This window comes from Pseudomonas syringae, from assembly GCF_001698815.1.
GTDB lineage: Bacteria > Pseudomonadota > Gammaproteobacteria > Pseudomonadales > Pseudomonadaceae > Aquipseudomonas > Aquipseudomonas syringae_A.
This window is the reverse complement of record NZ_LGSI01000040.1, coordinates 173,015-230,685: the sequence shown is the minus strand read 5'-3', so window position 1 is coordinate 230,685 and position 57,671 is coordinate 173,015. Positions and strand designations below refer to the sequence as shown.

The 57,671-nt window shown below is 59.2% G+C and carries 42 protein-coding genes (2 of these 42 running past the window's edge); 26 read left to right on the top strand and 16 right to left on the bottom strand.

The features are described 5' to 3' along the window. From AFK24_RS12365 to AFK24_RS12355, 3 genes are all read right to left on the bottom strand, one after another. A protein-coding gene (locus tag AFK24_RS12365) for a molybdopterin-dependent oxidoreductase (RefSeq protein WP_065833502.1) crosses the window boundary here: on the bottom strand, positions 1 to 494 show its 5' portion. It extends 277 nt beyond the left edge of the window; only the first 494 of its 771 coding nucleotides appear in the window; the start codon lies at positions 492 to 494; its stop codon lies beyond the left edge, outside the window. Then, on the bottom strand, positions 487 to 1,110 hold the full coding sequence (locus tag AFK24_RS12360) for a cytochrome b/b6 domain-containing protein (protein ID WP_065833501.1): 624 nt from the start codon (positions 1,108 to 1,110) through the stop codon (positions 487 to 489). Before AFK24_RS12360 ends, AFK24_RS12365 begins: the two co-directional genes overlap by 8 nt. Positions 1,111 to 1,243: 133 nt before the next feature. After that, entirely contained in the window at positions 1,244 to 1,849 is a 606-nt protein-coding gene (locus AFK24_RS12355; protein WP_065833500.1) for a hypothetical protein, read from the bottom strand. A gap of 207 nt (positions 1,850 to 2,056) precedes the next feature. Here AFK24_RS12355 and AFK24_RS12345 point away from each other — a divergent pair, with 207 nt between their 5' ends. Then, positions 2,057 to 2,752, top strand: coding sequence for a heavy metal response regulator transcription factor (locus AFK24_RS12345; protein WP_065833498.1), 696 nt, complete (start codon positions 2,057 to 2,059; stop codon positions 2,750 to 2,752). Positions 2,753 to 2,787: 35 nt separating this feature from the next. Continuing rightward, positions 2,788 to 4,116 carry a heavy metal sensor histidine kinase gene (locus AFK24_RS12340; RefSeq protein WP_065833534.1) on the top strand — a complete coding sequence of 443 codons (1,329 nt, stop codon included), beginning with the start codon at positions 2,788 to 2,790 and terminating at the stop codon, positions 4,114 to 4,116. A gap of 127 nt (positions 4,117 to 4,243) precedes the next feature. Here AFK24_RS12340 and AFK24_RS12335 read toward each other — a convergent pair whose 3' ends face one another. Both AFK24_RS12335 and AFK24_RS12330 read right to left on the bottom strand, forming a co-directional pair. Continuing rightward, positions 4,244 to 4,912: a polysaccharide lyase family 7 protein gene (locus tag AFK24_RS12335; RefSeq protein ID WP_065833497.1), complete on the bottom strand. Its 669-nt coding sequence runs from the start codon at positions 4,910 to 4,912 to the stop codon at positions 4,244 to 4,246. A gap of 421 nt (positions 4,913 to 5,333) precedes the next feature. Continuing rightward, positions 5,334 to 6,677: an HD domain-containing phosphohydrolase gene (locus AFK24_RS12330; RefSeq protein WP_065833496.1), complete on the bottom strand. Its 1,344-nt coding sequence runs from the start codon at positions 6,675 to 6,677 to the stop codon at positions 5,334 to 5,336. A 212-nt stretch (positions 6,678 to 6,889) separates the two neighbouring features. On the opposite strand from AFK24_RS12330, the gene AFK24_RS12325 reads away from it, so the two are divergent. From AFK24_RS12325 to AFK24_RS12275, 11 genes are all read left to right on the top strand, one after another. Further along, positions 6,890 to 7,849: a cytochrome-c peroxidase gene (locus AFK24_RS12325; RefSeq protein WP_065833495.1), complete on the top strand. Its 960-nt coding sequence runs from the start codon at positions 6,890 to 6,892 to the stop codon at positions 7,847 to 7,849. Beyond that, positions 7,846 to 9,651 (top strand): DAHL domain-containing protein, encoded by a 1,806-nt coding sequence (locus tag AFK24_RS12320; RefSeq protein ID WP_065833494.1) that lies wholly within the window; start codon positions 7,846 to 7,848, stop codon positions 9,649 to 9,651. Before AFK24_RS12325 ends, AFK24_RS12320 begins: the two co-directional genes overlap by 4 nt. Further along, positions 9,648 to 11,051, top strand: coding sequence for an ATP-binding protein (locus tag AFK24_RS12315; RefSeq protein ID WP_065833493.1), 1,404 nt, complete (start codon positions 9,648 to 9,650; stop codon positions 11,049 to 11,051). Before AFK24_RS12320 ends, AFK24_RS12315 begins: the two co-directional genes overlap by 4 nt. Before the next feature lie 454 nt (positions 11,052 to 11,505). Then, a complete protein-coding gene (locus tag AFK24_RS12310; protein WP_065833492.1) occupies positions 11,506 to 11,958 on the top strand; it encodes a MarR family winged helix-turn-helix transcriptional regulator in 453 nt (150 codons plus the stop codon). Beyond that, positions 11,955 to 14,042 carry an FUSC family protein gene (locus tag AFK24_RS12305; protein ID WP_065833491.1) on the top strand — a complete coding sequence of 696 codons (2,088 nt, stop codon included), beginning with the start codon at positions 11,955 to 11,957 and terminating at the stop codon, positions 14,040 to 14,042. The genes AFK24_RS12310 and AFK24_RS12305 overlap by 4 nt, the downstream gene beginning before the upstream one ends. After that, the gene (locus AFK24_RS12300) at positions 14,039 to 14,248 is read left to right on the top strand and encodes a DUF1656 domain-containing protein (protein WP_020288749.1); all 210 of its coding nucleotides are present in this window, start codon (positions 14,039 to 14,041) and stop codon (positions 14,246 to 14,248) included. The genes AFK24_RS12305 and AFK24_RS12300 overlap by 4 nt, the downstream gene beginning before the upstream one ends. Further along, positions 14,245 to 15,144 carry an efflux RND transporter periplasmic adaptor subunit gene (locus AFK24_RS12295; RefSeq protein WP_065833490.1) on the top strand — a complete coding sequence of 300 codons (900 nt, stop codon included), beginning with the start codon at positions 14,245 to 14,247 and terminating at the stop codon, positions 15,142 to 15,144. Before AFK24_RS12300 ends, AFK24_RS12295 begins: the two co-directional genes overlap by 4 nt. Next, the gene (locus AFK24_RS12290) at positions 15,141 to 16,577 is read left to right on the top strand and encodes an efflux transporter outer membrane subunit (protein ID WP_065833489.1); all 1,437 of its coding nucleotides are present in this window, start codon (positions 15,141 to 15,143) and stop codon (positions 16,575 to 16,577) included. The genes AFK24_RS12295 and AFK24_RS12290 overlap by 4 nt, the downstream gene beginning before the upstream one ends. A 72-nt stretch (positions 16,578 to 16,649) precedes the next feature. After that, complete coding sequence (locus tag AFK24_RS12285) at positions 16,650 to 17,471, top strand: aldo/keto reductase (RefSeq protein ID WP_065833488.1); 822 nt, start codon at positions 16,650 to 16,652, stop codon at positions 17,469 to 17,471. 108 nt (positions 17,472 to 17,579) lie between these two features. After that, the gene (locus AFK24_RS12280; RefSeq protein ID WP_065833487.1) at positions 17,580 to 18,602 is read left to right on the top strand and encodes a transporter; all 1,023 of its coding nucleotides are present in this window, start codon (positions 17,580 to 17,582) and stop codon (positions 18,600 to 18,602) included. 644 nt (positions 18,603 to 19,246) lie between these two features. Further along, positions 19,247 to 20,776: an inorganic phosphate transporter gene (locus AFK24_RS12275; RefSeq protein ID WP_430962159.1), complete on the top strand. Its 1,530-nt coding sequence runs from the start codon at positions 19,247 to 19,249 to the stop codon at positions 20,774 to 20,776. Positions 20,777 to 21,121: 345 nt separating this feature from the next. Here the strand turns inward: AFK24_RS12275 and egtB are convergent, their stop codons facing one another. Beyond that, positions 21,122 to 23,272, bottom strand: coding sequence for an ergothioneine biosynthesis protein EgtB (egtB, locus tag AFK24_RS12270; protein ID WP_065833485.1), 2,151 nt, complete (start codon positions 23,270 to 23,272; stop codon positions 21,122 to 21,124). A gap of 302 nt (positions 23,273 to 23,574) precedes the next feature. Here egtB and AFK24_RS12265 point away from each other — a divergent pair, with 302 nt between their 5' ends. The 4 genes from AFK24_RS12265 to AFK24_RS12250 all read left to right on the top strand — a co-directional run bounded on the left by AFK24_RS12265 (position 23,575) and on the right by AFK24_RS12250 (position 28,822). Next, positions 23,575 to 25,254 carry an MFS transporter gene (locus AFK24_RS12265; protein ID WP_065833484.1) on the top strand — a complete coding sequence of 560 codons (1,680 nt, stop codon included), beginning with the start codon at positions 23,575 to 23,577 and terminating at the stop codon, positions 25,252 to 25,254. Next, positions 25,251 to 26,417 (top strand): HlyD family secretion protein, encoded by a 1,167-nt coding sequence (locus AFK24_RS12260; protein WP_065833483.1) that lies wholly within the window; start codon positions 25,251 to 25,253, stop codon positions 26,415 to 26,417. Before AFK24_RS12265 ends, AFK24_RS12260 begins: the two co-directional genes overlap by 4 nt. A 152-nt stretch (positions 26,418 to 26,569) precedes the next feature. Continuing rightward, positions 26,570 to 27,667, top strand: a complete 1,098-nt coding sequence (locus AFK24_RS12255; protein ID WP_065833482.1) for an enoyl-CoA hydratase/isomerase family protein — start codon at positions 26,570 to 26,572, stop codon at positions 27,665 to 27,667. A 3-nt stretch (positions 27,668 to 27,670) separates the two neighbouring features. Continuing rightward, positions 27,671 to 28,822 (top strand): acyl-CoA dehydrogenase family protein, encoded by a 1,152-nt coding sequence (locus AFK24_RS12250; RefSeq protein ID WP_065833481.1) that lies wholly within the window; start codon positions 27,671 to 27,673, stop codon positions 28,820 to 28,822. Positions 28,823 to 29,158: 336 nt separating this feature from the next. On the opposite strand, the gene AFK24_RS12245 is transcribed toward AFK24_RS12250, so the two are convergent. The 3 genes from AFK24_RS12245 to AFK24_RS12235 all read right to left on the bottom strand — a co-directional run bounded on the left by AFK24_RS12245 (position 29,159) and on the right by AFK24_RS12235 (position 40,495). Next, on the bottom strand, positions 29,159 to 34,357 hold the full coding sequence (locus AFK24_RS12245) for a dermonecrotic toxin domain-containing protein (protein WP_065833480.1): 5,199 nt from the start codon (positions 34,355 to 34,357) through the stop codon (positions 29,159 to 29,161). 145 nt (positions 34,358 to 34,502) lie between these two features. Continuing rightward, on the bottom strand, positions 34,503 to 39,794 hold the full coding sequence (locus tag AFK24_RS12240) for a dermonecrotic toxin domain-containing protein (protein ID WP_065833479.1): 5,292 nt from the start codon (positions 39,792 to 39,794) through the stop codon (positions 34,503 to 34,505). Between the two features lie 137 nt (positions 39,795 to 39,931). Continuing rightward, positions 39,932 to 40,495 (bottom strand): NADPH-dependent FMN reductase, encoded by a 564-nt coding sequence (locus AFK24_RS12235; RefSeq protein ID WP_065833478.1) that lies wholly within the window; start codon positions 40,493 to 40,495, stop codon positions 39,932 to 39,934. 305 nt (positions 40,496 to 40,800) lie between these two features. Here AFK24_RS12235 and AFK24_RS12230 point away from each other — a divergent pair, with 305 nt between their 5' ends. Further along, complete coding sequence (locus AFK24_RS12230; RefSeq protein ID WP_065833477.1) at positions 40,801 to 41,013, top strand: hypothetical protein; 213 nt, start codon at positions 40,801 to 40,803, stop codon at positions 41,011 to 41,013. A gap of 55 nt (positions 41,014 to 41,068) precedes the next feature. On the opposite strand, the gene AFK24_RS12225 is transcribed toward AFK24_RS12230, so the two are convergent. From AFK24_RS12225 to AFK24_RS12210, 4 genes are read right to left on the bottom strand one after another with little or no spacing between them, the layout of a single operon-like run. Beyond that, complete coding sequence (locus tag AFK24_RS12225) at positions 41,069 to 41,653, bottom strand: GNAT family N-acetyltransferase (protein WP_065833476.1); 585 nt, start codon at positions 41,651 to 41,653, stop codon at positions 41,069 to 41,071. 25 nt (positions 41,654 to 41,678) lie between these two features. Then, positions 41,679 to 42,437: a DNA polymerase III subunit epsilon gene (dnaQ, locus tag AFK24_RS12220; protein ID WP_065833475.1), complete on the bottom strand. Its 759-nt coding sequence runs from the start codon at positions 42,435 to 42,437 to the stop codon at positions 41,679 to 41,681. Beyond that, positions 42,430 to 42,882, bottom strand: coding sequence for a ribonuclease HI (gene rnhA / locus AFK24_RS12215; protein ID WP_020288766.1), 453 nt, complete (start codon positions 42,880 to 42,882; stop codon positions 42,430 to 42,432). Before rnhA ends, dnaQ begins: the two co-directional genes overlap by 8 nt. A gap of 38 nt (positions 42,883 to 42,920) precedes the next feature. Then, positions 42,921 to 43,679, bottom strand: a complete 759-nt coding sequence (locus AFK24_RS12210; protein WP_065833474.1) for a methyltransferase domain-containing protein — start codon at positions 43,677 to 43,679, stop codon at positions 42,921 to 42,923. Positions 43,680 to 43,762: 83 nt separating this feature from the next. On the opposite strand from AFK24_RS12210, the gene gloB reads away from it, so the two are divergent. The 8 genes from gloB to fabI all read left to right on the top strand — a co-directional run bounded on the left by gloB (position 43,763) and on the right by fabI (position 54,691). Then, entirely contained in the window at positions 43,763 to 44,542 is a 780-nt protein-coding gene (gene gloB, locus AFK24_RS12205; protein ID WP_065833473.1) for a hydroxyacylglutathione hydrolase, read from the top strand. 99 nt (positions 44,543 to 44,641) lie between these two features. Beyond that, complete coding sequence (locus AFK24_RS12200) at positions 44,642 to 46,249, top strand: lytic transglycosylase domain-containing protein (protein WP_065833472.1); 1,608 nt, start codon at positions 44,642 to 44,644, stop codon at positions 46,247 to 46,249. 247 nt (positions 46,250 to 46,496) lie between these two features. Further along, positions 46,497 to 48,326 (top strand): extracellular solute-binding protein, encoded by a 1,830-nt coding sequence (locus tag AFK24_RS12195; protein WP_065833471.1) that lies wholly within the window; start codon positions 46,497 to 46,499, stop codon positions 48,324 to 48,326. After that, positions 48,323 to 50,170 carry an extracellular solute-binding protein gene (locus tag AFK24_RS12190; RefSeq protein WP_065833470.1) on the top strand — a complete coding sequence of 616 codons (1,848 nt, stop codon included), beginning with the start codon at positions 48,323 to 48,325 and terminating at the stop codon, positions 50,168 to 50,170. Before AFK24_RS12195 ends, AFK24_RS12190 begins: the two co-directional genes overlap by 4 nt. A 1-nt stretch (position 50,171) precedes the next feature. After that, positions 50,172 to 51,245: a microcin C ABC transporter permease YejB gene (locus tag AFK24_RS12185; RefSeq protein ID WP_065833469.1), complete on the top strand. Its 1,074-nt coding sequence runs from the start codon at positions 50,172 to 50,174 to the stop codon at positions 51,243 to 51,245. 1 nt (position 51,246) lies between these two features. Continuing rightward, the gene (locus tag AFK24_RS12180; RefSeq protein WP_020288773.1) at positions 51,247 to 52,266 is read left to right on the top strand and encodes an ABC transporter permease; all 1,020 of its coding nucleotides are present in this window, start codon (positions 51,247 to 51,249) and stop codon (positions 52,264 to 52,266) included. Between the two features lies 1 nt (position 52,267). After that, positions 52,268 to 53,878, top strand: coding sequence for an ABC transporter ATP-binding protein (locus AFK24_RS12175; protein WP_065833468.1), 1,611 nt, complete (start codon positions 52,268 to 52,270; stop codon positions 53,876 to 53,878). Between the two features lie 18 nt (positions 53,879 to 53,896). Next, positions 53,897 to 54,691 (top strand): enoyl-ACP reductase FabI, encoded by a 795-nt coding sequence (fabI, locus tag AFK24_RS12170; protein ID WP_065833467.1) that lies wholly within the window; start codon positions 53,897 to 53,899, stop codon positions 54,689 to 54,691. Positions 54,692 to 54,877: 186 nt separating this feature from the next. Here fabI and AFK24_RS12165 read toward each other — a convergent pair whose 3' ends face one another. The 3 genes from AFK24_RS12165 to lon form a co-directional block, all read right to left on the bottom strand. After that, entirely contained in the window at positions 54,878 to 56,749 is a 1,872-nt protein-coding gene (locus AFK24_RS12165) for a SurA N-terminal domain-containing protein (RefSeq protein ID WP_065833466.1), read from the bottom strand. A gap of 222 nt (positions 56,750 to 56,971) precedes the next feature. Further along, positions 56,972 to 57,244, bottom strand: a complete 273-nt coding sequence (locus tag AFK24_RS12160; protein ID WP_002552737.1) for an HU family DNA-binding protein — start codon at positions 57,242 to 57,244, stop codon at positions 56,972 to 56,974. Between the two features lie 140 nt (positions 57,245 to 57,384). After that, on the bottom strand, positions 57,385 to 57,671 hold the 3' portion of the coding sequence (gene lon, locus AFK24_RS12155; protein WP_065833465.1) for an endopeptidase La. 2,110 nt of this gene lie beyond the right edge of the window; only the last 287 of its 2,397 coding nucleotides appear in the window; its start codon lies off the right edge, out of view; the stop codon is at positions 57,385 to 57,387.

Below are 57,671 nucleotides of genomic sequence, written 5' to 3'. Positions count from 1 at the left end.
ATATGCTCAAGGAAGGTGCGCAATGGCACGCCACCCCATTGGCCGATGGCGCTCCAGCCTTCGATGCAGATCAAGCGGGTGATGTCGGTGCGCTGGGGTAGTTTGCGCAGGCTGTCCAGATTCCACGACTGCTTGTCGCGCACCAGCCCGGACACCGCCAGCTTGTAGTCGGAGATATCCAGATCCGGCACGTTGTACTCAGGATAAAACGCGTTGAACGGGAACGGATTAGTCAGCTGCGCCTTGCTGTAGGTCGGCGCGAGTTTCTGGCCGCTGAACAGCCAGGCCTGCACCCGGTCATTCCAGCGCGACATGGCCCACAGCACTTTGTCGACCTGATCGCCGTCTTGCAGATTGCAGCCGGTGAGCATCGACATGGCGCCGACGGTCAGCCCGGCGCGCAGGAACGAGCGGCGCTGGATGTTGATCAACTGCGTCTGCTGCGCAGGTTCCAGACGGATGCGTTGGCTCGGGCGTGGCTTGGGGTCATTCATGACCAGTCTCCCCGTCTTCAATGGATCGCTTACCGCCGGTAATCATCGGCAGCAAGGTGCGCGGCACAATCAGCACCAGCGCCAGATGAACGATGACAAACGCGCCAATGGCCGCCATCGCGCCAAAATGCACATACCGCGCGAAATCAAAGCCGCCAAACAGGCTGGCCAGTTCCTGAAACTGCACGGGCTTCCAGATCGCCAGCCCGGTCAGTACGACCAGCACGCCCATCAGCAGCACCAACCAATACATCAGACGCTGCACCGAGTTGTAGCGGCCGTGCTCATGAGCCAGACGCAGACGCAGGGCGTCAACCACGTCGCGCTTCACCGCGCTGGCATGCACCGGCAGCAGGTCGCGCTTGAAGTGGCGGCTGAACACGCCGTACAGCACATACGCCAGGCCGTTGATGACCAGCAACCACATCACCGCAAAATGCCAGGCAATGGAACCGCCGAGCCAACCGCCCAGGGTGAGTTGTTTGGGGAAGGTGAAACCGAACAGCGGCGACGCGTTGTAGATCGCCCAGCCGCTCATGAACATGCCGACCATGCCAAAGGCATTGATCCAGTGGGTCAGGCGCACCGGCCAGGGATGGATGCTGCGGGTTTTCATTTTTTATCTCCCGGGCGTATTGGCACTGAACCCGTAGGACCGGCTTTAGCCGGGAGGACGCCGGTACATACGCTGCATCTGCTGCCCTCCCGGCTGAAGCCGGTCCTACGGGATTTGACAAGTGAGAACAGGCCTACATCGGCGGAGTGAAACCATCCTTGCCGACCGCTACGCCACGGGCGGATTTGCCGTCATCGGCCGGGAACAGGACGATCTTCGCGCCGGCTTTCAATTCGCTGCGCTGACCCGGTTCAACATAGGCGATTGGCACGTCCTCGGGAACGACCAATTGCTTCTCTCCGCCTTTGTACAACACGGTCAGGGTGCGGCCATTGGCTTTGGACAACTTGCCAACGGTGCCATTGGTCATGGTGCCGGTGCTGCCGTCGGCGTTTTCCCAGCCGTAATGACCTTCGCCGCTGCCTTTGAGACTGGCTTCGAATACCGTGACTTCCAGCGCCTTCAACGAACCGTCGGCCTGGGGAATCGCGGCGGAACCAACGAAGCTGTCGGCCTTGATCGAATCCAGATCGGCTTTGGAGACCAGACGGATGCCGGTTTTGTCAGTGAGCGTGATGGTCTGGTGCTGACCGGCGCGAGTGGTATAGCTCAGAGTATCGGCCTGGACGCTGTCGACGGTACCGCGCATGGGTTTGACCACCGGCATGTCGGCGGCCTGGGTCATGACAGCGGCGCTGAGCAACAGCAGGCCGAACGTAGTGGACAGTGCAGTCTTCATGAGTGATTCCTTGGCAGGGTTTGAATGTGCAGATTTGAGACCGCAATCATCACCCCGCAACCGGCACTGAACCATGACCGGCGAATGACGTTTTTGTCATTCGCCACGGCAGCCGGATCAATGACAAAAATGTAACCGACAGCCCGCCAGCACTTGGTTAGACTTGCTTTCCACCCGGCGTGCTGCGCCTGAACAGGCGGAACCACCATGCACATCCTGCTCATCGAAGACGACACCAAGACCGGCGAGTACCTGAAAAAGGGCCTTGGCGAATCCGGTTATAAAGTCGACTGGACCCAGCACGGCACTGACGGCCTGCACATGGCCCTGGAAAACCCCTACGACCTGATCGTGCTGGACGTGATGCTGCCGGGCATCAATGGCTGGCAGATTATCGAAGTGTTGCGCGCGAAACAGGATGTGCCGGTGTTGTTCCTCACCGCCCGCGACCAGTTGCAGGACCGGATTCGCGGCCTGGAGCTGGGTGCCGACGACTATCTGGTCAAGCCGTTTTCCTTCACTGAATTGCTGCTGCGCATCCGCACCATCCTGCGCCGGGGCGTGGTGCGCGAGGCCGATCATTTTCATCTGGCGGATCTGGAACTGGACCTGCTGCGTCGCCGCGTCACCCGCCAGCAACAGGTGATTGTCCTGACCAACAAAGAGTTCGCCTTGCTGCACCTGCTGCTGCGCCGCGAAGGCGATGTACTGTCCAGGGCGCAAATTGCCTCGGAAGTCTGGGACATGAATTTCGACAGTGACACCAACGTCGTCGACGTGGCGATCAAACGCCTGCGCAGCAAAGTCGACCTGCCCTTCCCGGTCAAACTCATCCACACGGTGCGCGGCATCGGTTATGTCTGCGAGGTGCGGCCGTGCGGTCCCGACGCCAACCATCCCTGATCCTGCGCTCAAGCCTGGCCTTCGCGCTGGTGGCGATGTTTACCGTGAGCAGCGCGGGCTGGTATTTGTACGCCTCGATGAAACAGTCGGTGATGCAGCGCACCGACCACGCGGTACTGGCGCGCCTCGATCACTTTCGCAAACTGCTGCATTACGATCTGACCCTGGACAATCTCAAGGGTAGCCCGCAGTTGTTCGAGAACATGCTCGACAGCGAGGAAGATATTTTTGTCATTGGCGAACCGGGTAAGGCGCCGGTCATTTCCGTGAACCCGCAGCGCGCACCCTTGCCGGACCTTTCCGTGGTGCCGCAGGACATGCCGTTGCGCGACACCGATTTGCGCAGCGGCGTGAGCCAGCAAGGTGTGCCGTTGCGTGCGGCATCGGTCGCGGCGGTGTCCGGCGGGGTTGAGGTGCGCCTGACTGCCGCGCATTTGATGGTCAAAGAGATGGCCATGCTGGAAAGCTTCCGTCAGCGTATTTATGCCGCTACGACCCTGGCGTTCCTGATCACTGCCCTGCTCGGCTATGTCCTGTTGCGTCGCGGCCTGCGCCCGCTGCGGCGGATGACAGCGCACGCTTCGGACATCACCCCCGCGCGCCTGCATACGCGCCTCGACAATCAGGACACCCCGGTGGAATTGCAGCCGCTGGTGGATGCATTCAACGCCATGCTGGAACGGCTGGATGATGGCTATCAACGCCTGACGCAGTTTTCCGCCGACCTGGCCCATGAAATCCGCACGCCGGTGGGTTCCTTGATGGGCCATTGCCAGGTTGCGCTGCGCCAGTCGCGCAGCGTCGATGAATACCAGGCGCTGCTGGCGTCGAACCTTGAAGAACTGGAACGCATTTCGCGCCTGGTCGAGAGCATTCTGTTTCTCGCTCGCGCCGATGAAGCCCAGTCGGTACTTGAACGTCAGCCGCTGAGCCTGCAAGACGAATTGCAGCGGATTGCCGGATATTTCGAAGGCCTTGCCGAAGAGCGGCAGTTGAATATCCAGACGTCAGGCGATGGCAGCTTGCAGGCCGACCCGATCCTGCTGCGCCGGGCATTGAGCAATCTGGTGGCCAATGCGATTCGTTATGCCGACCCAGGCAGCGACATTCTGGTACGGGTCAAACAGCACGCTGGGCATTGGTTGATCGAAGTCGACAATCAGGGGCCACCCCTGGCCGAAGCGGCTTTGGGCAAACTGTTCGACCGTTTCTACCGGGGCGACGCCTCCCGCCATCAAAGCTCGGACTCCAACGGGCTGGGCCTGGCGATTGTCGCGGCGATCATGCATCTGCATGGCGGCCGGGTTGCAGTGGCGCAGCCGGTGGCGGGGAGGATTTGTTTTACGCTGGTTTTTCCCGGCTGAGCCTGCGATTCGTTGGAGCGAGGCTCGCCCGCGAATCAGGCGCCTCGGTGGATCAGATTCACCGCGTTATCGTTCTTCGCGGGCAAGCCTCGCTCCAACGGTGCCGGTGTTTTTCGCACCGGACCAATCACGCCTTCTTGTCGTGATTGATCGTCAGCTTGTAGAACGTCGCCGCGCCGCCTTCGGTGGCGTAGCCGGTGTTGTCCTGGGTATAAACCCCTGCCTTGAAATACAGCAGCTTGGTGCTCCAGGTCGCGTCGAGTTTGGCGTTCCAGACAAATTCCGAGGCATTGACCGTCAGATTGCCGGCCGGAGTCAGGTGGATGCTGTAGCTGAAGCGCTGATTCAAGGGGATGCCTTCGGCGATGATGACCACCTCGATTTCCGCCTCCGGGCTGCGGCGGAATTTAGCGACGATGTTGCCGGTCTGCAGTTTTTCCTTGAACTGATATTCCACCTTGAGCAGCGGCTCGGTGCTCTGGTAGCAGTGGATCTGACCGATCACGATCTTGCCCGTGGAAGGCACCTGATTGACCGTCAGCGCGGCCCTGAGGAAGTTGTCCGCCTGCGAGTACGTCCAGTTGTTGACGCTGCCGTCGGCCTTGGTTTCGCGCAACTCGGTCCTGGGATAGACCGCGTTTTCAGTGCGTGAGCCGGTGACTGGCGCCCAGAAAAACAGGGTGTTGCCCGAACGGAAATAGCCATCCTCATAACCGCCCAGCAGTTTCGGCGTATCAATCGTGGTGGCAGGTGTGCCGACCGGTACAGACAGGTTCCACATGGCGAGATCAATCATTGCGTACTCACGAGGTGCGCTGGCGCACCGACAAAGTGTCTATATCGGGCTGTTGCTGCCCATTGGCTTCGTCTCGGAGTATCGGCTGGATCTTCGGTTTAAATAGCGCCAACGACAGAGCTTTGGCGTCAATAAAACCACACACAAACTCAATGGCTATTATTTAGCCAGTATTTGAGTCGGAACTTGTACAGCTTCATTTGAATGGCAGTTGTTAGCCCACGAGGCCTCTAGGCCGGGGTCGCGCGTCAGTTTTTTGCTGTGGTAGCGTCGCTGATACATTTTCTGAGGGGTATTTTTCGCGGGAATTAAGACGAACGGTCGTATTTTTTTGCTTAAGAAAGGCACTTTTTTAACTTGTTACGGTCAGCCTGCGCACCGATGAGGCACAGGCTGACGGTTCAAGCGCTGTTCGCAGCGCTCAGTCAGCGAGGACGGGCGCTTCCAGACGCACGAAAACCGTGTACTTGCTGGCTTCCATGGCTTCAAAAGCGATCAGCTTCTGGATGAGCTGCTCGCTGAGCACTTTGCCGGCATTGAGCAACAGCATGCCGTTGTCGGCACTCAGGTTGCGTGCCAGCGCCATCCCCGCCTCCAGCTCGCGCGTGGTGAAGCCCTTGACCAACGGATCGCCCAGGGTCACGTCGCTCTGGTAGATGGCGCACACCTTGACGAAGTCCTCCAGCAAGCCTGGATCGTACAGACGCCCGCTGTATTTGCGGATGAAGGTCAGGGCTTCGTCGCTGTTCATCTGCCGTTCAAGAATCAAGCCATGCTGCAGTTCAATGAAATCCACGGCGAGCTTGAGCAGGCGCGAACCGAATGGAATGGCCTCGCCCTTGAGGTGGTCGGGGAAACCCGTCCCGTCCCAGCGCTCCTGGTGGTGAAGAATCAGCCGCGCCGCATCCTGCATCGGCTCCAGCGTCATCAGCACCGATTCGCTTTTCTTTGGATAGCTGCGATAGCGGTCGCGCTCGGTGTGATTGAGCAAGTCCGCCGGCGCACTCATCATGCTGTCAGTCCAGCTCAGCTTGCCGATATTGTGCAACGCCGCCGCCATGCTCAGGTCGCGCTGGCTGGCTTCATCCATGGGGTGGACCTGAGCGTAAGTGCGGACCAGATCGATAATCTGCCGATTGGTCTGTTTATCGTGCGGCAGGCGCTGGTTGAGCAGCACCGAGAAAACCTCAGTGCTGGTCGCGTAGCTGCGCTTGAGCTCGTCGTAAGCCAGATCGAGCATGTCGGCAGTCTGTTGCAGCTCGGAAGTACGCGCCGCAACGCGGTTTTCCAGGGTGATATTCATCGACTGCAAGGCTTCGTTCTGCACCTTGGTGAGCTTCTCAAGCCGTACCCGCTCCCGTTCCGAATGCTGATGCGCAAACAACTGGCGCAGGGTCAGCAGCATCTCTTCATCGTTCCAGGGTTTGCTGATGTAGCTGTGAATACGGCCTTCGTTGATGGCCTTGGCAATCATGTCCACGTCGGCGAAGCCGGTGAGCAGGATGCGCATGGTCGAGGGATAACGTTTGTTGATCTCGGCCAGCAACGTCGCGCCGTCCATGTTCGGCATGCGCGCATCGCTCATTACCAGATCAATACGCTGCTGCGCCATGATCTCCAGCGCCTTGGCCCCGCTATCGGCAAGGAAAAGGTTGTAGCCGTGAGAGCGAAGTAAGCGACGCAGGCTGCTGAGGATGAGTTCCTCGTCGTCTACCAGCAACACATTGGGCTTGAATTCAACCTCGGAACCAGATTGTTCGTCCATGTCGACACCTTGATTAGCATTTATTTGTGCGCGTTAAGTTCCATCGCTACTGGAGATAATGCGTTAGTCCATGAGCTTGGGGAAGGGCATTTATATTCGCCTGGCCGGCTCACTAAAATCCTGCGGCAGCCGACATACAGTTATCGGTCCGGCGCCCGGCCCGTCTGCGCCGCTTCCCGGAAGCTCTATTCCATTGGCACAGGACGCTATAGATGTCTTCATATGGATTGATTGTTGTCCTCGCCCTGAGTCTGGGCGTATCGACCGCCAGTGTCGCACTGCCCTTGAATGAGCCGCTCCAGCCGCTGCCTGATGTCGTGGTACAAGACCCGCAGCAGGTCGAACTGGGCCGCCAGTTGTTCAATGAAGTACGCCTTTCAGCCAATGGCACGCTTTCCTGCGCCAGTTGCCATCGCCTGGACCACGGCGGCGCCGACGACAAGTCGCTGTCGATTGGTTTTCAAGGCAATACGTTGTCGATCAATACGCCGACGGTGTTCAATGCGGCGCTGAATTTCAAGCAGTTCTGGAACGGTCGCGCCGATTCCCTGACGGCGCAGATCCATGAAGTGGTGCAAAGCCCGCAGGAAATGGGCAGTTCCTGGGAACACGTCAGCGCCCAGCTGTCCAGCGACACTCATTACCGGACAGCCTTTGCCGCCGCCTACACCGACGGCGTCACCATCGCCAACATCCAGCAAGCGCTGCAAAGCTATGAGCGCACCCTGATTACCCCCAACTCGCGCTTCGATCGCTACCTCAAAGGTGACACGGACATCCTCACCGTGGACGAAAAGTACGGCTATCAGCGCTTCAAGCAATACGGCTGCATTGCCTGCCATCAGGGGGTCAACATCGGTGGCAACATGTTTCAGAAGTTCGGGGTCATGGGTGATTACTTCAAAGCCAGGGGTAACGTCACGGACGCTGACCAGGGACGCTTTCTCGTGACCGGCAACGAGAGCGACCGCAACGTATTCAAGGTGCCGAGCCTGCGTAACATCGCGATCACTGCGCCTTATTTTCACGACGGATCAGCCGCTACCCTGGAACAGGCCGTCGACGTGATGTTCACCTATCAATTGGGCCGTGTCCCGACCGAGCAGGATAAATCGCTGATTGTGCAGTTTCTGAAAACCCTGACCGGTGAACTGGCAGGTAAACCCCTATGAAAATGTCCCGCCGCTCGAACGCCTCGCTGTTGGGTGCCGCAACCCTGAGCATCGCCGCGGTTCTGGTGTTTTTGTATTTCAATTCCATCTCCCATGAGACTTCCACCTACTTCGAGTCCCGGGACGTAATACGCCAGCTCAAACAGCTGGATGCCCACTGGGAAACGGAAATCCTCAAGTCGCGGATGGGCGTAACCCAGGATTACGACCTGCTGGTCGCCCCCCTTACGGAAATGAAGCGCCTGGGGGCCAGTTTCGAAACGATGCTGCACCTTGACCCCGGCCAACAAACCGACGAATGGAAAGCCCATCGCGATGTCTACCTGGCGGCTCTGGAACTCAAGACGGAGCTGGTGGAACAGTTCAAGTCCCACGATGCAGTGCTGCGCAACTCCCTGGCATTTTTGCCCTCGGCAGCGGATGACATTCAGTTTCAGCTGGCACGGGTTGAAGATCCCGTCTTGCTGCAGAACACCGCGACCAATATTTATGACCTGCTGTTGACCGGTCTGGAGTTCGCCCAGTCGGCAACGTCTGACAAGTCTGCCGAGATCGAAGTGGGGATCAATCGGGTGCGTGCGGCCAGTGATCTGCTGCCGGCGCCGCTCAGCGCCTCGATCAGCATCCTGCTCAATCACATCAACCTGATCCAGCGGGAACAGCCGTTCGTCAATGAGCTTCTGGGCCGCATCGCTGCAGTGCCCGTGGCGGAACGCCTGGATGCCATTAACCAGATGCTCAACGCTCATCAACAACAAGCCGTGGAAAAAGAGCAGCAGTACCACCTGTACTTGATCATCCTTTCGGCGGTGATGGCGCTGCTGCTGTTGTATCTGGTGCATCGTCTGGTGCGCAGCTACAAAGTGATCAACGACGTCAATAAAGCCTTGCAGGAAGCCAATGCGAGCCTGGAGCGACGGGTCGAGGAGCGCACGTGCGAACTCAGGAATGCGCAGACCGAACTGATGGACACTGCGCGTCAGGCCGGGATGGCGGAGATCGCCACCAACGTTTTGCATAACGTTGGCAACGTGCTCAACAGCGTGAACATTTCCGCAGAACTGGTGACACGCCGGGTTCGCGACAGCAAGTCTCGCGGCCTGGCCAAGGCCGTGGCGATGATGAACGAGCATGCGGCAGACCTTGGCAATTTCATGGCCCTGGACGAGAAAGGCAGGCTGCTGCCCGGTTACCTGAACCAGTTGGTGATCACCCTGGACATGGAACAACAGAGCATCGCCGAGGAGCTGGAACGTCTGACCAAAAGCGTGGACCACATCAAGGAAATCGTGGCGACACAGCAGTCCTATGCGGGCGCCGCCGACCTCGTCGAAACGCTGAGCATCACCTCCTTGCTGGAGGACGCCCTGCACATGAACTCCGGCGCCTTGACCCGTCACAGTGTCGCCGTGGTACGCGAGTACGGCAGCGTGCCGGAAATAATGGGCGACAAACACCGAATCCTGCTGATCATGATCAACCTGATCAGCAACGCCAAATACGCCATGACCCAGACCGACAATGCGGCACGCAAGATAACCCTGGCGGTGAACATTGTCGGGGGTACAACGCTGCGCATCTGCGTCAAGGACGAAGGCGAAGGTATCTCGCCGGAAAACCTGCCGCGTCTGTTTGTTCACGGATTCACCACCCGCAAGGAGGGCCATGGTTTCGGACTGCATAGCTGTGCGCTGGCTGCAGTTGAGATGAACGGGCAGTTGACGGCCCATAGCGACGGCCCCGGCAAAGGTGCCTCGTTCACCCTGGATCTCCCATTCAAGCCTGCCGCAGGTGCGCAATGAAAAGTCTCACTAACCGACGCATCCTTCTGATCGACGACACACCGTCCATCCATGAAGATTTCCGCAAGATCCTCACGCCCTCTGACGTATCCAATGAGGAACTGGACCTGATGGAGGCGGCCCTGTTCGGCAACGAAATTCCGGTGGTCGGCAAGCCGTTCTCGCTGGACTCCGCTTACGGCGGCGAGGAAGGATTGGCCAAGGTCAACGAGGCGCTGGCGCAGAATCTTCCCTACGCCCTGGCTTTCGTCGACATGCGCATGCCCCAAGGCTGGGACGGCGCCAAGACCATCGAACATTTGTGGGTGGCGGACCCGCGCCTGCAAATCGTGGTGTGCACCGCTTATACCGATTATTCCTGGGACGAACTGCTGGACCGGTTGCAAGGCCATGACCGCCTGCTGATTCTGAAAAAGCCTTTCGACAACATCGAAGTCCAGCAACTGGCCAACACCCTGACCAACAAATGGGAAATGGCCGAGCGCGCTTCGGTACAGATGGACTTGCTGGAAAACCTGGTCGAACGACGCACCGTTGAACTGACCCAGACCAGCGAAGCACTGCGGCGGGAAATCGACGAGCGAAAACTGCTGGAAAGCCAACTGGTGCAATCGGAAAAACTCGCCTCACTGGGCCAGCTGGCGGCAGGTGTTGCCCATGAAATCAACAATCCCATCGGCTTTATTTCCTCCAATCTGGGCACCCTGGAAGGCTACTTCAGCAAACTCCAGGAAATGCTCGATGCCTATCGCCTGGCGGAAAAAGCGATGCCGCCGGGACCGACTGAACAACAGTTGGCAGCCCTTCGTGAACAGGTGGAACTGGATTACCTGCTGGAAGACATCCCCGTGTTGATCGCGGAGTCCAAGGAAGGCATCAGCCGCGCCGGAAAAATCGTCAAGGATCTGAAGGCGTTCTCACGGGTGGATTCCAGTGAACAATGGCAATGGGCGAACGTGCATGACGGCGTCGATTCGACCTTGAACATCGCCGCCAATGAATTGAAATACAAGGCTGACGTGATCAAGGAATACGGCGACCTTCCGGAAATCGAATGCCTGCCCTCGCAAATCAATCAGGTGGTCATGAACCTGGTGGTCAACGCCGCACAGGCGATGGGTACGCAACGCGGCAAGATCACGATCCGCAGTGGCGTGGAGGACGATCAAGTGTGGCTGGAAGTGGCTGACAACGGTTCGGGCATTGCCCCGGAATCGCTGCAACGCATTTTCGACCCGTTCTACACGACCAAACCCGTCGGCCAGGGCACCGGCCTTGGCCTGTCGCTGTCGTACGGCATCGTGAACAAACACGGCGGGCATATCACCGTGCGCAGCGAAGTGGGCGTGGGTACCGCGTTCAAGGTCATGTTGCCGATTCATCAGACCGCAACAGCCTGATAACTTATTGGCGAATCAGGCACCGCGGTGGGCCAGACCTACCGCGTCATCGTTCTTCCCGGACAGGTCCGGTCCTACCGGGCCGATGCAAAACCGGTAGGAGGGGACTTGTCCCCGAGAAGCCAGCCCCGCCATCCTCAATCCACCTGACCCGCCTTCATTACCTGCGCCGACGCGGTTGTTGTTGAAGGCTTGCCCGCGAATCGGATTTTCAGGTGGCACGGTTATCGACTGAGATAAAGCCCTGGCGGACGCCCTCAATCGAGTAGCCAAACTATAGCCTCGCGAATGAATTCGCTCCTACAGATCAACCTGCGCGATCCTCATAAAAAAATCTCCCACCCGGCACTTCGGGGTTGACTGTAACCCTTTGTTACAGGATATTAATAGTTAGCAAGCTAATAATGTCTCTACGAACAATATCAACCCCAACTATTTCAACCCGGTCCATCTCATGTCCCTTGACTCACTGCAGATGAATATCAGCAGCGGCATGGTGGCTGCGTCGCGCCAATGGCGACGGATCTGCCAGAACACGCTGGTCACCTATGGCGTGTCCGAAGCCTGCGCTGGCCCTTTGCTGATGATCCTGCGCCTGGGCGATGGCGTGAATCAGGTCACTGTGGCCCATGCTGCCGGCATGGAAAGCCCGACGCTGGTGCGCCTGCTTGACCAACTGTGCAACGCGGGCATCGTCTGTCGCACCGAAGATCCGAATGATCGCCGGGCCAAAGCCTTGAGCCTGACCGAAAGCGGCAGAACCTTATCGCTGGCCATCGAAGAAGAATTGATTCGCCTGCGCCGGGAGGTCCTGAAAAACGTCGCTCGTGAGGATCTCGACGCGACATTGCGCGTCTTCAAAGCCTTTGCCGACGCGGCGCATCCGGACACAGCGGGGCCAGTTTGAAAGATTTCTTTGCGGGCGTTCCCCCGGCACGCGACTGGTTTTACGGCGTGCGCACTTTCGGCGCTTCGATGCTGGCGTTGTACATCGCCCTGCTGATGGAGATGCCTCGACCGTATTGGGCGATGGCTACGGTGTATATCGTCTCCAGCCCGTTTGTCGGCCCGACCAGTTCCAAGGCGTTGTACCGCGCCCTGGGTACGATGGCTGGCGCCGCTGCGGCAGTGTTTCTGGTGCCGATGTTTGTGCAGACGCCGTTTCTGCTGGCCGCAGTGATTGCGCTGTGGACCGGCACTTTATTGTTCCTGTCCCTGCACCTGCGCACCGCCAACAGCTACGCCTTGATGCTGGCCGGCTACACGCTGCCGCTGATCTCCTTTCCGGTGGTGGATAACCCGCAAGCGGTGTTCGAAATCGCCGTGGCGCGCACCGAAGAAATTTTCCTCGGCATCGTTTGCGCGGCGGTAGTGGGCAGCATGTTCTGGCCACGTCGCCTGGCGCCGGTCATGCAGGGCGCGACGGACAAATGGTTCAGCGATGCTTCGGCCTACAGCGATCGCTTCCTGGCCCGCACGGTCAGCGCGGAAGAAGTCGGCGCCTTGCGCGGTTCCATGGTCGCCACCTTCAACAGCCTGGAGCTGATGATCGGTCAATTGCCCCATGAAGGCGCGCGCAGCCAGACCGTGCGCAACGCCAAGGAACTGCGCGGCCGGATGATCCACTTACTGCCGGTGATCGACGCTCTGGACGATGCCTTGTGGGCACTGGACCGTCGCACCCCGGAACTGGTCGCCAATCTTGCACCGCTGCTGATCGACACCCGCGCCTGGCTGGATAACACGGCCAGCGGTTTGCAGTTTGAGCAGTGGCAACGCTTGCACCAGGAGCTTGAGCGCCTGCAACCCACGGCCGCGCAACTGGACGACCGGCGTCAATTACTGCTGTCCAACGCGCTGTTCCGTCTGGGCGAATGGATCGATCTGTGGCAGGACTGCCGCACGCTGCAACACGCGATCAAGACCGACGACCAGACGCCATGGCGCGCGGTCTATCGCCATTGGCGGCTGGGGCGAATCACGCCGTTCCTGGATCGCGGGCTGATGTTGTATTCGGTGACGTCGACTGTGCTGGCGATCATCGTCGCCTCGGTGCTGTGGATTCTGCTGGGATGGCCCGACGGCGCAGCGGCGGTCGCACTGGCAGCGGTGTCGTGCAGTTTCTTCGCGGCCATGGACGACCCGGCGCCGCAGATCTACCGGTTCTTTTTCTGGACCATGCTCTCGGTGGTCTTCGCCAGCCTGTATCTGTTCGTGGTCCTGCCCAATCTGCATGATTTCCCGATGCTGGTGCTGGCGTTTGCGGTGCCGTTCATTTGCGTCGGCACGCTTACCGTACAGCCGCGCTTCTACCTCGGGACGCTGCTGACCATCGTCAACACCTCGTCATTCATCAGCATTCAAAGCGCCTACGACGCGGACTTCCTGAACTTCGTCAATTCCAACCTGGCCGGTCCCGTCGGGCTGTTGTTTGCTTTTGTCTGGACCCTGGTGGTGCGGCCGTTCGGCGTCGAACTGGCGGCCAAGCGTCTGACCCGTTTCAGCTGGCGCGACATCGTGGCGCTGACCGAACCGGCAACGTTGGCCGAGCACCGCGCCATGGGCGCGCAGATGCTCGACCGCCTGATGCAGCATTTGCCGCGCCTGACGATTACCGCGCAGGACACCGGCATTGCCCTGCGCGAGCTGCGTGTGGCGTTGAACCTGCTGGATCTGCTGGCCTGGTTACCGCGGGTTCATGCCGCCCAGCAAGTGCTGGTACGGCAGGTGGTGGATGAAGTGGGCGGTTATTTTCAGGCCTGCCTGGATGCCGGCGAACGACTGCCGGCTCCCAAAGGTCTGCTGATGACCATGGACCGCGCCCGTCGCGCCTTGAGCGCTGAAGACCTCGGCGACGAACCGGCTCGCCCGCACCTGCTGCACGCCTTGAGCGGCTTGCGCCTGGCATTGTTGCCCGGTGTCGAGATCGTCCACCCGGCGGCGGAAACCGAAGAACAACCTCCCTATGGCATTGACGGAGCACCTCTATGATCGGTGATCTGGACATCAGCGGGGTGTTCGTCCCCACCTTCCTGGCGCTGATGGGCATCACGTATTTGCTGTTTCTGGTGGTCCACGCTGGGTTGTCGCGTGTCCACTTTTACCGCCTGGTCTGGCACCGGGCATTGTTCAACGTAGGTCTATACGCTTTGCTCCTCGGCGCCGTGGATACTCTCAGTCGATACCTGATGAAATGAAAAAACCTCTGCTGACACTGGGCCGTGTGGTCCTGACTTTGCTCGTTGTGGTCTTCGCCGCCATCGTGGTCTGGCGCATGGTCATGTATTACATGTACGCCCCGTGGACCCGCGATGGGCATATCCGCGCCGACATCATCCAGATCGCCCCGGACGTTTCCGGGTTGATCCAGAAAGTCGATGTGAGCGATAACCAGTCGGTAACCAAGGGCCAGGTGCTGTTCACCATTGATCAGGACCGCTTCCGCCTGGCCCTGCGCCAGGCGCAGGCAACGGTCGCCGAACGCCAGGAAACCTACGAGCAGGCCCGTCGCGAAAACAAACGTAACCGTGGCCTGGGCAATCTGGTGGCCCGCGAGCAACTGGAAGAAAGCCAGTCCCGTGAAGCCCGCGCCTTGTCCGCGCTCAATGAGTCGCAAGTGGCCGTGGACGCTGCACAGCTGAACCTGGATCGCTCGGTGATCCGCAGCCCGGTTGACGGTTACCTCAACGACCGCGCACCCCGCGCCCATGAATTCGTCACCGCAGGCCGCGCCGTGCTGTCGGTGGTGGACGGCACGTCCTTTCACATCGATGGCTATTTCGAAGAAACCAAACTCGACGGCATTCATATCGGCCAAGGCGTGGATATCCGCGTGATCGGCGACAACGCCCGGCTGCGCGGCCATGTGGTGAGCATCGTCGCCGGTATCGAAGACCGCGACCGCAGCAGCGGCTCGAACCTGCTGCCTAACGTCAACCCGGCGTTCAGCTGGGTGCGGCTCGCGCAGCGGATTCCGGTGCGTATCGCCTTTGATGAAGTGCCAGCCGACTTCCGCATGATCGCCGGGCGTACCGCCACAGTGTCGATCATCGACGACGCGCAGACGCATTCCACCAGGGAGCCCGCGCAATGAAACACCTCACGCGCCTGACAACGGTCGGGCTTGGCTTGCTGTTGTCGGCGTGCCAGGTCGTCGGCCCGGATTACAAGCTGCCCGCAGACGCGGCCGTTAATCGTGCGGATTTGCAGGGCGAACTCGCGGGTAAATCGGTCAACACCATTTCCGCGCCGGTGCCCACCGATTGGTGGCGGTTGTATCAAGACCCGCGCCTCGATCAGTTAGTGCAACAGGCCATGGCCTCCAACACGGACCTGCGCATCGCCGCCGCCAACCTGCAACGCGCCCGCTATCAGACTGCCGAGGCTCAGGCCGCAGGCGGTTTCAGCAGTGGCGTGAAGATCGGTGCGGAACGTCTTCAGGAATCGGGCGAGGCCTTTCTCCTGGCGGACAAAGTGCCGGTGGGCAATGTCGGTAACGTCGGGATCACCACCTCGTATCAATTCGATCTGTTTGGCACCTTGCAACGCGGCATCGAAGCGGCGAACGCCAATGTCGACGCGACTCAGGCAGCGGCCGATACGGCGCGCATCACCCTGGTTGCCGATGTGGTGCGCGCTTATACCCAGGTGTGCGCCGCCAACGAAGAACACGACATCGCGCTGGAATCCCTGGACCTTCAGCAGCAAGGCGTGACGCTGACGCAGCGCTTGCGTGATGCCGGTCGTGGCGATGAAACCCAGGTCACCCGCTCGCAAACCCAATTCAAATCCCTGCGCGCCGAGCTTCCACGCTACGAAGCACTGCGCCAGGCCGGGCTGTTTCGCCTGTCGATGCTGCTGGCCAAGCCGCTGAACCAGCTGCCAACAGGCGTGGCGACCTGCAACGAGTTGCCGCATATCGCGCAAGTGATGCCCGTGGGCGATGGCGCCGCATTGCTCAAGCGTCGGCCCGATGTACGCCAGGCCGAACGCCGCCTTGCCGCTGCCACTGCGGAAATTGGCGTGGCAACCGGCGAGTTGTATCCGGACATCAGCATCGGCGCGACGGTTGGCACCGTGGGCCTGCTGGAAAACCTCGGCAAACCCGCCACCAATCGCTGGGGATTCGGCCCGCTGCTGAACTGGACCATCCCGTCCAACGGCTCCCGCGCGCGGATTCATCAGGCCGAAGCCTCGACCCAGGCGGCGCTGGCCCGCTTCGACGGCGTGGTGCTCAACGCCATCCGCGAAACCCAGACCGGCCTGGCGCAATACACCGCCTTGCTGGAACGCCGTGACGCCTTGGCCGATGCCGAACAATCCGCCAAACAGGCCGCCGACCAGACCCACCGCTTCTTCCAGGCCGGTCGCGAATCCTTCCTCGCCGACCTGCAAGCCACCCGCACCTACACCGACGTCCGCGCACAACTGGCGACGGCCAATACTCAAGTTGCGATGGGGCAAATCGACCTGTTCCTGGCGTTGGGCGGTGGCTGGGAGACTGCGGGCAAGGTGGCTGGGAAATAAGGCCGTATTCGGGAACCCTTTGCCCATTTCAGTGCCACACTCCTCATCATTCATCCAATTGCAGGGGTTCCCATGCGTACGCTTGAACTCGCGGGGCAGACCGTACCGGTCTTGGGTCAGGGGACGTGGCACATGGGTGAAGACCCGCGTCAGCGCTCCGTGGAAATTGCCGCGTTGTGTCAAGGCATCGAGCTGGGCATGACCCTGATCGACACCGCCGAAATGTATGCCGATGGCGCCGCCGAACAAGTGGTGGGGGAAGCCATCGCCGGGCAGCGCGACAAGGTTTTTGTGGTCAGCAAGGTCTACCCGCATAACGCCAGCCGTACGGGCGTGCCCGCTGCTTGCGCGCGCAGCCTGAAAAGACTGAAAACTGACTTTATCGATCTGTACCTGCTGCATTGGCCCGGCCAGTATCCGCTGGAGGAAACCGTCGAGGCTTTCGAACGCCTGCGTGAAGCCGGCAAGATCGGCCGTTGGGGCGTGTCCAATTTCGACGTGCCGGACATGCTGGAGCTGAACAACCCGGACTGCGCGACCAATCAAGTGCTGTACAACCCTGAAGCGCGCGGCATCGAGTTCGACCTGCTGCCTTGGGCCAAGGCCCAGCGCATGCCGACCATGGCGTATTGCCCAATCGGCCAGGCCGGGAACCTGCTGCATCACCCGGCGTTGCAGGCAGTCGCCGCGCGCCACAACGCAACGCCGGCGCAGATCAGCCTCGCGTGGGTGTTGCGCCAGGACCAGATGATCGCCATCCCCAAGGCGGTCAATCCCGAGCATCTGCGCCTCAACCTGGCCGCCGCCGAGCTGACGCTGACCCCGGAAGATATTGCCGAACTCGATCGCGCCTGGCCTGCGCCGACCCGCAAGCAGCGTCTGTCGATGGTCTGAGGAGAAACAATCGGTCACAAACCGCAACAAAACTGAAATAAACGCTTGTCATGATGCGCCCTTCGTCCATTTGTCACGGACCGGGCGTATCAAGACCTGCGAGCAGCCATGAACCAGAGCATCGTGCAGAAAAATCAGGATTCCGATCTGTTCGGCCTGCTCTATGGTTTTCGTTTTCGTCCCGGTGAAGTCGGTGAGGAGATCGGCTCGACGGCCGCCTTGAGTTGCCTGCGCACGCCCGAAAACCCGGAAGAATTTCTCTGGCTGCACCTGAATCTGGCGCATGCCGGTTGCGAGCGCTGGATGAAAACCCATCTGGAACTACCGGAAGAATTCTTCGAGGCGCTCCACGAAGGCTCGCGCTCGACACGCATCGAACACGTGGACTCGGCCCTGCTGGCGGTGGTCAACGATGTGGTCTTCGACTTCAATATGGTGTCCACGGACATCTCTACCCTGTGGGTTTGCACCCACCGACAATTGCTGATCACCGCACGCCAGTTACCGTTGCGTTCGGTGGACAAGCTGCGTTCGTCGGTCAAACGCGGCGAACAGTTTCGTTCCCCCGTGGAGTTGCTCGCGCACCTGCTTCGCGACCAGGGCGAAGTGCTGACCCAGTTTCTGCGCAAGACCAGCGTCAGCGTGGACAAAATCGAAGATCAGTTGTTGTCGCAACGCCTGAGCAATAACCGTTCGGAACTGGGCGCCATGCGCCGGGTGTTGGTTCGTTTGCAGCGGCTGCTGGCGCTGGAGCCCGGCTCATTGATGCGCCTGCTGCACCGGCCGCCGTACTGGTTGCAGGAAGACGACGTACAAGAACTGCGGCAGTCCACCGAAGAGTCGGCGCTGGTGATCAGCGACCTGACGGCGCTGGGTGAACGCATCAAGCTGTTGCAGGAAGAAATCGCCGCCAACCTTAATGAACAAAGCAGCCGCACCCTGTTCACCCTGACCGTGGTCACGGTACTGGCGCTGCCGATCAACATCGTCGCCGGTTTCTTCGGCATGAACGTCGGGGGCATTCCGCTGGCTTCCGATCCCGAGGGTTTCTGGGTGCTGGTCGCGCTGGTGGCGACCTTTACCTTGATCGCCGGGCGCTGGGCGTTTCGCAAGAATCGGGATCAGGCGTAGCGGAAACTTCGTTGGAGATTATGCCACTTCACTGTGGCAGGTTCCGCCCCGTCTTCGACGCCGCGCTGTCGCGCAGCAAACACCGGCACCCGTTGGAGCGAGGCTTGCCCGCGAAGAACGATGACGCGGTAGGGCTGGGTCACCGAGGCGTCTGATTCGCGGGCAAGTCGGAACGCCGCCCGCTCGCTCCAACGAGCATTTCAATTCAACGGTTGTGCGTGTTTGATTAAGAGAGGACTTGTCCTCGAAGCATTGGCTCAGGCAACGAAGCTCTGTCAGGCAGATTGAGGTTGGCCCGGCAGGCCTCTCGGGGACAAGTCCCCTCCTACAGAGGTATGCGCTGAGCCGGTAGGACCGGACTTGTCCGGGAAGGCGTCCTCGAGGACAAGCCTCTCCCACAAAGCCCCCTCTCACACAACCAGGCATTCCGACCATAGAATCCCCCAACGATTGATACCAAACATCCGATTAATCATCACAACCTTGATCCATGTCGCAACGCTGTAACATTTTGTAATGAACATGGGTGCCATCCCTTTCCCACAGGATTGCGCACCATGGTTTCCAGCACACTGGCCCCGCACTCAGTCAGACACGCCGACGATTCGAGGCCGCAGTTCTCCCGCAAGCCCAGCAAACTCACCATGGGCCTGTTCTTCGTCATCCTCGCCATGGGCCTGTTATTCACCGCCTACAGCCTGAAACAAGACGTCGACGACATGGGCACGGTGGTCACCACCTGGACCCCGTTCCTGCTGCTCGGCGTGGCGCTGGTCATCGCCTTGGGTTTCGAGTTCGTCAACGGTTTCCATGACACCGCCAACGCCGTGGCCACGGTGATCTATACCCATTCCCTGCCGCCAAACTTCGCAGTGGCCTGGTCGGGGCTGTTCAACTTTCTCGGCGTGCTGTTTTCCAGCGGTGCAGTGGCGTTCGGCATCATCGCGCTGCTGCCGGTGGAATTGATCCTGCAAGTCGGCTCCAGCGCCGGTTTCGCGATGATCTTCGCCCTGTTGATCGCGGCAATCATCTGGAACCTCGGCACGTGGTGGTTGGGCTTGCCGGCTTCGTCATCGCACACGTTGATCGGCTCGATCATCGGCGTAGGTGTGGCCAATGCCTTAATGCATGGCCGCGATGGCACCAGCGGCGTGGATTGGTCCCAGGCGACCAAGATCGGCTATTCGTTGCTGCTTTCGCCGCTGGTCGGCTTTGGCTGCGCGGCGTTGTTGCTGCTCGCCATGCGCCTGTTCATCAAGAATCGGGCGCTGTACAAAGCGCCAAAAGGCAATTCGCCTCCGCCGTGGTGGATTCGCGGCATGCTGATCGTCACCTGCACCGGCGTGTCATTTGCCCACGGTTCCAACGACGGACAGAAAGGCATGGGCCTGATCATGCTGATCCTGGTAGGCACCCTGCCGATGGCCTACGCCCTGAACCGCACCATGCCCGCCGACCAGTCGATTCAATTCGCTGCCGTGGCCGAAGTCACTCAGCAAGCCTTGAGCCGAAGCGTCCCCGCCCCTGCCCCGGCTGATCCACGCCAGACGTTGTCGGCCTACCTGGTCAGCAAACAGGCCACGCCCGATCTGATCCCGGCGCTGGCGGTCATGGCCGGCAAGATCGGCATTCAGGTCAAGAGCTACGGCTCGCTGGCCAAAGTCCCCGCCGAGGCTGTGGCCAACGTGCGGAACGACATGTACCTGACTTCGGAAACCATCCGCCTGATGGAGAAAAACAAGGTCGGCAGTTTCGATACCGACACTCAGGACAAGCTCAAGTTGTTCAAGGACCAGATCGACAGCGCCACCCGCTTCATTCCAACCTGGGTGAAAATCGCCGTAGCCATTGCCCTCGGCCTGGGAACCCTGGTCGGCTGGCGGCGCATCGTCATCACCGTCGGCGAAAAAATCGGCAAGACCCACATGACTTACGCCCAGGGCGCATCAGCCGAGATCGTCGCTATGCTGACCATCGGTGCCGCCGACATGTATGGCATGCCGGTCTCCACCACTCACGTACTGTCATCCGGCGTCGCGGGTTCCATGGTCGCCAATGGCTCGGGCCTGCAACTGCGTACCTTGCGCAACCTGGCGATGGCCTGGGTGCTGACGCTACCGGCAGCGATCCTGTTATCGGGGTCGTTGTATTGGGTGTTTATTCACATTTTCTAACCTGACGCCTGTGCCAGTCCTGAAATAGGTTTACACCTATTTCAGTCTCAAAACGCCTTATCAAGGACAAGTCCTCTCTTGTCACACACGCGCAACCGTTGAATTGAAATGCTCGTTGGAGCGAGGCTTGCCCGCGAATCAGACGCCTCGGTGACCCAGCGCTACCGCGTTATCGTTCTTCGCGGGCAAGCCTCGCTCCAACGGGCGCCGGTGTTTGCTGTGCGACAACGCGGCGCGAAGACGGGGCGGAACCTCCCACAGGAATACGCGTTGCTTTGGTGGGAGAGGACACTGTGCATAAAAAAGCCGGCGCTTATCACGCCGGCTTTTGTTTGCCCGTTTACCTCACGCCTTCAGGTTGAACAACGCCACTTGCGGCGCCTCGCTGATCCATTGTTCGCTCACGGTCCAGCCCGCTTGCTCGGCCAGCGCGGTGAATGCCTCGACGGTGAACTTGTGGGAGTTTTCCGTGTGCAAGCGTTCGCCGGGGCTGAAGTGGAAGGCCTGGCCGGCAACCGTCGCGGTTTGCTCGACGCGGCTGACCAGATGCATTTCCATGCGTTGGTCCTGAGCATTCCACAGGGCCAGATGATCGAAGGCGTCAACCCGGAACGTGCCGTCCAACTCGCGATTGATGCGGGTCAGCAGGTTTTTGTTGAAGCGTGCCGTGACACCTTGGGCGTCGTCATAGGCTGCAACCAGTGTGGCGGCATCCTTGACCAGATCGACACCGACGATGAAGTGGGCGTTTTCCCCCAGCAACGTCTTCGCCGAGCGCAGGAATTTCACGGCTTGCTCCGGGGTGAAGTTGCCGATGGTCGAGCCGGGAAAGAATCCTACCCTGGTCAGGCCGTCCGCAGCACGCGGTAGCTTCATGGCGCGGGTGAAGTCATCGATTTGCGGCGCCACGGTCAGGTGCGGGTATTTCTCGTGAAGCTGATGCGCAGCCTTGTTCAGGGCATTGGCGCTGATATCAATCGGCACATAGACCGCAATGTGCGGCGCAGCGTCCAGCAACAAACAGGTCTTTTCGCTGGCGCCACTGCCAAACTCGACCAATGCTGCGCCCTGTGGAATTGACGCAGCCATTTGTGCAGCCACATCGGTCAGCAGGCGGGTTTCAGCGCGGGTCGGGTAATATTCGGCAGTATGGCAAATGGCTTCGAACAACTCTGAACCGGCTGCATCGTAGAAATACTTCGGCGAGAGGTTTTTCGCGGGCGAGGACAGCCCGGCAATAACATCGCGGGCAAATTCGCTGTCATGTGGATTGACCACTCCCGGCTGACGACTGTCACGGGCCAGGCGCAGGCCGGAAACGACCCAGCGCTTTTCTGGATGAAAGAAGTTGCGATAAGTGGCCCGGGAATGGTTGGGCGAAGTGACGCTGGCGCCACCGCGCAAGACCATCTGGCTGATCATGAACTTGCCGTTGTATTCGCCCACCGCGCTGGCTGCCGGGCGGAATCCGGGATAGGCGCTGTAGGCACTTTGCGTCCACTGCCAGGCGACATCATCGACTTGTTCCAACAGCCCCGCTATCGCCGCAGCCTCCCATTCAGCCTCAGTGGGCAAGCGCGCGTCAGCCCAATGGGCATAGGCGGCAGCTTCGTAGTAACTGATATGCGTCACCGGCGCATCGCGCTCGATCGCTTCCAGCCCACGCAGACTCATGCGCCGCCAGCCGTGGGTTTCGTCGTGCAGCCAATAGAGCGGCGCGTTCCAGGCGTTTTCCTGCACCACGGTCCAGCCTTCCGACAGCCACAAGCCCGCCTGGCTGTAGCCGCCCGCCTTCATGAAAACCAGCCATTCGCCATTGGTGACCAGGCGATCGCTGATTTCGAAAGATTGCAGGTACGTGGTGTGGCGCGGGCCTTCGTTATCGAAGGCGAACTGCGCGCCTTGATGGCCGATTTCGGTCAGACCGCCCTTAAGTGGCTTGTACTGACCGCGCCGCCCGCCAGCATCCTTGGGCCAGCCGGGATCGTAAGCAGGCTTGAGTGAGGAGGTGCTGAACAGGTGCAGGATGTCCATCAACAACAATTCCTGATGTTGTTCTTCATGGGCCAGGCCCAGTTCGATCAGGCTGTTGAGTTCTTCCGGCAAGGCGCTTTGCAGCAGCGTGTTCATGTGCTGATCGACATAATTGCGATAAGCCAGCACTTGATCAATGCCGGGCCGCGTCATCAACCCCCGCTGCGGGCGCGGGTGGCGCGGACCGACGGCTTCGTAATAGGAATTGAAGAGATAGCCGAACGTCGGATCGAACGCCGAATACCCTGGGAGGTTCTCGCTAAGCAGGAAGGTTTCGAAAAACCAGGTCGTGTGCGCCATGTGCCATTTGGCCGGGCTGGCGTCCGGCATCGACTGCACCACCATGTCTTCAGCGCTGAGTGGCGCCGCCAGATTTTGCGTGCGGCTGCGTACGCTTTGATAGCGTTTGAGCAGTTCATTGGCAACAGGGGGTTGGCGTGGCTCGCGTGAGGGGCTGATCATCGGTGTTCATCTCCGGCGTGGCCGCGACCCGTTTGTTCAGGTAATGCGGCGTCGAGCGTTTCTTTATGAGCGGCGGCAGGGAGTTTGAGGTGCGATAAGCACGGAATGTTCAATCCGTATATCCGAACGGGGACGCTGCCCAAAGGGAACGTTTACCGGCACTGTGGATCGGAACACACAATCATTTGAATACTTTCCCCTTTCGACGGGCTTATTGTAGGAGCCAACTTGCTGGCCAAGCGTGAGCAAGTCGGCTCTTACCTATTCGATGTGCGACCGATCCCACAAGGCTGTGCTGATTCATGAGCAATAAGTATGCGCCCCGTGACTGGGCGCCCCATGAGCGCCCTACCCTGCCGGGTTCGCCGTCCACGCCGCTGCATTCGACCGGCAAGCGTTGGGCATTTGCGCTGGTAGGCGTCATTGTTGCGCTGACCGGCGGCCTGGGCAACGCCTTGGTGGTTGCCAATCTGCCGTATCTGCAAGGCTCACTCGCGGCGACGACTGCCGAGATTGCCTGGCTGCCCGCTGCGTACGTCATGACCAATGTGTCGATGAACCTGCTGCTGGTGAAGTTTCGTCAGCAATTCGGCCTGCGGGCCTTCACCGAAGTGTTCCTGGTGCTGTATGCCTTGGTGACATTCGGCCATCTATTCGTCAACGACATCAACTCGGCGATTGCCGTAAGGGCTGCGCACGGCATGGTTGGCGCAGCGCTTTCCACGCTGGGCCTGTATTACATGATCCAGGCGTTCCCGACCAAATGGCGATTGAAAGCCCTGGTGCTCGGGCTGGGAACGGCGCAGCTGGCAGTACCGATGGCGCGGCTGGTCTCGGAAGATCTGCTGCAAATTGCCGAGTGGCGCGGCTTGTATTTGTTTGAACTGGGCATGGCCCTGCTTTCACTGGGCTGCGTACTGCTGCTGAAATTACCGCCGGGTGATCGTTTCAAGGCGTTCGAAAAACTCGACTTCCTCACTTTTGGCCTGCTTTCCACCGGCTTCGCCTTGCTCTGCGCGGTGCTGTCGCTGGGGCGTATCGACTGGTGGCTGGAACAAACCTGGATCGGCGTTGCGTCAGCGGCCTCCATCGCGCTGATCATGGCGGGATTGGCCATTGAGCATAATCGGCGCAATCCTTTGCTGATCACCCGCTGGCTGGGCAGTGGAAAGATCCTGCGCCTGGCGCTGGCGGTCATCCTGTTTCGCGTGGTGCTGTCGGAACAGTCCATTGGCGCGGTAGGTTTTCTTCAGGCCTTGAACATGGGTTCCGAACAGTTACACACGCTCTACGCGGTGATGTTGTTCGGCAGCGTCGCGGGCCTGGCGGTCAGCGCCTGGACGATCAACCCGGCGCACCTGATCACGCCGCTGATTATTTCTCTGGCGATGATGGCGACCGGCGCGTGGATGGACAGCGGCGCGACCAACCTGACCCGTCAATCGAACATGTACGTCAGCCAGTTCCTGCTGGCGTTCGGCGGAACCTTTTTTCTCGGGCCAACGTTGGTGCTGGGGGTCAGCGGGGTCATTGCCAATCCGCGCAACATGGTGAGTTTCTCCGTGCTGTTCGGGATTACCCAGAACATTGGCGGCCTGATCGGCTCGGCCGCGCTGGGCACTTTTCAGATCGTACGGGAGAAATTTCACTCAAGTGTCCTCGTGGAGCATCTGACCCTGATCAATCCGCAGGTGCAGGCACGCCTGCAAAGCTCCAGCGCCAGCTATGCTGGCGCTATCGCCGATCCTTCGACGCGTACCAATCAAGGCATTCGCGCTATTGCGACCGCCGCCACCCGGGAAGCCAACGTACTGGCCTATAACGATGTGTTCATGCTCATCGCAGTGATTGCGGTGTTGACCATGATCTGGATCTCGATACGCGGGATCTGGCTGAAAATGACGACTCAACCGATTACACCCGCGTCTCCCACGCCGGTGGCTTCGACTTCCGTAACTTCCAGTGGCGCCACCTCTTCATGACCGAACCGACCACGCCGACGCCTGCCAACCCGGCCCCCGCGTCTTCCGCACCGCCCCCTCCAGCGCCGGCACCCGCAACCAGCCAGCCACGTTCACTGCGCACCCGAATCGTCTCCTCGGTAATTTTCGGCAGCATTGCACTGATCGGTATTCTGATTGTGCTGTACGCCTGGCAACTGCCACCGTTCGGCAGTCCGATAGAAAGCACCGAGAATGCTCTGGTGCGCGGCCAGACCACGATCATCGGTCCGCAGCTGAGCGGTTACGTCTACGAAGTGCCGGTCCAGGACTTCCAGTTCGTCAAGCAGGGCGACTTGCTGGTGCGGCTCGATGACCGAATCTATCGCCAGCATCTGGATCAGGCGGTGGCGCAGCTGGGCATCCAGAAAGCCGCACTCGCCAATAACCTGCAACAGCGCCGCAGCGCAGAAGCGACTATCGTGCAACGCAAGGCCGCACTGGAAAGCAGCATCGCGCAAGGTCGCAAGGCCTCGGCGGACCTGCGTCGCAGCCAGGCGTTGGTGACCGACGGTTCCATATCGAAAAGCGAACTGGATGTTGCCCGGGCCGCCGACGCTCAGGCGACCGCCGCAACCGCCGAGGCCAGAGCCGTCCTTGAGATCGCCCGGGAAGACCTGCAAACCGTGATCGTCAATCGCGGTTCGCTGGAGGCCTCGGTGGCCAATGCCGAAGCCGCCATTGAACTGGCGCGTATCGACCTGACCAACACGCGCATTCTCGCGCCCCGGGACGGGCAGCTTGGGCAGATTGGCGTGCGCCTGGGTGCCTATGTGAATTCTGGTGCGCAATTGATGGCGCTGGTACCGAACAGGCTGTGGATCATTGCCAACATGAAGGAAACCCAGATGGCCGACGTACGTCTCGGTCAGCCGGTGACGTTCAGTGTCGACGCCCTGAATCACCAGAAGATGAACGGTCGCGTGCAACGTATCGCCCCCGCCACCGGCTCGGAGTTCAGCCTGCTGCCGGCGGACAATGCCACGGGTAACTTCGTCAAGATTGCCCAGCGGATTCCGGTGCGCATCATCGTCGAGCCCAATCAGCCGCTTGCCGAACATCTGCGACCAGGCATGTCGGTGGTGGTCAGCATCGATACCAGCCGGGACGGTGAAGTACCGGCCGATCCGGGCACCGAAGACTGACACGCGCTATCGGCCCATGCATGAATGCCTTGGCGTCTTGCAGGAATGCCGATTGTGCTTTGCAAATTTGCACTGGTAGCATCGGCGGTCATTACTCTGACAGCCTGCGCTAAAATCTGAACCCAAAACAACAATGAACAGGGAGTTTGCAGATGACTGTACAGGTTGTAACTGGCGTACCTGACCAGCAGGATTTCCCCCAGGAGACCGTGCTGGCCGAGGCCCGCAACCATATCGGGCATCTGACCCTCAATCGCCCGGCCGGCCTCAACGCCATTGACCTGAACATGGTGCGCGGCCTGCAACGTCAGCTCGACAGCTGGGCCGAAGATGATTCGGTGTACGCCGTGGTCCTGCGTGGCGCCGGTGACAAGGCGTTCTGTGCCGGTGGCGACATTCGCTCGCTGTATGACAGTTTTAAAAGCGGTCAGACCTTGCATCAGGACTTCTTCGTTGAAGAGTACGCGCTGGATCTGACCCTTCACCATTACCCCAAACCGGTGCTGGCGCTGATGGACGGTTTCGTCCTGGGCGGCGGCATGGGCCTGGTGCAAGGCGCTGACCTGCGGGTGGTGACTGAACGCAGTCGGCTGGGTATGCCGGAAGTGGCCATCGGTTATTTTCCTGACGTGGGCGGCAGTCATTTCCTGTCGCGAATCCCTGGCGCACTGGGTACTTACCTGGGCGTCACTGGCGTACAAATCGCGGCCGCCGACGCCTTGTATTGCGGCCTGGCCGACTGGTATCTGCACAGCGATGCGCTCGCCGAACTGGATCAACAACTCGACCAGATGCCGTGGCACACCAGCGCGCTCAAGGATCTGCAGGGCGTCATGGCCGGGCTGGCGAGCCAGCTTCTGGCTGATCCGCCGTTGGAGAAGCTGCGTCCGGCCATCGATCACTTCTTCGCCCTGCCCGATATCCCGAGCATCATCGAACAACTGCGCGAAGTGACCGTCGCCGACAGTCACCCCTGGGCCTTGACCACGGCAACGCTGATGGAGACTCGCTCGCCGCTGGCCATGGCCGTGACCCTGGAAATGCTGCGCCGTGGCCGGCATCTTTCCCTGGAAAAATGCTTTGCCATGGAGTTGCACCTGGATCGCCAATGGTTTGAACGTGGCGATCTCATCGAAGGCGTCCGCGCCCTGATCATTGATAAAGACAAGAAGCCACAATGGAATCCGCCAAGCGTGCAGGCCTTGAACGCCGAGCAGGTACACGGATTCTTCAACGGCCAGGAGAACTGAGTCATGCACGATATTGAACTGAGTGAAGAACAAGTCATGATCCGCGACATGGCGCGGGACTTTGCCCGCAATGAAATCGCGCCCCATGCCCAGGCCTGGGAAAAGGCCGGCTGGATCGATGACGCGCTGGTCAGCAAACTGGGCGACCTCGGCCTGCTGGGTATGGTGGTTCCGGAAGAATGGGGCGGCACCTACATCGATTACGTGGCCTACGCCCTGGCCGTGGAGGAAATCTCTGCGGGGGATGCAGCCACCGGCACCTTGATGAGCGTGCACAGTTCGGTGGGCTGCGGCCCCGTCCTCAATTACGGCAGCGAAGAACAGAAACACACCTGGCTGGCGAAGCTGGCCAGCGGTCGCGCCATCGGCTGTTTCTGTTTGACCGAACCTCATGCAGGGTCCGAAGCCCATAACCTGCGCACCCGCGCCGAGTTGCGCGATGGCCAGTGGATTCTCAACGGTGCCAAGCAGTTCGTCAGTAACGGCAAGCGCGCACAACTGGCTATCGTCTTCGCCGTGACCGATCCAGAGCTGGGCAAGAAAGGCTTGTCGGCGTTTCTGGTACCCACCGACACCCCCGGTTTTGTGGTGGATCGCACCGAGCACAAAATGGGCATTCGTGCGTCGGATACCTGCGCCGTGACGCTGAACGACTGCCGAATTCCGGCCGCCAATCTGCTCGGCGAGCGCGGCAAGGGCCTGGCCATCGCGTTGTCGAACCTGGAAGGCGGACGCATCGGTATCGCCGCCCAAGCCTTGGGGATTGCTCGCGCCGCGTTCGAAGCTGCGCTGGAATATGCCCGGGAACGGGTGCAGTTCGACAAGCCGATCATCGAGCACCAGAGCGTGTCCAACATGCTCGCCGACATGCACACCCGCATCAACGCCACGCGCTTGTTGATCCTCCACGCGGCGCGACTGCGCAGCGCAGGCAAACCGTGCCTGTCGGAAGCTTCCCAGGCCAAGCTGTTCGCCTCGGAAATGGCCGAATGGGTCTGCTCCAAGGCGATCCAGATTCACGGCGGCTACGGCTACCTGGAAGATTACCCGGTAGAGCGTTACTACCGGGATGCGCGGATTACCCAGATTTATGAAGGATCAAGCGAAATCCAGCGCCTGGTGATCGCTCGGGAACTCAAGCATTACCTGGTTTAGAGCGATCACAAAGATGATCCGGTATGACTCGTCACAGCGATGATCCGGTAGGAGGGGACTTGTCCCCGATGACGTCGGATTGGCCAGCATCATTTATGCCTGATCCAATCCGGCGTCTGCGCCAAAGCTTCCCGGACAAGTCCGGTCCTACCGAATCTCGTCACAACGATGATTCGGTATGACGTCTCGTCACAACGGTGATCCGGTAGGAGGGGACTTGTCCCCGATGACGTCGGATTGGCCCATCATTTATGCCTGATCCAATCCCGCGTCTGCGCCAACGCTTCCCGGACATGTCCGGTCCTACCGAATCTCGTCATTTCACATCGGCGGCAATCACGTCGTGGGAGCGTTGAATCGCTCGCGCCCCAGCAAGGTGATCGAGTCGGCATTGCTCAACATGATGTCGATGCGCTTGTCAGCATCGGCATAGAAAACATCCCGGGCCTCTTCCAGTGTTTTCTTGCCGGTGATGTTCAGAATGGTGAGTTTGGCGTCTCCATCGCTGGTTTTCAGATCCCTCGGGAGTTCGTCGCTGGTCGTGTCCTTGAACAACTCCTCCCGAGGCGTATCGAACGACAGACAGCGCTGCTGATAACCCTCAAAGCGCTTCTTCGCGCTTTGGTAATAGTCACCAATGTCGAAGATCAGATCCAGATACGGCGCAGTGGCTTCCACATAAGCGATGTCATGGCTGTCGTTGGCGATATGCGACAGTTCGTGGAGCAGCGTGGTGGCCCGAAAGTGCGCCTGAACGTCGAATCCATTCTGACCGCTGGGCGGAGGCTTGAGGCGGTAGGTCTTGCCGCGAAAGTACCGTTCGGTGAGAAAGATTCGTTTATGCACGTCCGCGCTGTAGGTGAACGCAGTAGCGTCCTGATGCCCCCGCTTGTTGGTGCCGACGACAAACCGCTCGGAGGAGAACGGCGAGAGCGACTGATCCAGCAACACCTCCTGAAGTTCAGTAATTTTCAGGATGATCAAGGCGATCAGCCGATCGCTGGGGGTCTTCACCGCAAAGAAATCGGCCACTATCTTTTGGGTTGCCGAGGGGATTTTCCCGGTGGAAAACTTCGGCAACAGATTGCTGCGCGCAGTCTGCAATAAATGCCGGACCCCCTGATGAGCCTCGGCTATTCGTCTGGCTCTGTCTGGAAATAGCCGCCTGATTTCCGGTAAACCACGGGCCTCTACAATCATGACCTCATTCAGTTGATCTTCAAGGGGCAACACTTCAACCCGGGACAGCACACCGCCGCCACCCTTGAGCCCACCGCGCAGATCAAGTGTCCAGTTGCGGTCCTTGTCGGTTCGTATCCACGGACCCAGGATCTGGTCCTTGACGATACGGTAGCCACCCGCAGTGAAACGTATCTGATAAACCTTGCCGTCGACTGCCGCATACTCATTGGGCGTATTGCGACTGCGGTACACGTTGAACAGCTCATCTTTCGTCAACTCGCTCAGGGCAATGTTTTGTGCCTCAAGGCGCCGGAGCCGATTGCGCAGCTCAGGGGTCAGCTTGTGATTGCCCCAGGAAAAATCCACAAAGGACGAAGACGGTGTCTGGATAACAGGTTCCTCGACAGCTGGCTCCTCAACCGCCTGTTCCTCTCGGTCTTTCGGATCCTGGCGCGACGCAATCAAAAGGGCCAAGGCGGTGGAAAATTCGGAAAGCGCCTTGCCCCAATGACGCTCGGTCAGGTCTCCCGCAGAGGCTTTGAGCCATGACTGGCTTTGCCAGGCCCCGATCAGCATGCCAAGCCGACCCGGCAACAGAGCCAGAGTCTGCTCGCTGCCCAGGGTCATCAGAAACCGATACGCCTGCTGGTTGTATTGCACCGTAGTAAGGCTCGTCTGCCGCGCGGTGAGAATCAGCACCGCCTTCAAGCCTTCGAACAAACAGTTCAAAGCGTTGCCGCGTACCGGCTCAAGCAGAATGCGCGGCGCTGCCGGAGCAAATATCGGCGTATCCATGAACCCTTCCGTACTCCAGGGCAGGTGCGGCTCGATGAATCCGCCATTGTCATAAACTTGCCTGACCTGTGGATCGAGACGTCCCAGTATCAACGATTGCAAATCGCTGGAGTGCTGGATGGCAGCCAGTAACGCAGCTTCGCTGGCGTACTCCGAAAACTGCACGTTGTTCACCAGAACCGAATACAGGATCCACGGCCCGCCCGGCGCAGTGATTATATACAGGCCGGTCACCACATCCGGTGCGCCCCCCGGCTCTGCGACCAGTTGCAGGGGGCTGAGTAAAATCTGCTTACCTTTCACGGGCAGCCGCGCCAGGCCATCGGGCATTTCCACAATCGCGTGAACAAAGCCTAGCGCTTCCTCGGAAAAAACCTTCTGCAGCTTGAGTTCAAAGGCCGCCAGGATCAGCAATGACGGCATGCAAACCGCGAATAAATTCACACGCTTGAGATACTCCGGATCGTGCACGTTGAGTTTCTGGTGCAGCAGCGCCTGATAGCTGGCGCCGACATCAAGGTCTTTTACCAGCTCCCTCACGTAAGCGGCGTCAGGTATTTGCGACACCGTATACCCCTCTTCCGGGGCGACGCTCAGTGTTGCGTTCTGTGCGCCGCCGAAACGGGTGATCGCAAAATTGGTGAGCGTTTGCGTGTGGACCTGAGTGGCCGCAGGCACCGAGGACGGAATCTCGCCGAGCAGCGATGGCGCGATGAGGTAATGGGTCAGGCTGATCAGAATCCGGTTCGGATCGAGGGACTGCCCGGCGAAATCCTTCTCCAGCCGAGCGCTTAGCAGCTCATAGGCATGTGTCTCCAGACTCGGGATATCAAACATGAAGTCCTGATCGGCGCCTTGCACTATGTAAGCACTGACCAACAGCGTACTGAGCGTTAAAAGATCCTCGACACTGGCGCGGTTTATCCAGTTTGGCAAAACTGCCGTGAACAGCGAGACCTCAACGGCATATGCCAGCGCGTCCTTCAACCCGCGCAGCTGGTCACTGGCATTTGCCGTGCGGATCAGCGCGCCTGTCAGAGCAGCGTCCGCCTGCCAGCGCACGGCATCGTCACAGGCGGCTTCGACTTCCTTGATCTGCCGGTCCAGCTCTGCATCCTGGAGATGCTCGATAAAGTGTTCGTCAATGCGCTCCAGTCCGACGGTGATCGGCAAGGATTGCTGCAAATGAGCCTGGAGCCGCTGCCTGGCCGGTGAACTGAAGCAGTCCAGCCACTCCGAGCGGGTCGCGGGATCAGCCAGTCTCTGCTGGATCAGCGCTTCCAGATCGGATCGCGTTGGGTGCTCTCGCAAGCCGACAGGCGGCGAGCACAGCAGCAGTTTGCCCTCAGCGTCCAGTGGCTGACGCAGGACGAACGCGTTGGTCATGACGGCTGTGCGCGCCTCCGGTTGATACCCGACATGCAGCGTGTACACCTCGGCAATGGCGTCGCCCCAGTGGGCGCGCAGGCTCAAGGTCGGTCGGTCCAGAACCTGCTCGAACATGCCCAACGATCTGGCACTCAAGTCGCCAAAGCGTTTTTCCACGCGCAAGGCAAGGCGCAGCAGGTTACCGCGCATTCTGCTGCCCGCTTGGCTGGGCAGCAACCGGGTGTCCAGATCGCGCAGCTGGCCATTGCGAGCGTGTCGCGCCTGCCAGGTCAGAGCTTGCCGAAACCCGATATCGGCCAGATCCAGAATGTGCGCCAGTATGCCGGCTGTCAGTGCCGTCTGCGGGAGTTGTTCTGCGGCTGCAGAAGCTGCGCTGAATACCTGGCAATGGTCCGGCAATTGCCCAGTGAAATGGCCGGTTACTTTCTCCAGCAGCAGATTCAGCATGTTTACCGGAGGTTCACCGACGGGCTGTACCCAGAGATCACGAGCGTCAGGTTTCAGCGTGGTAAAGATCGACAGATAACGGTTCAGAACATGGCGTGCGCAATCAGCAGCACCGGGATATAGGCCGCCGGTTCGATCGATTTGCTGCTCAACGGCATTGAGATAGTTCTGCCAGGTGTCCACAGCCACGGCACCACCAATAGCGTCCGGTCCGAAGGAGTCGGCGCGCACCGCAACCGGTTGGCTCGCGTGTCCGGGAGCAATTGCTTTGTCGCCCCAGCGGCCGGAACTATCTGGGGAAACAAGCCCTGGATTGAGCAAGTGACGAACATCCAACGCATCGTCGATCACCACCGCAGCCTTGTTGGCCTGACTGCAAGGCAGGTCGATGGCGTACGCCAGATTGCGTTTCTGCCAGGCGATGATCGAGTCCATTGCATCGCTGAACAGCCGTCGCTCAATCGGGTCCAGGCGCAGTTGCAATTGGCCCTGCGCGTGCAGCAATGCGTGGTCATTGAGCGATGTATATTGCAGCATCTCCGTCCGGCCAGCCGTCGATGTCAAATGCTCGATTACCTGCCCGAGGCCAGCGAAACGGCGCAGCCCATGCCTGGCTGAAAACAACAGCAGGCCGGACAATCCCTCCGCAGTCACATCGATCAGGATTACGCCCGCCAGCTTCACCGGCTCCGCGCCTGCAATCGATACGGAAAGTCTGGCCGTCGCAGGTTGTTCTGCGCTCCCGTCGGTGCCGGACTCGGGATGCAATCGGCGCAAGTGAACCCATTCATCCCTGGAAATACTCCCGGCCTGCAGACTGCTCAACAAATGATGGCGAAAACTGTCCGCCAACAGTCGCGTCCCGAAGTCGCGCCGGGTACCGCCACCGCTAACCGGGCTGAGCCAGAAGTTCTCCAGCAGTTCCTCGAAACAATCCTTGGTCGCCCCGCGAACCTCTGTAAGCGCATCCACAAACGGCTGCGCCTCAAGCGTGGTCAGCACCCGACCCATGGTGTCCAGGAATCGTCTCTGCACAGCAGGCTCGGCAGGTTTCTGGACATACGCATCCATTGCAGCCTCGGCCAGGGACTGCGTCCCCAATACCAGAGGATGGGTAGCAACACCGGAGAGCCCTGCAACCTGAACGATTTGCAGCAGATGGTTGAACACATTCACTGTCGTGTCCGGCAGCGCGCGCTCAAGGCAATCCTGCAACGCGCAGCCCACCGCCACATGCAGCGAAGGCAGCATCACCAGGTGGGTCGCGAAAACCTCCAGGCTTTGTCCGTGCTGGTGGATGATGGCGTGCATGCGCCGCTCAAAAGGATCACCTTCGACCGATTCATATTCCCATGGGAGTACAGCCGTATGTGGCAACCTGAAACGAGCATTGAGCATTCGGACCAACTGCTCGCGGCTGGGGAACCGCTCCAGTCCGTTGAGCTGGGTGTGCAGGAATAGGGTGTGGTCGCGGGACGTGTGGTCACTCAACAGCAGCGTGGCCGCCAGCTCCGCAGCAGGAACTGCGCCGTTATCGATGACCAATCGATCGACGCGTGGACCGTCAACGCTTTGAGCGGGTTGCGCAGGTTCGGCCAGCCTGCCGAGCCATTGATGCTGCCGTGAATCGATTTGCGCCAGAGCCAGCGCGCGGTCCAGATCTGCGACGTAGTTCGCCCGGAGCGCGTCGCTGGAGAAATAGTTGATGGATGCCAATGGCATGACAAGCTCCTTATGAAAAGACCCTGCGCCCTTGGCAGCGCAGGGTCTGAACAAAAAACAGGAAGTTTATCCATGCCCCCCGGCAGACGTTCCATACATAAAGCAGTGCGGGTAAGCGCAAGCCGGGAGCAACGGAGGGACGTTTTCAGCTAAAACGTCTGCGCCCAAGGTTCATGACTAGCCAGGTCACCGAGTCGGCGTTGTTGAGGATGATCTCGCTGCGCTTCTGGGCATCATTGAGGAATACGTTGCGCGCCTGCTCCAGTGTCTCTTTCCCGGTTATGCGCAGCACAGCCTGTTTACCAGCGCCGTCCCAGTCGTTGAGATCACGCCAGAGTGATCTGTCATACCTGACAAACAAGTGCACGGGATCAGCCAGATGCGACAAGGTCCGCGTCCGAAGAAACTCAAGGTCTTCCCTGAATGTGTCCTCCGGCGAGAGCGGGTCGGCGAGCAAATCAACGAAGGGCGCGCTTGATTCGACGTAGGCGATGTCATGCGTATCGTTGACCAGGTGCGACACCTCATGGAGCAACGAGGCTGCTCGATAATGGGCGCCAACATTGAAACTTCCATGCATCCCTCCCTGGGGTTTAAGTCGAAACGGCGGCGTCTCGAAAAAACGCTCGGTCAGGTAGATACGGCGCAGCGGATCGCTTCTGAAAATAAACGCCTGGGTTGACTCGACCCCTGGCTTGTTGGACCCCGTGACGTAGCGGATGGACGAAAACGTGGACAGCGAGGCGTCACTGATGCCCAGGTAGAGATCAGTCACAATCGTGTGTATCGCTGCGAGCAACTCCGGGCTGGGGCTTTGCACCCCAAAGAAATCCATGATCATCTGCCGCACTTCAACCCTCAGGTCTCCCTCAGGCTGGACCGGCGTGAGGTTCAAGAGGCAATCCTCGGCATACCGAATGGCATGGCGACGGGCCTCATCGATCATCACCACCCGATTGCGATAGAGGCGGCGAATTTCCTTGATCCCGCGGGCTTCGATGACGATGGCTTCATCGACGACGAAATCCGTCCTGATGACCTTCAGGCTCGTCAGCATGCTGCCGCCGCCGCGCAAGCCCCAGTCGATATCGAGCTCCCATTGCTGGCGCTCGTTGAGCTTGATCCTGGGTCCGTTGCCCTGTTCCCCGACGATAAACCACGCGTTCGAGTCGGTTTCGACCTGATAGACCTGACCCGCGACCGCCGCATACAGCTTCCCGGTAACCGGATGCCGGTACAGATTGTACAACGGGTCTTTTGGCAGCTCCTCCAGCACGATGTCTCGCGCCTCGAACGCTTGCAAGCGGGCCAGCAGCTCGGGAGTCAGCCGGGAATTACGCCACGTGAATTCCGGAAACGCCGGAGCGTTGGGCGCCGGATCGCTGTCGATGATGTCCTCGGTCTGGACCTCCTCCAGCGAATGCCGAGACGAGACCAACATGCCCAATGCCGCAGAAAACTCGGATGCCGCCTTGCCCCAATTGCGCTCGTAGACCGCCTCCACAGAGCCTTTGAACAACAACTGGCTTTGCCAGGCGGCGACCATGAAGCCAATCTTGCCAGGCACAAACGACAGCAACTGGTCCGCAGCAAGGGACATGAGGTGAACAAATGAGCGCCAGTCGGCCTGAGCAGTTGTCACCGACTGCTTCTTGCTGATGTCTTTGATGCTCCAGAGAGTCTCCTCGAACAGGAACCGCAGCACGTTACCGCTTTGCGGCATATCCGCCAGTTCCACTGGCCCCCTGCCCTCGAACGGCACAGCAAACAATCCCTCGGTATCAAAGGGAATGTGCGCTTCGCTAAAGCCGCCGTTGTCGTAACGAGTGCGCAATTGCGGACCGACCCGATTCAGCACCAGCTCCTGTAACGCCGACGACTGTCGCAAATCCGTCAACAATGCCGATTGATCGGCGTACTCCTTGAACGCGTAAGGATCACTGAATAACGCGTGCAGGATAATCGGGCCCTGAGTGACGTCCCGAGGGCCAATCAGAAACATCCCGGCCGCCGCATCCGCCGGCATATCGGCTGCAGGAATCAACAGCAGCGGCCGCAAGATAATGTCCTGCCCATGGACGGGTTGCCGGGCAACGCTGTCCGGCATGTCCAACAGGCTTTTCAGATAGTCATAAGCCGTGTCGCTCAGTTGCCCGCTCAGCTTCATCACCAGTGCCGCCACGAGCATGCGCGACGGCGCTTGTGCGATGAAACGCTGTCGACGAAGCGCATATTCTTCGTTGTTCTGGTCCAGAGTACTTGCGAGCAGCGCCTGATACTGCTCGCCGACGTCGAGATCGCGCACCAGCGTCTGGAAATAGCCGGCGGTCAGCCGATCGGCAGGAGCGATAGCCGCCGGTAAAACCACCGAAAGCGTCGCGCTTTGTATTTGCGAGAAATGATTGAGCGCGTACTCGGTCAGTGTTTCCCGGTTGACGATCGTGGCTGCGGCTAGCGACGACGGCGTTTCCCCCAGTGGCACCAGTGCCGGCACGTACTGGGTGACAGTGATAGAGATGTTGTCCGGGTCGAGGTTTTGTTCAGGGAAGTCAGCTTTGAGCCGGTGACGCAGTGATTCGTGGGCGAACGCACTGAGTGCGGGGATACCCGCCAGGAAATCTTTTGCCGGATCACTGTTTCGGGCATCACGCCGCAGCATATTACCCAAGGCAAGCATGTCGGAATCAGTTGCGTTTTTGAGCCACTCAGGCAGCTGAGCCTGAAACAGTATGACCTGCACAGTTATGGTCAGCGAATCAAGGGTCGGCAACCTGCGCTGATCCGCTTGGATCCGGTCTAGAAAACTGATCAGTAGCGAAGCCGGCATTCGAGATTTTTTCGCGTTTTGCCAACCCTGGCTGACATCGCTTTGCAGGCGATCAAGTCTGCGTTGCTGCAAGGCTCGAAGGAAATGGCCATCCACTGGATTGAGTTTCAGGGTTAACGGTGATTTCAGCGGCCGTTGCAAATAGCCCCGAATCAGCGCCCTGTCTTTTTCGGCAAATAGCCCGAGCCACTTTTCCCGTGTTTCGGCTCTTGCCAGACCGAGATTAAGTCTCGATTCGACGAGGGCAGCAGTCGCTCCTTTTCGCAATCCCCCGATAGCAGACCAGAACACCACACCTTCCTCGGGACGGGCCGGCCGCCGCAACAGGAAGGCGTCAGCCATCGCCACTGCAGGCAGTGCCGGGTCATGGTGCAACGACATCAAATAGATTTGCGTCTGCGCATCGCCGAACTGGTCACGCAATGAGCGCTCCGGGTAATTCAGAACCTGTTGCAGCATCGTCAACTGCGGCTGAGTGAGTCCGTCCAGACGATCTTCAACATCGCCACTCAAGCGCAAGAGATGCCAGTAGATCCGGTCCGCCAGCGCGCGGGTATCGAACTGCTGGCCAGCCCTGCGCACGGATCGAGAGTCCAGGTCGCTGAGGCGTTGCAGGTAACCGTCGATGAAGCCGGTTTCGATGCGTTCGAGCACATGGTTGATAATTGCCGGACACAATTGATCCAGTGAATCCGGCTGCCCCTGGATGAGTTCGACAAGCGCCACGCTGCTGTCGGGCAACGGCGCTGGCCGGCGCCCGCTCAGTCGTTCCAGCAAAAGATCAGTCAGCTTGAAACGCTGGAGCGTCGAAGTTGCCACGTTCGATCCGATGGCGGCACCGGCTGCCGGTCCGCCCGCCCATTGCACCCAGACATGTGCAGCGTCGACAGGCGCTGCGAGCAGTACCGCCAGATATTCGTTCAAGGCCTGACGAACACAGGTTTCGATATCAGGATCAAGGTCAGCCAACAGCTGCACCTGATTTTCCAGCGCACCCAACTGTTCAAGCCAGGTAGCGGCGACAGGCGTCTCAGTGACCGTTGTCTCGACTGTTGCCGGAACGGGAACAAGTGCAGGGAGATTCGGGACGGTATGAGCAGGAAAGATCGACGGCCACTTGTCGACGAAGGCCGAATCGTCGTCGGACCATCGTCCGCCAGCCTCGGCGCGCAGCAATCGACAGTCGATCAACTGACGGATGTCCAGCGCATCGTCGATCATTGCATCGGCTTCGAGAATATCCGGCAATGGTTTACTCAGGACAAACCTCAGATTCCGTTGCTGCAAAGCGAGGACCGCGTCGACTCGCTCGTCTGCAAAGGCGTGCTCCATAGGGTAAGCCTGCAAGCGCAACGGACCTCTGGCGGACAGCAGGACAAGGTCGTCCAGAGACAGGTAACGCCGCAGTTCAGCGCGGCCTTGATCGGTGGAAAAATGATCGCTGATTGCCCCTAGCGTCGAAAAACGACGCAGCCCCTTGAGCGGTGAGTAGAGCATGAGGTTCGGCGGCCCTTCGGCACCGAAATCAACCAGCAGTGGGCTGACCAGCTTCAGCAGGGACTGATCGGTCCCGACAACGCAAAGCTTTTGCACCCGCGGCGTATTGTCGGTTTCTGAACGCTTCGCGCTCGGGTGCAGCAGCGCTGCCAACGGGCGAAATTCGTCAATGCTCAGTGAGCCGTCCTGCCGCTGGGCCAACAGGTGCTGACGCAAGGTTTCAGCCAGCGCACCTGCGATACGCTCCCTGGCGGTCAAGCCTTCAACGCGCGACTTGCGCATGTAGTTGCCGAACAATGCTTCGTAGCTGTCTTTCAAATTCCGCGCGGCATCCGCTATCGCCTTTTCATAGAGCAACGCATGCGCCGCCTCAACAGGCTGGCCGCTGGAATCAAGGAATGCCCTGCTCTGTCCGGCTGGCAACGTATGGCCGGTCAACACTTGCGTCATCACATCCAGTAGGATTTGCACGTTGACGACAGTGGGAGTTGAGACACCGTCGGTGCGGTGCGCTCCCATCTTGATGACCTGCACCAGCGTGTTGCTCGTTGCGCTGATCGACGTCCCGGCAAACGCGTCGGCGAGCTGTTGCTCCAGCGCGTGACGCATCGAGGTACGCAAACAGGGAATCTGCCGCAGGTGTCGAGTTAATGATCGAAGGTGATCGGCCTGCTGATCAATGATTGCCAGCATTCGCGGGTTGAACAACATGTCATCGACCCGCTGGTACTCATACGCCGGTCGACTGTCTGCCAGAGCGGAAAACAGTTCGCCTAAACGACTCTGCAGCTGCCTGCGATTATCAAATCGCTCAAGGCCATACAGTAAAGTGCTGAGGTAAACCCGTTGATCATTCCCGGACCTGTGGCTGATCAGCAATGCGCCGGTCATCTCGGCCGTCGTCGGCACCCCGTCTTCGGTTATCAACTGATCCAGACGGGGGAAATCCAGGACTGACGCGCCCTCGACAACCAGGGATGGGCTGAACAGTCTCTCCAGCCAGCGGTGCTCCTGGACATCGATCCGTTCGTTGAGGAAAGCGTCCGAAACGTCGCGAGCGAATCTCGCCCTGAGTGGGCCGGGATGAAAATAAGGCGCGGGTAAAGCTGACATGATAAGTCTCCTTGTCTGAAACCGGCCTGTGCCATTTCTGACCAGGCACAGGCTGAAACAAAGGAGCTTATCGGCAAGATTCAGGTGGGCTGCGCTACATAAAGCAGCGGTCTATCGTGCGGCAGCGCAACTGGATTTCAGGCTTTTTTGTTCTGCTCAACCCATGCCGCGTAGGCATTGATGAAGGTTTGCAGGAAGGGTTTGGTCTGCTCGGACAGCGTTCCGGCCGCGTCGAAAAACGTGCCCGCGTTGCCCAGGTAGGCTTCCGGCTGTTGCAGGCAAGGAACGTTGAGGAACACCAGGGACTGGCGCAAGTGGTGGTTGGCACCAAAACCGCCGATAGCGCCTGGCGAAGCGCTGATGACAGCACCTGGCTTGCCACTCCAGGCGCTCTTGCCGTACGGCCGGGAGCCGACGTCGATAGCGTTTTTCAAGACGCCGGGCACCGAGCGGTTGTATTCCGGCGTGACGAACAGGACCGCATCGGCCGCGGCGATCTGCTGGCGGAACGCAGCGTAAGACTCAGGCGTGGACGTCGCAGTATCGATGTCTTCGTTGTACAGCGGCAGATCGCCGATCTCGACAATCTTCAACTGCAGATTCGCCGGAGCCAGCGCAGCGAGCGCCAGCGCAACTTTTCGGTTAATGGAGTCCGCACGCAAACTGCCCACCACAACGGCGACCGAATAAACCTGACTCATGGAGATTTCCTTTTGCGAATTCAAAGAGCCATTAGTTATAGATGAAGTCAGGGATTAAAACCGGCTTTAACTTGTTTGGATGTGCCAATATTTTTTGCCAGATGGCGGCGCATCCCGGGAAACCGCCGCTGGAAATATTTTTTTTCAGCAGGAAAACTCCCTGCTAAAACAGCGGTCTACAAGGCTCGAGTGCCAACGCTATAAACCTTTCTTGCGACTCGGCTTACAAGCCAGCGCAGATTATCGGCGCGCGGTGTTAGCATGCAGCAGTAAATGAGCGGTTATCTTCAGAGGTTACAAAGCAAATGGCTTCAGTTCTCGTCGGACAATTTCATGCAAGGGACGCCGAAGGCCGCGTCTACTCCGTGCATGAGTTCCAGGAATCACAGCCCTCCGCGGCTGACGGCACGGAGCCTGTATCAACCTATCGCCTGGCAATCGGTGATCGGGTCAAACATTTGGGCGGAGATGTCTTCCAGTTGCTTCAGTCCGGTGTAGAGATGACCCGTACCAAGTAATACTCGGCCTGGGGTCGCTTGATCGCTTCGTCTTATCGTGAGCGCAAGCGGCTGTTCAGGCTGAACGCGGCTTGTTTTTGTTAACAGCCTCGTCGAACAGCAAGTACCAGAATATCGCTGCTTCCCGGGTGTGCGGGTCAATGCCGCGATAACGCATGTGATCGACCCCGCCGACAACGAACCCGCAGCGTTCGTACAACTTGCAGGCAGCCAGATTGTTGTTCTGGGTTTCCAGCATGATCCCCGGCAAATCCTGTTTGCGACTCCAGAACTGCGCGACATCCAGCAGCGCCCGGGCAACCCCGTTACGACGTGCGGACGCATCAACCGCCAGTTCGTCTATATGGGCAAAGCCGTTCCAGTGCGTGCTCAGCACCACATGCCCTACCGCTCGATCATCCAGCCACGCAACCAACACGGTGCTGTCCGCTGCGTCTCGATAATCGCAGAACTCCTGGGAATCAATGCCGTAATTCTTGGAATAAGGCTCGACCGGTTCAATCTCCCAGCGCTCGACGCTCTGCCCTACCTGCGCCAACGCAAAACCGCTGACGGTGAAGGTGAATTCGCTGTTGAGGATGTAATCCTCGAAGCATTCGTCTGCCACCCGAATGCTCAGTGCGGAGTTTGGCAAGGTCATCACATCGCTACGCTGGATGAAAGAATCACGCTGACGCCTGGTCCCGAGCTTCCTGCAACTGCACCCATAACGCCGGCGCGCCGGCCGATTTGGCGATAGCCGCCATGCGCACATCGTGCTCGGCCAGTTCGCTTTCGCTGGCGCGGATGACGCGGCAACGCGCGCGATCGGCCGGCAAACGACGAATCTCGCTGGCGTTATTGCCCGAACCTTCGCCGGAGCCATTACCGTCCGTGGCATTGCCGGCCAGCGACAGGCTGGTCTGGCCGCCGGTCATGGTCAGGTAGACGTCAGCCAGAATCTCGGAGTCGAGCAAGGCGCCGTGCAATTCACGACCGGAGTTGTCGACGCCATAGCGTTTGCACAAGGCGTCCAGGCTGTTGCGCTGGCCTGGATGGCGTTCACGGGCCATCAGCAGGGTGTCAAGCACCGTGCAATGCTGGGTGATATCGGCCTTGTCGGTCTGACCGATCAGGGCGAATTCATTGTTGATGAAACCGATGTCAAACGCGGCGTTGTGGATGATCAGCTGCGCGCCCTTGATGAATTCAAAGAACTCATCGGCCACTTCGCCGAAACGCGGCTTGCCCACCAGAAACTCATTGGTGATGCCGTGGACGCCGATCGCGCCTTCGTCGCTTTCGCGATCCGGTTGCAGGTAAACGTGGAAATGCCTGCCAGTCAGACGACGGCCAATCAGTTCGACGCAACCGATCTCGATAACCCGGTGACCATCGGTCACCGGCATGCCGGTGGTTTCGGTGTCGAGTACAACACTACGCATGTTTGATGCCTCTCACTTCGTCGACGCCACGATTGGCCAGCTGGTCGGCACGCTCGTTGCCGTAATGGCCAATGTGTCCGCGCACCCATTGCCAGGTCACTGTGTGTCGATTGACTTGTTCATCGAGTAATTTCCAGAGGTCGGCGTTTTTCACCGGCTCCTTGGCTGCGGTCTTCCAGCCGCGCTTCTTCCAGTTGACCATCCACTCGGTAATGCCTTTCATGACGTACTGCGAGTCGGTCACCAGGGTCACGTCGCAGGAGCGCTTGAGTTCCTCGAGGCCGCGAATCGCGCCCGTCAGTTCCATGCGGTTATTGGTGGTGTTGGCTTCGCCGCCCCACAGCTCCTTTTCGACGCCCTTGCACACCAGCAGTGCGCCCCAGCCACCGGGGCCGGGATTACCTTTGCAGGCACCATCGGTGAAGATCTCAACGCTTTCGCTCATTACAACTTTATCCGGAAAATAGTGGGCTTCAGCACAGCCTAGGGTTCGGTACTGCGACGATTCACTTTCGCCATGGGCAGCGGAATGAGCTTGCCCAAGGGTTCACGGCGGGTCTGGCGCACGGGCCGCAGCCCCACCACCATCTTTCGCGCCACTAATAAATAGAAGCCGCCGCCGGGGCTTTGCCATCCGCCGCCAAGCCGTTCAAGGCCAGACAAACGTGCTTGCCAGGCTGCCGAAGCAAGCGGCGGACGATAGCATCCGAAGCGGCGTTTCTCCAGTGCGAAGCCCAGCAGATTAAGCCAGTCGGCGACTCGCGACGGGGAAATGCAACGCGCCTTGCGCAGTGCATCCTGGGCGAACGCGTGGCGCAATCCCCAGGCGCTCCAGGGGTTGATGCCGATAATCAGCAGATGACCGCCGGGGCGCACACTGCTGGCGGCTTCGCGCAACAGGCCATGGGGCGACAGACAGAAATCCAGGCCGTGCTGCAACACCACCACGTCAGCCGCATGCTCGCTGAGCGGCCAGGCCTGCTCTTCACACACGATCTCGACTCCCGGCAGTGGCGCGCCAAGGCGAACGTTGCGCTGCACCTGCTCGGCAGCGGGCGGCGTCTCGGCAGACGGCCCGTAATGCACCAGATAGCCGCCAAAATAACGCCCCAACTCGTCTTCGAGTACGCGACGCTCTTCCTGCAGCAACAATTGGCCCAACGGCCCGGACAACCACTCACGCGCCGAACTGATCAGCGCCAGCCACTCAGGATCAGCCTGGGCGAAAGCTTCATCGGTCATTTCAGTTCTCCTGAGGGGATGCTCGCCTCGAACGTAATCAGACTCTAAGATGCACCATTGTTTCCCGCTAAGCGAACTGCGCCATGATACAGATCGATGCCCTGCCCGCTTTCACTGACAACTACATCTGGTTGTTACAAGATCCTTCCAGCAAACGCTGTGCCGTGGTCGATCCGGGCGATGCGGCGCCGGTACTGAGCTGGCTGGAACAGCATCCCGACTGGCAACTCACTGACATTCTGGTCACCCACCATCACCACGACCACGTAGGTGGCGTTGCCCAGCTCAAGCAGGTCACCGGAGCCAGAGTCCTTGGCCCTGCGGCGGAAAACATCCCGGCACGCGACGTGGCGCTTGTCGATAACGATCGGATAGACGTCCTCGGACTGGACTTCGATGTCTATGCGGTGCCTGGCCATACCCTCGGCCACATTGCCTTCTACCATGGGCAGACTCCAGCGCCTCTGCTGTTCTGCGGTGACACGTTGTTCGCGGCGGGCTGCGGACGGTTGTTCGAAGGCACGCCGGAACAAATGCATCACTCCCTTGACCGCCTGACCGAACTCCCGGACAGCACGCTGGTGTACTGCACTCACGAATACACCTTGAGCAATCTGCGCTTTGCCCAGGCCGTGGAACCGCACAACACCGACATCGCCGAGCGGCTTGCCCAGGTCAGCCAGTGGCGTAGCGAGAACCGCATCAGCCTGCCTTCAAATCTAGCCCTGGAACGCCTGACCAACCCCTTTATCCGCACCCATGAAACATCTGTTAAAGAAAAAGCGGACGAACGGACCGGCGCCTCTAATCCGTCGCCGAGCGCGGTTTTTGCTGCATTGCGCGCTTGGAAAGATAAGTTCTAAACAACCCGCAAATCAGTAACAAAATTCTGAATGGTTGACCATTGGCAGGGCTGTTCCTAGAATCGCCCGACATTTTCGCCTGGAACTACCCCCCAGCCAATGTCGTCACCTATAAGCAGAACCCTCAATTCAGACGCATTGACCCGGTTGGCTCAGGCTATCGCTGTTGCCGTGAGCGCTACGCTTGCGGGCTGTCAAACCACCAGCCATATCGAGCCCAGCAGTACCCATCGCGCGCCGACCCTGGCCGCGGGGATCAAGCCAAAACCGATTTTTCTCAGCCACAAACCAACGCCACTTGCGCCAGCGCAAGACGTCTGGGAGCGGATGCGTCAGGGCTTTCAGTTGCAACAGGGCAACGACCTGAACCCGCGAATCGATCAACAGCGCCTCTGGTTTGCCAACAACCCATCGTTCCTCGAGAACGCCGGCGAGCGCGGCAGCCTGTACATGCACTACATCGTCGAGCGCCTTGAAGAGCGCAACATGCCGCTGGAACTGGCCCTGCTGCCAGTGATCGAAAGCGCCTACAACCCGATGGCCGTGTCCCGCAGCAGTGCGGTCGGCCTGTGGCAGTTCATCCCGTCCACCGGTCGTTATTTCAACCTGCGTCAGACCAGCTTTTACGATGGCCGCCGTGATGTTCAGGCTTCGACCGTTGCAGCACTGGATTACCTGAGCAAGCTGCACGATATGTTCAACGGCGACTGGCTGCTGGCCCTGGCTGCCTACAACGCTGGCGAAGGCACGGTCAGCCGCGCCATCGAACGCAACGACAAACTGAACCTGCCAACGGATTACTGGAACCTGCCCCTGCCGCAGGAAACCAAGGATTACGTGCCCAAGCTGCTGGCGCTGTCCCAGGTTGTTCTGGCACCTGAAGCTTACGGCGTGAACCTGAACCCGATTGCCAATCGCCCCTATTTTGAAGTCGTTGAACTGAACCAGCGCATGGACCTGTCCAAGGTCGCCGCGCTGGCCAACATCGACGAAGACGAATTGTTCCAGCTCAACCCGGCCTTCAAGAAGCGCATGACCGTTGACGGCCCGCAGCACTTGCTGGTGCCGACTTCCAAGGCGCAGCTGTTGACCGCCAGCCTGTCGACCATGAAGCCTCAGGAACTGGTCGACTGGCAGCAATACCGCGTGCGTCCCGGCGATACCCTCGCCAGTCTCGCCAGCCGTTATCAGGTTTCGGTCAGTTCGTTGAAGAGCAGCAACAAGATTGCCGGCAACAACCTGCGCGTCGGTCAGGCCCTGACGATTCCGACCCAGCCCGGCATGAGCCCTGCGCAACCGGTTTTCGAAGAAGTGGCCCGCAACGACAAGCCGCTTCGCAGCCGCAGCTATAAGGTCAAACCCGGCGAAAACCTGACCATGATCGCCAAGGCGAACAAGGTCGACGTCAAGGATTTGCAGCACTGGAACAAGCTATCCGGCCAAGGTCTGAAAGTCGGTCAGACGCTGGTCATGGAAGACAAGACCAAAGCCAGAAGCACGGTAGTCGCCAGCGCCAACACCAAGGTCAAGCCCGATGCCAAGGAAGCTGACAAAAAATCCATGCAATACAAAATCCAGAAAGGCGACTCGATGTACCTGGTTGCCAAGCGCTTTAACGTCGAGATGCAACATCTCAAGCGCTGGAACCCCCGCACCGGTGCAGCACTCAAGCCCGGCCAGACCCTGACGGTTTATCTGCCGCATTGAGATTCGCCGTCCATGCCTCGCTGGAGCGAGGCTTGCCCGCAAATCAGACGCCTCGGTGAGCCAGATACACCGCGTTTTGGTTCTTCGCGGGCAAGCCTCGCTCCAACGAATCCAGTTTCCAGTTCAAATGGTTGGTTTTTGTTTGTTGAGAGCGACAGGCGTGGGATCCCACGCTTTCCGCCGCAGTCTTTTTCCTGCCGATACAAGCTGTTACTGTTACCGACCTAAAGCCCAAGCCGTCTGGATCGTGATACGTCCCTTCCTGCTACTTATTAGTCTGGCCTTGAGCTTTCCCGTCTGCGCAGCCATCAGCGAAAGCCACGGCTATGCGCAATTCGGCGTGCTCAAGTATCCGGCCAGCTTCACGCATTTCGACTGGGTAAATCCCGAGGCGCCGAAAGGTGGCACCTTGCGAATGATGGCTTTTGGCACGTTCGATACGCTCAATCCTTATACCTTCAAGGGCAGCAGCCCGATTTCCACCGGTAACTTCCTGCAATACGGCGTCAGTGAGCTGAACGAACCGCTGATGGTCGGCACCGGCCAGTACGATCCGTCCGGGGATGAGCCGACCTCAAGTTATGGCTTGATCGCGCAGAGTGTGGAGTACAGCGAAGATCGCAGCTGGGTGGTGTTCAACTTGCGCCCACAGGCGCGCTTTCATGACGGCAAGCCGATTACCGCCTACGACGTGGCGTTTTCTTATCGCACGCTGCTGAAGGATGGCCATCCGCAATACCGCACGGCGCTGCAGGAAGTGCAGCGGGTCGACATTCTCAATCGACATCGCATTCGCTTCGTCTTCAAGCGCGCGGGGAATCCGCTGCTGATTCTGCGTCTGGGCGAGCTGCCTGTACTGCCGCAGCACTATTGGAAAGACCGCGACTTCAAGGCCACCACCTATGAGCCGCCACTGGGCAGCGGGCCGTATCGCATCACGCGCGTGCATCCCGGTCGCCAGTTGGTGTTCGAACGGGTCAAGGATTACTGGGGCAAGGACTTGCCGGTCAATCGCGGCAAGTACAATTTTGATCGGGTCGAAGTCGAGTTCTATCGCGACAGCGATGTCGCGTTCGAAGCCTTCAAGGCGGGTGAATTCGACATTTATATCGAGCATCAGGCCAAGAATTGGGCCACCGGTTACAACTTCCCGGCCGTGGCTAATGGCGATGTGATCAAGGCGCAAATCCCGCACAAAATCCCAACCCAGACCCAGGGTTTGTTCATGAACACCCGGCGCGCCACCTTCGCCGACGTCAAAACCCGCGAAGCCTTGGGCTTGATGTTCAACTTCGAGTGGACCAATCGCACGCTGTTCAGCGACGCCTACAAGCGTTCGACCAGCTACTACCCCAACAGCGAGTTCTCAGCTACCGGTCTGCCGACGGGCGCGGAATGGCTGCTGCTGTCGCCGTATCGCGAGCAACTGCCGCCAAGCCTGTTCACGCACCCCTTTGCCGTATCGAAAACCGATGGCGGCGGCATCCCACGGGAAACCTTGCGCAAGGCATTGGGGCTGTTCGGCGAAGCGGGCTGGAAGCTGGCGGATCAACGTTTGATGAATCGTGATGGTCAGCCGTTGCGCTTCGAGATCCTGCTGGTCAACCCGAATCTCGAACGCATTCTGCAACCCTATATCGAAGACCTGCGACGCATCGGCATCGACGCGCGGCTGCGCACGGTGGATCGCGCCCAGTACAAACAGCGCCTGGATCAGTTCGATTTCGACATGATTCTCATGACGCTCAACCAGACCCTCAGCCCTGGCCTGGAGCAATGGCAATACTTCCATTCCAGCCAGGCGGCGATTACCGGCAGCAAGAATTACGCCGGTGTCGCCAATCCGGTGGTCGACAGCCTGCTCAATCAGTTGCTCGCCGCGCAAACTCGCGACACCCAAGTTGCCGCCGCCCGCGCACTGGACCGGGTCCTGCTTTCGCAGCATTACAGCATTCCGAACTGGTACCTCAACAATCATCGCCTGGCGTACCGCAACCGGTTCGCCATGGTCACCACCCCGCCCTATACGTTGGGGTTGCGCGCGTGGTGGCTCAAGCCCCTGGAGAAGACTCAATGACCGTTTTGCGTTCCCTGCTGATGCAGGCTGGCGGCCTCTTCCTCGCCGGCGTGGCCTGCACAGCTCAGGCAGTGCCTCTGCACGCCGTGACCATGTACGACGAAGCGCCAAAGTATCCGGCCAACTTCACGCACTTCGATTACGTCAACCCCGATGCACCCAAGGGCGGGCTCTTCCGCCAGGCGGGTTTCGGCAGCTTCGACAGCCTCAACCCGTTCATCAACAAGGGCACGGCCGCCGATGACGTCGGCATGATCTACGACACATTGGCCCGCTCCAGCCTGGACGAGCCGATGACCGAGTACGGCCTGATTGCCAGCAAGATCGAAAAGGCTCCGGATAACAGCTGGGTGCGCTTTTACCTGCGTCCGCAAGCACGCTTCCATGACGGCCACCCGATCCGCGCCGAAGACGTGGAGTTTTCCTTCAATACCCTGATCAAGGATGGCACCCCGATGTACCGCGCGTATTACGCCGGCGTCGACAAGGTGGTGGTCGAGGATCCGCTGCGGGTGCTTTTCAAGTTCAAGGACAACCAAAGCCGGGAGTTGCCGTTGATCCTCGGCCAGTTGCCCGTGCTTCCCAAACATTTCTGGGCCACCCGCGAGTTCACCAAGGGCAACCTCGAATTTCCGCTGGGCAGCGGCCCCTACAAGGTCGCCGAGGTTAACGCCGGCCGCTCCGTGCGTTACGAGCGAGTCAAGGACTATTGGGCCAAGGACCTGCCAGTCAACCGCGGGCAGTTCAACTTCGATGTGATGAGCTACGACTATTACCGGGACATGGATGTGGCGCTCCAGGCCGGCAAGGCCGGACAGTTCGACTATTGGCTGGAAACCAGCGCGAAGAACTGGGCAACCGCCTACGACACGCCCGCAGTGCGCGAAGGCCGACTCATCAAGGAAGAACTGCCCAACGGCAACCCTCAAGGCATGCAGGGCTTTGTCATGAACCTGCGTCGCCCGCTGTTCCAGGATCCAAAGGTGCGTGAGGCGCTGACCCTGCTGCTCGACTTCGAATGGACCAACAAACAAATGTTCAATGGTTCGTACAGCCGGACCAAGAGCTATTTCGACAACTCGGAAATGGCCGCCAGCGGCCTGCCGTCCGCCGAGGAACTGAAAATCCTCGACCCCTGGCGCGGCAAGATCCCCGAGCGAGTGTTCAGCGAACCTTTCCAACTGCCGGTCAACGACGGCAGCGGCATGATTCGTCCGCAATTGCGGCGTGCCTTCCAGTTATTGCAGGAGGCTGGCTGGACCATCAAGAACGACAAGATGAGCGATGCCGAGGGCAACCCGATGAAACTGGAGTTTCTTCTGGCCCAGACCCAATTCGAACGCATCCTACTGCCCTACAAACGCAACCTCAGCGACCTGGGCATTGAACTGACCATCCGCAGGGTCGACGCATCGGAATACATCAACCGCCTGCGCTCGCGGGACTACGACATGATTGTCAGCAGCTTTCCCCAGTCCAGCTCGCCGGGTAATGAACAACGCGAGTACTTTCACTCAGTCAGCGCCGACCGGACCGGCAGCCGCAACTTCATGGGCCTCAAAGACCCGGCGGTGGACAGCCTGGTGGACGGCCTGATCAATGCCAACTCCCGACAGAGTCTGGTCGACCACGCCCGGGCTCTGGATCGGGTGCTGCTATGGGGTTTCTACGTGCTGCCGAACTGGCACATCAAGACCTGGCGCGTCGCGTATTGGGATCACATCGCCCATCCCGGCGTAAAAGCGCTATCGGACATCGGTACCAACACTTGGTGGTACAAACCTGACGCCCATCCGACGGCGCCCCAACAACCAGGCAATGCGCCTGCCAGTACGGAGCGCTGAGATGCTGGCTTATATCTTTCGGCGCCTGCTGCTGATCATTCCGACCCTGTTCGGCATCCTGCTCATCAACTTCGTGATCATCCAGGCCGCGCCCGGCGGGCCGGTGGAACAGATGATCGCTAAACTCGAAGGCTTCGAGGGCGCGACCAGCCGCATCGCTGGTGGCGGTGCCGAGGTTTCGGTAGCGGGCTCGACCTATCGCGGCGCACAAGGCCTCGACCCCGGTCTGGTCAAGGAAATCGAGCGCATGTACGGCTTCGACAAGTCGGCCCCGGAACGCCTGTGGATCATGGTCAAGAACTACGCGCACCTGGATTTTGGCGACAGCTTCTTTCGGGATGCCAAGGTCATCGACCTGATCATAGAGAAAATGCCCGTGTCCATTTCCCTGGGGTTATGGAGCACGCTGATCATGTACCTGGTGTCGATCCCGCTGGGCATCGCCAAGGCAACCCGCCACGGCAGTCATTTCGACGTGTGGACCAGCTCGCTGATCATCGTCGGTTACGCAATTCCGGCGTTCCTCTTCGCCATCCTGCTGATCGTGGTGTTTGCGGGCGGCAGTTATCTGGACTGGTTCCCGTTGCGCGGCCTGACCTCGAACAACTTCGACGAACTGAGCACCGGCGGCAAGATTCTCGACTACTTCTGGCATCTGGTGCTGCCCGTCACCGCTCTGGTGATCGGCAACTTTGCCACCATGACCCTGCTGACCAAAAACAGCTTCCTCGATGAAATCGGCAAGCAATACGTGATCACCGCCAAGGCCAAGGGCTTGAGCAACCATCGCGTGCTGTACGGACATGTGTTCCGCAACGCCATGTTGCTGGTGATCGCCGGCTTCCCTTCGGCGTTCATCGGCATCTTCTTCACGGGCTCGCTGCTGGTGGAGGTGATTTTTTCTCTGGACGGCCTGGGCCTGATGAGCTTCGAAGCCGCCATCAACCGTGATTACCCGGTGGTTTTCGGCACGCTGTTCATCTTCACCTTGCTGGGTTTGGTGGTGAAGCTGATCGGCGATATCACCTACACGCTGGTAGACCCGCGCATCGACTTTGAAAGCAGGAAACATTGATATGAAGTTGTCTCCTCTCAATCGTCGCCGCTTCGAACGTTTCAAGGCCAACAAGCGGGGCTGGTGGTCGTTATGGCTATTTTTGATCCTGTTCGGCCTGAGCCTGGGCGCGGAACTGATCGCCAACGACAAGCCCTTGGCCGTGCGCTATGACGGCAGCTGGTATTTCCCGGTGCTTGAGCGCTACCCGGAAACCACATTCGGCGGGGAATTCCCGCTGGAAGCCAACTACAAAAGCCCTTACATCAAGGAACTGCTGGCCGCCAAAAACGGCTGGGTGTTGTGGGCGCCGATTCCGTTCAGCTACCAGAGCATCAATTACGACCTGAAAGTCCCGGCGCCCGCGCCGCCGTCCGCGGAAAATCTGTTTGGCACCGATGACCAGGGCCGCGACGTGTTGGCCCGAGTCATCTATGGCTTCCGGGTTTCGGTGCTGTTTGCCCTGACCCTGACCATCCTCAGTTCGATCATCGGCGTGATTGCCGGTGCCTTGCAGGGCTTCTATGGCGGCTGGGTGGACCTGCTCGGGCAGCGCTTCCTGGAAATCTGGTCGGGACTGCCGGTGCTGTATCTGCTGATCATTCTCGCCAGCTTCGTCCAGCCCAACTTCTGGTGGCTGCTGGGCATCATGCTGCTGTTTTCCTGGATGAGCCTGGTGGACGTGGTGCGCGCCGAATTCCTGCGCGGGCGCAATCTGGAATACGTGCGCGCCGCCCGGGCGCTGGGCATGGAGAACGGCGCAATCATGTTCCGCCACATCCTGCCCAACGCCATGGTTTCGACCATGACGTTCATGCCGTTCATCCTCACCGGCGCTATCGGCACCCTGACGGCGCTGGATTTCCTCGGCTTTGGTCTTCCGGCTGGCTCGCCATCGCTGGGCGAACTGGTGGCACAGGGCAAATCCAACCTGCAGGCACCGTGGCTCGGCATCAGTGCCTTCGCTGTACTGGCCTTGATGCTCAGCCTGCTGGTGTTTATCGGTGAATCCGCCCGCGACGCTTTCGACCCAAGGAAATGAGATGAACAATGACAATCTGATCGAGATTCGCGATCTGGCCGTCGAGTTCGTGGCGGGCGAAGGCTGTCAGCGCGTGGTCGAAGGCATCAACTTTGATATCCGCCGTGGCGAAACCCTCGCGCTGGTGGGTGAAAGTGGCTCCGGCAAATCAGTGACGGCGCATTCGATCCTGCGCCTGCTGCCCTACCCGCTCGCCCGTCACCCAAGCGGCACGATTCATTATGCCGGCCAGGATTTGTTGACCCTGAGCGAGAAAAAACTGCGGGCGATCCGTGGCAATAAAATCGCCATGATCTTTCAAGAGCCAATGACCTCGCTGAACCCGCTGCAATCCATCGAAAAGCAGATCAACGAAGTGCTCGGCCTGCACAAAGGTCTGATGGGCAAGGCCGCCACACACCGCACCCTGGAGCTGCTGGAGCTGGTAGGCATACCCGAGCCGCAAAAAAGACTCAAAGCCCTGCCACACGAGCTCTCAGGCGGCCAGCGCCAGCGTGTGATGATTGCCATGGCCTTGGCCAACGAGCCCGAGCTGTTGATCGCCGACGAACCGACCACCGCGCTGGACGTTACGGTGCAGCTGAAAATCCTCGAATTGCTCAAGGAATTGCAGGCGCGCCTGGGCATGGCGCTGCTGCTGATCAGCCATGACCTGAACGTGGTCAAGCAAATAGCCAATCGTGTATGTGTCATGCAGCGCGGTTGCATCGTCGAACAAGCATCCTGTGAGGAGCTGTTCCGTTCTCCTCAGCATCCGTACACGAAAATCTTGCTGAGCGCGGAGCCCAGCGGCGGTCCGGCGGACAATCCGGCCGGTGCGCCATTGCTGGAAGTGGAGGACCTGCGAGTCTGGTTTCCGATCAAGAAAGGTCTGCTCAAACGGACCGTGGATCATGTCAAGGCGGTGGACGGCGTTCAGTTCAGTCTGCCTCAAGGGCAAACGCTGGGGATTGTCGGCGAAAGCGGCTCGGGCAAATCGACCATGGGCCTGGCTATTCTTCGGCTGATCGGTAGCCAGGGCGTCATACGGTTTCAGGGCAAGACGCTAGACTGCCTGTCGCAGCAGGAGATTCGTCCGCTGCGCCGACAGATGCAGGTGGTGTTCCAGGACCCGTTCGGCAGCTTGAGTCCGCGTATGTCAGTGGGTGAAATCGTCGGCGAAGGCCTGCGTATCCATCGCCTGGGCACCGCTGCCGAGCAGGAGATGGCGATCATCGCGGCGCTCAGGGAAGTAGGTCTGGATCCGGAAACCCGGCACCGCTACCCCCACGAGTTTTCCGGCGGGCAGCGGCAGAGAATCGCCATTGCCCGGGCATTAGTGTTAAAACCGGCGCTGATTTTGCTGGACGAGCCCACTTCGGCGCTCGACCGGACAGTTCAGCGTCAGGTAGTGGAGCTGCTGCGGTCACTGCAAACCAAGTACAACCTGACGTATTTGTTTATCAGCCATGACCTGGCGGTCGTCAAAGCGCTTAGCCACCAATTGATGGTGGTCAAGCAGGGCCAAGTGGTCGAACAGGGTGACGCGCAAGCTATCTTTGCCGCACCGCAACATCCTTATACACAGCAGCTGCTGGAAGCCGCCTTTTTGGCGCCGGTAGCTGTCGATTAACCTGAAGAGGAACAACACATGGGTTTTCTCGCCGGTAAGCGCGTCCTGATCGTCGGTGTCGCTAGCAAACTGTCCATCGCATCCGGCATCGCTGCCGCCATGCATCGCGAGGGTGCAGAGCTTGCCTTCACCTATCAGAACGACAAACTCAAAGGTCGTGTCGAAGAATTCGCCGCAGGCTGGGGCTCCAACCCAGAACTGTGCTTCCCTTGCGACGTCGCCAGCGACGAAGAGATCGCCAAGGTCTTCGAAGAACTGAGCAAGAAGTGGGACGGCCTGGACGTGATCGTTCACTCCGTAGGCTTCGCACCGGGCGACCAGCTCGACGGCGACTTCACCCAAGCCACCACCCGCGAAGGTTTCCGCATCGCGCACGACATCAGCGCCTACAGCTTCGTGGCCCTGGCCAAGGCCGGACGCGAAATGATGAAAGGCCGCAATGGCAGCCTACTGACCCTGTCGTACCTGGGCGCAGAGCGCACCATGCCTAACTACAACGTGATGGGCATGGCCAAGGCCAGCCTGGAAGCGGGCGTACGTTATCTGGCCGGCAGCCTTGGCCCGGAAGGCACGCGCGTTAACGCAGTATCGGCTGGCCCGATCCGCACCCTCGCCGCTTCCGGGATCAAGAACTTCCGCAAGATGCTGGCAGCCAACGAAGCGCAGACCCCACTGCGTCGCAACGTGACCATCGATGAAGTCGGCAACGCCGGCGCGTTCCTGTGCTCGGACCTGGCGTCCGGCATCAGCGGCGAAATCATGTACGTCGACGGCGGCTTCAACACCACCGCGATGGGTAACCTCGAAGAGTAATCTTCACAGCGCTACCCAAGCCCGCAGCTCGCAAGAGTTGCGGGCTTTTTCGTGGGTGAAATCTGTTGGAATGAAGCTTGCTCGCGAATGGATGACGGGTATACCGCATTGCCCCACAAGCTCTCCATCGATAACAAAAAAAAGCCGCTCAATGAGCGGCCTTCCTTTTGTCGTCAGATCAGAGCATCAGAACCGCTCGATCTTCGCCTTGCTTTCCAGTTGCGCACGGTAAGCAGCGAAATCCTGCTGGCCGGCACGGGATGCCAGGAAACGACGGTATTGCGTTTTTTCTTCTTCAGACGGCGCAGCCGCTTGATTGACGCCGTTGAGGCGCACAACCACATAGCTGCCGTCAGCCAGTGTCAGGCTGGTGAAAGCAGGTTTGTCCTTGCCTTCAGGCTTGGGCATACGGAACAGCGCTTGCAACACGGCTGGCTCAACGCCTTCCTGACTGCGAGTCACTGCTTCCATGACCTTCCAGTTCTGCCCATCCTGCTTGGCAGCGACCGGAACCTTGCCATCGCGCAAGCCGGTCAGCAGCGCATCGCCCTTGGCCTTGACTGCGGCGCTGGCGTGCTCCTTGATCAACTGAGCGCGAATGACACTGGCAACGCTCTCCAGAGGCAGCTGTTCAGGCTGGCGGTGCTCCTTGGAGCGCACGACCACTACCGTTTCCGGATCCAGTTCCAGCGCGTTGCTGTTGGAACCTTCTTCCAGTACTTCCGGGCTGAACGCAGCTTGCAGCACCGCGCGGTTAGCCGTCAGACCTTCGCCGCCTTCACGACCAAACGGTGCGGTAGTCTGGACTTTCAGACCCAGATCCTGAGCTGGCTGCACCAGATCGGACGATTCGAACGCCGAATCTTCAAGCTGCTTGGTCGCTTCCACGAAGCGTTGCTCAACCTGCTGGGATTTCAGGTCGTTGGTGAGCTTGCCCTTCAGGCTGGCAAACGTAGGCACCGACGGCGCTTCCACACCCAACAACTTGATCAAATGCCAACCGTAGGAACTTTGCACCGGCGTCGAAACCTGGTCTTTGTTCAAGGCATACAACGCATCTTCAAAGGCCGGGTCGTAAACACCCTTGCCTGCGTAACCCAGATCACCGCCTTTGGAAGCCGAGCCCGGATCCTGGGAGAATTCCTTGGCCAGAGCCGCGAAATCTTCGCCTTTAGCCAGACGCTGCTGAATTTCTTCAATCTTCGCCTTGGCCTGCGCTTCGTTCAGCTTGTCATTCACTTCGATCAGGATGTGTGCAGCGCGACGCTGCTCAGCCAGATTGGAGATTTCTTTCTGATAAGCCGCCTGGAGATCTTCGTCCTTGACCTGCACCTTGTCGAAGAAGGAAGACTTCTTCAGCTCGACGTAATCAAGCACAACCTGTTCCGGACTCAAGAACTCTTTGGCGTGTTCGTCGTAATGCGCCTTGATCTCGTCGTCGGTGACCTTGACTGCTGCGGTATTGGCAGCCAGCGTCAGCGTTGCGAAATCCCGGGTCTGTTTTTCCAGACGGGCAAAAGCCTCAACTTGAGCGTCGGTCACAAAAGCACTGCCAGCGACGCCGGCACGCACCTGACCAATCAACATTTCCTGAGCGAGCATCTGGCGGAACTGCAACCGGGTAAAGCCCAGCTGACGAATCACCTGATCGAAACGATCGGCGTTGAATTTGCCGTCCACCTGAAACTCGGGTGTTTGCAGGATCTGTTGATCCAGTGCAGCTTCCGAGAAGGAAAACTTCGCCTTGGCGGCACCTTGCAACAGCAGCTTGCGGTCAACCAGACCCTTCAAGGCGGCATCGTGCAGCATTTTCTCGTCGAGCAGAGCAGGATCGAAATCCTTGCCCAACTGCTGCATGAGCTGGCGGCGTTGCATGTCGATTGCCTGGCTCAGCTCGGTCTTGGTGATTTCATCACCATTGACCTTGGCGGCGTCCTGCTTGGTGCTGGTCGCCGAAAAAAGGGCGTCGAATCCCGTCAAAGCCATCAAGGCAATGATGACCCCGATGATGGTCTTGGCAATCCAGCCCTGTGAATTGTCCCTGATGTTCTGCAGCATGCGTCCCCCAAAACGGTTGTACTGACTATCCAACCGCGGAGCGTGGGTAGAAAGCGGATAGAAGAAAGGCGCATCCGAGGATGCGCCTTCTCGTAACTGGCGAAGCGGACGGGGTAGCTACTTGCGACCCCGGTGTGTCAGGCCGGATTGAAACCGACCACACTACCGCTCCGCAGCCGATGCAGAATGTTTCTGCTTCGGTTGGGCAAAGGCTTTGAGAACTTAGTTGACAGCTTCTTTCAGTGCTTTACCGGCTTTGAAACCTGGTTTTTTAGCTGCAGCGATTTCCAGTGTCTTACCGGTCTGAGGGTTACGACCGATACGTGCTGGACGATCAGTCACGGAGAATGTTCCGAAACCCACCAGTACAACGGAGTCGCCAGCCTTCAGAGCGCCAGTGACGGATTCGATTACTGCGTCCAGCGCACGGCCGGCAGCAGCTTTCGGGATATCAGCAGATGCAGCGATAGCATCAATCAGTTCCGACTTGTTCACTCTAAGTCCCCTTATGTCTATATTGAGTATGTTTCTAAGTTTTTTGGTAAAGCCAAACGAACGCTGAACGGCTTGCAGATGCTTAAAAGAGCCGCTTTATAACAAGGGCTCTAAAAAGCTGTCAAGGAAGGCCGCCCAGACTAATGCGTGCTAATCCTTTCCTTAGAGTCAGACTCGCGCTTTTCATCCTTCGCAACCATCTCCGGAGCCACATCCGGCAAGGGCTCCGGCGCGTATTGCAGCGCAATTTGCAGGACTTCGTCAATCCATTTAACCGGCTTGATCTGCAGGTCACGCTTGATGTTGTCCGGAATCTCTTTCAAGTCGCGGACGTTTTCTTCCGGAATGATCACCGTTTTGATACCACCACGGTGCGCAGCCAGGAGTTTTTCCTTGAGCCCGCCAATCGCCAGAACCTGACCGCGAA

Excerpts from the sequence above, each read along its gene's own strand:
- AFK24_RS12355 (WP_065833500.1), bottom strand. The coding sequence starts at position 1,849 with ATGAAGACTGCACTGTCCACTACGTTCGGCCTGCTGTTGCTCAGCGCC.
- AFK24_RS12250 (WP_065833481.1), top strand. The coding sequence starts at position 27,671 with ATGCACGATATTGAACTGAGTGAAGAACAAGTCATGATCCGCGACATG.
- AFK24_RS12320 (WP_065833494.1), top strand. The coding sequence starts at position 7,846 with ATGAAAATGTCCCGCCGCTCGAACGCCTCGCTGTTGGGTGCCGCAACC.
- AFK24_RS12225 (WP_065833476.1), bottom strand. The coding sequence starts at position 41,653 with ATGACCTTGCCAAACTCCGCACTGAGCATTCGGGTGGCAGACGAATGC.
- AFK24_RS12300 (WP_020288749.1), top strand. The coding sequence starts at position 14,039 with ATGATCGGTGATCTGGACATCAGCGGGGTGTTCGTCCCCACCTTCCTG.
- fabI (WP_065833467.1), top strand. The coding sequence starts at position 53,897 with ATGGGTTTTCTCGCCGGTAAGCGCGTCCTGATCGTCGGTGTCGCTAGC.
- AFK24_RS12340 (WP_065833534.1), top strand. The coding sequence starts at position 2,788 with ATGTTTACCGTGAGCAGCGCGGGCTGGTATTTGTACGCCTCGATGAAA.
- AFK24_RS12200 (WP_065833472.1), top strand. The coding sequence starts at position 44,642 with ATGTCGTCACCTATAAGCAGAACCCTCAATTCAGACGCATTGACCCGG.
- AFK24_RS12295 (WP_065833490.1), top strand. The coding sequence starts at position 14,245 with ATGAAAAAACCTCTGCTGACACTGGGCCGTGTGGTCCTGACTTTGCTC.
- AFK24_RS12185 (WP_065833469.1), top strand. The coding sequence starts at position 50,172 with ATGCTGGCTTATATCTTTCGGCGCCTGCTGCTGATCATTCCGACCCTG.
- AFK24_RS12315 (WP_065833493.1), top strand. The coding sequence starts at position 9,648 with ATGAAAAGTCTCACTAACCGACGCATCCTTCTGATCGACGACACACCG.
- dnaQ (WP_065833475.1), bottom strand. The coding sequence starts at position 42,437 with ATGCGTAGTGTTGTACTCGACACCGAAACCACCGGCATGCCGGTGACC.
- AFK24_RS12180 (WP_020288773.1), top strand. The coding sequence starts at position 51,247 with ATGAAGTTGTCTCCTCTCAATCGTCGCCGCTTCGAACGTTTCAAGGCC.
- gloB (WP_065833473.1), top strand. The coding sequence starts at position 43,763 with ATGATACAGATCGATGCCCTGCCCGCTTTCACTGACAACTACATCTGG.
- AFK24_RS12210 (WP_065833474.1), bottom strand. The coding sequence starts at position 43,679 with ATGACCGATGAAGCTTTCGCCCAGGCTGATCCTGAGTGGCTGGCGCTG.
- AFK24_RS12290 (WP_065833489.1), top strand. The coding sequence starts at position 15,141 with ATGAAACACCTCACGCGCCTGACAACGGTCGGGCTTGGCTTGCTGTTG.
- AFK24_RS12235 (WP_065833478.1), bottom strand. The coding sequence starts at position 40,495 with ATGAGTCAGGTTTATTCGGTCGCCGTTGTGGTGGGCAGTTTGCGTGCG.
- rnhA (WP_020288766.1), bottom strand. The coding sequence starts at position 42,882 with ATGAGCGAAAGCGTTGAGATCTTCACCGATGGTGCCTGCAAAGGTAAT.
- AFK24_RS12345 (WP_065833498.1), top strand. The coding sequence starts at position 2,057 with ATGCACATCCTGCTCATCGAAGACGACACCAAGACCGGCGAGTACCTG.
- egtB (WP_065833485.1), bottom strand. The coding sequence starts at position 23,272 with ATGATCAGCCCCTCACGCGAGCCACGCCAACCCCCTGTTGCCAATGAA.
- AFK24_RS12280 (WP_065833487.1), top strand. The coding sequence starts at position 17,580 with ATGAACCAGAGCATCGTGCAGAAAAATCAGGATTCCGATCTGTTCGGC.
- AFK24_RS12255 (WP_065833482.1), top strand. The coding sequence starts at position 26,570 with ATGACTGTACAGGTTGTAACTGGCGTACCTGACCAGCAGGATTTCCCC.
- AFK24_RS12190 (WP_065833470.1), top strand. The coding sequence starts at position 48,323 with ATGACCGTTTTGCGTTCCCTGCTGATGCAGGCTGGCGGCCTCTTCCTC.
- AFK24_RS12330 (WP_065833496.1), bottom strand. The coding sequence starts at position 6,677 with ATGGACGAACAATCTGGTTCCGAGGTTGAATTCAAGCCCAATGTGTTG.
- AFK24_RS12325 (WP_065833495.1), top strand. The coding sequence starts at position 6,890 with ATGTCTTCATATGGATTGATTGTTGTCCTCGCCCTGAGTCTGGGCGTA.
- AFK24_RS12230 (WP_065833477.1), top strand. The coding sequence starts at position 40,801 with ATGGCTTCAGTTCTCGTCGGACAATTTCATGCAAGGGACGCCGAAGGC.
- AFK24_RS12275 (WP_430962159.1), top strand. The coding sequence starts at position 19,247 with ATGGGCCTGTTCTTCGTCATCCTCGCCATGGGCCTGTTATTCACCGCC.
- AFK24_RS12165 (WP_065833466.1), bottom strand. The coding sequence starts at position 56,749 with ATGCTGCAGAACATCAGGGACAATTCACAGGGCTGGATTGCCAAGACC.
- AFK24_RS12260 (WP_065833483.1), top strand. The coding sequence starts at position 25,251 with ATGACCGAACCGACCACGCCGACGCCTGCCAACCCGGCCCCCGCGTCT.
- AFK24_RS12360 (WP_065833501.1), bottom strand. The coding sequence starts at position 1,110 with ATGAAAACCCGCAGCATCCATCCCTGGCCGGTGCGCCTGACCCACTGG.
- AFK24_RS12335 (WP_065833497.1), bottom strand. The coding sequence starts at position 4,912 with ATGATTGATCTCGCCATGTGGAACCTGTCTGTACCGGTCGGCACACCT.
- AFK24_RS12175 (WP_065833468.1), top strand. The coding sequence starts at position 52,268 with ATGAACAATGACAATCTGATCGAGATTCGCGATCTGGCCGTCGAGTTC.
- AFK24_RS12285 (WP_065833488.1), top strand. The coding sequence starts at position 16,650 with ATGCGTACGCTTGAACTCGCGGGGCAGACCGTACCGGTCTTGGGTCAG.
- AFK24_RS12265 (WP_065833484.1), top strand. The coding sequence starts at position 23,575 with ATGAGCAATAAGTATGCGCCCCGTGACTGGGCGCCCCATGAGCGCCCT.
- AFK24_RS12310 (WP_065833492.1), top strand. The coding sequence starts at position 11,506 with ATGTCCCTTGACTCACTGCAGATGAATATCAGCAGCGGCATGGTGGCT.
- AFK24_RS12245 (WP_065833480.1), bottom strand. The coding sequence starts at position 34,357 with ATGCCATTGGCATCCATCAACTATTTCTCCAGCGACGCGCTCCGGGCG.
- AFK24_RS12240 (WP_065833479.1), bottom strand. The coding sequence starts at position 39,794 with ATGTCAGCTTTACCCGCGCCTTATTTTCATCCCGGCCCACTCAGGGCG.